Here is a 54,957-nt window from a genome sequence, read left to right on the forward strand (position 1 = left end):
TGCGTGCTCATGGCCTGGCTGGACATCAGCGAGCGCAAGCGCTCCGAGCTGGAGCTGGTCAGCGCCATCGAGACCGTGATGAAGGACGCCTCCTGGTTCAGCAAGTCGCTGATCGAGAAGCTGGCCAACGTGAAGCGGCACAATGAGCAGGGCCGCGCCCCCCAGCTGGACGACCTGACCCCGCGCGAGCGCGACGTGTTCGACGCGCTGTGCGAAGGCCAGGCCGACAAGGAGATCGCCAAGAAGCTCGGCGTGGCGCTGAGCACGGTGCGCAACCATGTGTCCACCGTGTACGCCAAGCTCGACGTGCACAGCCGCGGCGCGGTGGTGCTCTGGGCGCGCAACCACGGCTACTTCGTGGCGCGCCGCCCGCCGCCGGCGGACTGAAGCGCGGGCCTACTTGCCCACGAGCTGCGACAGCTTTTCCGCCTCGAAGCTCTGGTCGCGCGCCGCGTCGCACGGCACGCAGTCCTTGGTGCCCGGCTGGGCCGACAGCTTTTCGATGGCCTGCCACAGCAGCGCGATCTGGTGCTCCTGGCTGGAAGCGTTGTCGATCAGCCCGCGCATGGCCTGGCTCAGCGGATCGTCTTCCTGCGTGATGCCGTAGGCGGAGAACTTCTGCGGCGCGGCCACGTCGGCGCTTTCGCCACTCGCGCTGCTCTTCGACGGGATGATGCGTGCCGGAATGCCCACCGCCGTCGCCCCCGCCGGCACCGGCTTGATGACCACCGCGTTGCTGCCGATCTTCGCGCCGTCGCCCACCACGAATCCGCCCAGCACCTTGGCGCCGGCGCTCACCACCACATTGCGGCCCAGCGTCGGGTGCCGCTTGGCGCCCTTGTAGAGCGAGGTGCCGCCCAGCGTCACGCCCTGGTAGATGGTGCAGCCGTCGCCGATCTCGGCGGTCTCGCCCACCACCACGCCCATGGCATGGTCGAAGAACACCCGTTCGCCGATCTTGGCCGCCGGGTGGATCTCGATGCCGGTCAGGCCGCGCGCGCAGTGCGCGATGAAACGGCCCGACCACTTGAAGCCGTGGTTCCAGCACGCGTGGGCCCACCGATGCAGCACCACGGCATGGAAGCCGGGGTAGAGCGTCATCACTTCCCAGGCGCTGCGGGCGGCCGGGTCGCGTTCGAGGATGCACCGGATGTCGGCGCGCAGTCGAGAGAACATCGCTGCCTTTGTTTTCGTTATATCGATAGGGGGCGCGCAGTCTATAACCCGCCGTCATCGCGTACAGGCAATGGGGGTTTACGGACCCGTCGGGCCTGTCGGGTCCATCGGGGCGGTGGCGCCGCGGGGCGGGCGCGTGGCGTCGCTCATGGCCTTGGCGATGCCGCGCAGGATATGGATCTCTTCCGGCGTGGGCTGGGCCCGGTTGAAAAGCTGCTGCAGCCGCGGCATGAGCTTCTTGGGCGCCTGCGGGTCCAGAAAGCCGATCTCCACCAGCGAGCGCTCCCAGTGGTCGAGCATGCCGGCCACGGCCTGCGCGTCGGCCTGCACGGAGGGCGTGGCCTCGCGCACGCCATAGCCGCCCAGCGCCAGGCGCCATTCGTAGGCCACCACCTGGATGGCCGCGCCCAGGTTGAGCGAGCCGAACTTCGGGTCGGTGGGAATGGTCAGCGCCACGTTGCAGCGGTACACGTCTTCGTTTCGCATGCCGAAACGCTCGGAGCCAAACAGGAAGGCGACATGCTGGTCGCCCTGCTTTGCCAGGGGTTCCAGGTGCTCGCGCGGGGTGCGGGTGGGCGGGCCGAAGTCGCGCGCGATCATGGCCGTGGCGCACAGGTGGGTCACGCCGTCGAGGGCTTCATCGAGGGTCTCGACGATGCGGGCGTTTGTCAGCACGTCGAGCGCGCCGCTGGCGCGCTGGATGGTTTCCTCGCGCCGCAGCACGTTGGCCCAGCGCGGCGCCACCAGCACGAGGTCGTCGAAACCCATGGTCTTCATGGCGCGGGCGGCGGCGCCCACATTGCCGGCGTGGCTGGTCTGGATCAGGATGAAACGGGTGCGCATGGCGGGTTGGGGAGACACGAACGGGCGGACCCGGTAAAATCCCCCGATTCTCGCCGCCCGCATCGCCGGGCCGCTTCCAGGGGTTCCCAGAGGCTCCTTTCCTGTTCTTCTCACAATCCAATGTCGTCCCCCAACCTGCATCCCATGCTCAATGTGGCCGTCAAGGCCGCACGCGCCGCCGGCGCGATCATCAACCGCGCCGCCCTCGACGTCGAGGCCGTGCGCATCTCCCAGAAGCAGGTCAACGACTTCGTCACCGAAGTCGATCACGCCAGCGAGAAGGTCATCATCGAGACCTTGCTTGGCGCGTACCCGGGGCACGGCATCCTGGCCGAAGAATCGGGCACCGAGCATGGTGCGCAAGACTCCGACTACGTCTGGATCATCGATCCGCTGGACGGCACCACCAACTTCATCCACGGCTTCCCGGTGTACTGCGTGTCCATCGCGCTGTCGGTGCGCGGCAAGATCGAGCAGGCCGTCATCTACGACCCGAGCCGCAACGACCTGTTCACCGCCACCAAGGGGCGCGGCGCCTACATGAACGACCGGCGCATCCGCGTGTCCAAGCGCGTGAAGCTCAGCGAGTGCCTGATCTCCACCGGCTTCCCGTTCCGCACCGGCGACAACTTCAAGCAGTACCTGGCCATCATGGCTGACATGATGCCCCGCATGGCCGGCCTGCGCCGCCCCGGCGCCGCCGCGCTCGACCTGGCCTACGTGGCCGCCGGCTTCACCGACGGCTTCTTCGAAACCGGCCTCAACCCCTGGGACGTGGCCGCGGGTTCGCTGCTGGTCACCGAGGCCGGCGGCCTGATCGGCAACTTCACGGGCGAGCCCGACTTCATCGAGCAGCGCGAATGCCTGGCCGCCGCACCGCGCATCTACGGCCAGCTGGTGCCGCTGCTCGCCAAGTACTCCAAGTTCGCCAACGTGGACGACAAGCTGCGCGCCAGCGACCGCGTGCGCGCGGTGTCCGCCTCGACCAAGTCGAACCCGGAAGACGCCTCGGCCGACCTGTACGCCCGCAGCACGGTGGTCGACTTCGCCGACGCGCCGGCCGACGGCGACGCGCCCGCCGCGGCACCCGCCGCGCCGCGCAAGCTCACGCGCATCCGCCGCGACGCACCCACTGCCGGTGGCCCCTCCGAGGGCGACGCTTCCGCCAAGTGATGCCGGGGCCCCACGCCGCGCCCCGCCTTCGCGCCGCCCTGCGCATTGCGCTGAGCCACTACGTCGCGAGCGGGCTCACCGTGGCGCTGGGGCTGCTGTTCATCTCGGGCGGCATCCACTTCTGGCTGGGCACGCTCGCGGCCTCGGCCGCCGCAACCGGCGTGATCGTCACCGCGCCGCCCGACCTGCCCGGCCCGCGCCGCGGCAAGTTCCTGCAGATGCTGCCGGCGCCGCTCATCGGGCTGCCGCTGTTCTTTGCGGTGCAGATGCTGCACACCGCCCCCATCCGCCTCGGGCTGCTGCTGGTGCCCGCCACCTTCATGGCCTTCCTGGCCATGGCCTGGGGCAAGCGGGGCATTCCCATCGCCATCGCGGTGATGTTCTCCATGATCTTCTCGATGGCCACGCCCACGCCCACCGGCATGGCCGACGCGCTGGAGCGCACCTGGCACTTCGGCATGGGCGCCGGCCTGTACGTGATCTGGGCGACGCTGTCGAACCTGCTGCTCAACGGGCGCTTTCGCACCCAGTCGATCGCCGACGTGCTGTATTCGCTGGCCGCGCTGATGCGCACCGAGGCCAGCCAGTTCCTGCCGCAGGACGAAACGCGCGACGTGCGCGACACCCCCGCCCCGCTGCTGGGCCAGCTGCTGCGCGAGCAGGCCGCGCTGGCCGACCAGCTGCAGGCCACGCGCGACATCGTGCTCGAGTCGCCGCGCACGCCGCGCCGCCAGCGGCTGGCCGCCATGCTGGTGATCGTGCTCGAAATGCGCGACCAGCTGCTGGCCAGCGAGCTCGACCTCGACACCCTGCGCGCCCACCCGGCGCATGCCGAGGCGCTCATCCAGATGCGCACCGTGCTCGAGGAACTGTCCGACGAAACCATCGCGCTGGCCGACGCCCTGCTGATGCGCCGCCACCCCGAGGCCGTGGCCGACCGCCGGCCACGGCTGGCGGCCATCCATGTCTCGTCCGACGACAGCAACAGCCACGGTGGCCACATCGGGCCCACCGCCGCCATGCTCGCGCGCGGGCTGGCCAGCCGCATCGGCCACATCAACGACGAGGTGCTGCGCCTGTCGGCCATGGCGCGCGGCGACGTCGAGCCCAACCTGGCGGTGGTGCGCGCCAACTGGCAGATGTTCGTGAGCCCGACCGACTGGTCGTTTCGCCCCTTCTTCACGCTGTGGCGCTGGGACCAGCCGCCGCTGCGCCATGCCATTCGCGCCGCGCTGGCCATTGCCGCGGGCTACGCCATCGCGGTGTCGATGCCCTGGGGCTCGCACGACTACTGGATTTTGCTGACCATCGTGGTGGTGCTGCGCGGCAGCCTCTCGCAGACGCTGGAGCGCCGCAACGCGCGGGTGGCCGGCACGCTGCTGGGCTGCGTGCTCGCGGTGGCGCTGCTGTCGGGGCATCCGTCGGCGCTGATGCTGCTGGTGATCGTGACCGTGGCGCAGGCCATTGCGCACAGCTTCGCGGTGCGCCGCTACCTCATCACCGCCGTGGCGGCCACCGTGCTCGGCCTGGTGCAGGCCCACATGCTGAACGTGGGCGTGGCACCCATCTTCGCGCTGTTCGAGCGCATTGCGGACACCCTCATCGGCGCCACGCTCGCCTGGGGCTTCTGCTACGTGTTGCCCTCGTGGGAGCGCACGCAGATTCCGGCGCTGGTGGCGCGCGTGCTCACCGCGCAGGCGCGCCATGCGCGCCTGGCGCTCGGCCTGGGCCAGCTGCAGGCCATCGACAGCAGCCCCGAACTCGAATGGCGCCTCGCGCGCCGCGAGGCCTACGACAGCCTCTCGGCGCTGGTGCAGGCCACGCAGCGTTCGCTGTCCGAACCGCGCGCGGTGCAGCCGCCGCTGGAGCCGCTCGAACACCTGCAGGCCCACAGCTACCAGCTGCTCGCGCAGCTGAGCGCGGTGAAGTCGATGCTCGTGCTGCGGCGCGACCGCCTCACCCCCGACGACATCGTGGGCCCGATCAGCCGCACCTCGCAAAGAATCGAAGCCGCCATCGGAACTCTGCCCACCACTGGGCCCTCTCAACCCGAGAGCGCCGGCTCCACCGCCGTGGGCGGACCGATTCCCCTGCCCGACCCCTTCGACAACGACATCAGCCCCTGGCTGCTGCGCCGGCTCGACCAGGCCACGGCGCTCGCCACGCAGCTGCGCGACGACGCGGCGCGCATTCTTCAACCTCTGAACGAGACAACGGAAACAGCAAAGACGACCACCGCCTGATGACCAAAGAGATACTTGCCCACCCCTGGTTCGGCACATGGGTTGCCGCCCTGATCGCAGTTCCCCTTGCTCTTCTCGCCCACCGCATCGGTGGCATGGTGCTCAGGCGGATCACCCGCCCGGCCCCGACGATCCACACGATGGTGGTCAACTGCAACGCTGCGGCGCGGCTCGTGCTGCCGCTGGTGGCGCTCAACGTGGTGTGGCAGGGCGCACCCGACGACCTGCGCTTCATCGGCAACGTGCGCCACCTCACCGGCCTGCTGCTCATCGCATCGACCACCTGGCTCGCGGTGAAGGCCATCAGCGGCTTCGCCGACGGCGTGCTCGCGCAGAACCCCTCCGACGTGTCCGACAACCTGCAGGCGCGCCGCGTGCTCACGCAGACGCGGGTGCTGGCGCGCACCGCCGCCACGGTGGTGCTGGTGGCAGGCGCCGCGATGATGCTCATGACCTTTCCGGGCGCGCGCCAGGTGGGTGCGAGCCTGCTGGCCTCGGCCGGCGTCATCGGCATCGTGGCCGGCCTGGCGGCCAAGCCCGTGTTCAGCAACCTCATCGCGGGCCTGCAGATTGCGCTGGCCCAACCGATCCGCATCGACGACGTGCTCGTGGTCGAGGGCGAATGGGGCCGCGTGGAAGAGATCACCGGCACCTTCGTGGTCATCAAGATCTGGGACGAGCGCCGCCTCATCCTGCCGCTGACCTACTTCATCGAGAAGCCGTTCCAGAACTGGACGCGGCATTCGGCGCAACTGCTGGGCGCGGTGTTCATCTACGCCGACTACGGCATGCCGCTCGCGCCGCTGCGCGAAGAGGTGGAGCGCATCGTGAAGGCCGCGCCCGAGTGGGACGGCCGCTTCTTCAACCTGCGCGTGACCGACGCGACCGAACGCACCATGCAGATCCGCGTGCTGTGCACCGCAGCCACCTCGAGCCTGGCCTTCGACCTGCGCTGCAGCGTGCGCGAAGGGCTGATCGACTTCATGCAGCGCGAGTACCCGCAGTTCCTGCCCAAGATGCGCATCGAGAGCGATGGCCCGCAGGAGCGGGAACAGCCGCGGGCGATGGCCGCCTGAACGGTCCGAACAGCCCGAACAGCCCGAACAGCCAGAGCGTGCTGCGTTGAAGCCAGACCCCGAACGAAAGTCCCCGCTCACGCGGTTCCTGCTGTACGCCTTTGCCGTGCTGTGCCTGGTGCTGGGCCTCATCGGCGTGGTGCTGCCGGGCATGCCGACGACGGTGTTCATCCTGATGGCCGCCTGGGCCGCCGCGCGTAGCTCGCCGCGCCTGCACGCGTGGCTGTTGAGCCATCGACTGTTCGGCCCGCTGTTGCACAACTGGGAGAACGGCCGCACCGTGAGCCGCCGTGCCAAGTGGAGCGCGACGGTGACCATGGCGGTCTGCGCGGTGATCGTGTCGTTCACCGCGCACCGCGCATGGCTCGCCGTGCTGGCCATCGCGTGCATGGCAACGGTGCTGGCCTGGCTGTGGTCCCGGCCGCTGCCGGCTGTGCCTCCTGCGTGAGCCGAGTCCGTTTCGGGCTCGTGCCCAGGCGCGCACGCGTGATCGGCGGTGGCGTGTCGTGGGACGCGACGGCCGATGCCGCGCCGTCTATGCCTTCTATGCCGGCTTCGCCGGTTCGAGCTCGGCCCTGCCCGCAGGCACCGCCACGGCCCGTGCCGGAATCGGTATCGACATGACGATCGACGTGCGCGTCTCGCCCAGGTGGTTGATGCTGCTCGCGAAGGCTTCGAGGTGTTCGATGTCGCGCGCAATCACCTTGAGCACATACGAGTCCTGCCCCGTCACGTGGAAGCACTCCAGCACTTCGGTCTTGCCCTTGAGCAGCTTCAGCAGCCGCGCCTTGTCGGGCTGCGCGGTCGTGATGCCGACCAGCGCCGTCACGGTGTAGCCGACCTTGCGCGGCGGGACCACCGCGCGGTAGCCGTCGAGCACGCCGGCCTCTTCCAGCCGCTTCACGCGCTCGGAGGTCGAAGGCACCGACAGGCCCACCTGCTTCGACAGGGCCGTAAGCGAGGTGCGTGCATCGGCCTGCAGCACGTCGAGGATCTGCCAGTTCTTGCTGTCGATTTCCATGAATTTCAGGCTCGGGTTGACGATGGGCTTCCGATTTCAGGCAAACAAGGCGCTGCGCCTGTGTTTCGCCATTCTCTCCATCGATACGCCCCGGGACAATTCCTGCATGGATCTCGTTCTCTTCCTCAAGGCCCTGGTCATCGGGCTCTCCATCGCCGCCCCGGTCGGCCCGATCGGGCTGCTGTGCATCCAGCGCACGCTGGCGCATGGGCGCGGCATCGGCTTTCTCAGCGGGCTGGGCGCGGCGTTGGCCGACGCGGTCTACGGGGCCATCGGCGCGCTCGGGGTGTCGGCCGTCGTCTCGACCATGGTTGCCGCGCGCGTGCCGCTGGCGCTGGGCGGCGCGGCGTTTCTCGCATGGATGGGCGTGCAGCTGCTTCGCGCGCCGGCCGCGTCCACGGCCAGGGCGGCGCAGGACGCGGCCACGCCGGTGAAGGCGGTGCTGTCGATCTTCGTGCTGACGCTGGCCAACCCGATGACGATCCTGTCGTTCATTGCGGTGTTCGCCTCCATCGCGACCGGCCACGTGGGCAGCGCCGGCGCGGCGGCGACGATGGTGCTGGGCGTGTACCTGGGCTCCGCGCTGTGGTGGCTCGGCCTGTCGACGGCGGTGGCGTCGGTGCGGCACAAGCTCGGCGACGGCGCCATGCGGTTCATCAACCGGCTGTCGGGCGCGGTCTTGCTGGCTTTCGCGGTGTATCAGCTCTCGACGTTGCTCGCGGGCTGAGCGAGTGATGCAGGCGTTTTTCGCATTGGCGGCAGTTCGAGATTGGTGAACGCCCGCAGCAGCCATTCGACCGGGCCGTAGACGAAGCGGCGCATCCACCAGCGGCTCAGCACCAGTTGGCACCCGAAGATCGCGAAGGCAATGGCGGTGGTGGCGAGCGGCCCGAAGGTGCCGATCCATCGCAGGCCGTAGGCCAGGAAGAGCCATGCGCACACCAGCGACTGCAGCAGGTAGTTCGACAGGGCCATGCGCCCGGCCGGCGCGAGCAGGCCTTCGACGGCCTTTCCGCGAGGGCCGAGCATCCACAGCACCAGCCCGCTCGCGTAGGCGGCGGACAGGAACGGCGCGGTCAGCAGGGTCGCGGAGAGGCCGTAGATCTCGCGGATGGAGTTTTCCACGCGCGCCGACGGCCAGGCATAGACGGCGGCGCCCGGCACGCCGATCACCAGCCCCCAGACCAGCAGGCGCCGGAACAGCGTGCGGTGCTTCGCGGCATTCACGAACAGCCCGCGCCGGCCCGCGATGAAGCCGGCGAAGAACATGGCCAGCGCCGTCGGCGCCTGAACCAGCACGGTGATCCACCAGATCTGCGTCAGCTCGTGCACGTGCTGCACGATCACCGTGGCGGGCGTGCCGCGGTAGGCCGCCAGCGCCCTGCCCGCCTCGGCGTACGCGCCGCGCATGTCCGTCGACAGGTTGACGAATGCCAGCAGGTAGCCGATGCCGGCCCACAGCAACGACGTGGCCAGCACCAGCCCGATGGCGACGCACGCCAGCACGACATCGCCGCGCCGCCGCAGCATCAGCAGCACCGCACCGATCACCGCATAGGTGGTGAGGATGTCGCCGTGGTACAGCACCACTGCATGCAGCACGCCGAGCACCCACAGCCCCAGGAGACGGCGCGCCATGCGCGGCGCGAACGGCGTGCCGATGCGCTGCGCGGCCTGCATCTGCAAGCTGAAGCTGTAGCCGAACAGGAACGAGAACAGCAGGTAGAACTTGGTCTCGAACACGAAGGTGCGCACGAACGACGCGCCACGCTCCACCAGCGACAGGCCCAGCGGGTCGGGCACGCCCGCCCCGTAGTAGGTCGACGAGAAGCTGGCGATGTTCACCACCAGGATGCCCAGCAGCGCGAAGCCGCGCAATGCATCGACGAGCGACTGGCGCCGGGGTGGTTCGGCGGGGGAATCGGGGAGGCTGGGGGTTTGGTTCATGGTCTGTCGGCGCGTGCGCGAAAAACTGCAAGGTGCCGGATGCCGCCGCGCCGGCAACGCAGGTTACCTGACCGATACCTTTTTCAAAATTCGCCGCACACGCGGCACGGGGAGAGTGCAATGATTTTTGTCTGGTCGGGTCTTGGTTTTCTGGTGGTGCCCATCGTGTTCGTCACTTCCATGGCGGTCTCGATGCTGCTCGAGCGCCTGCTCGGCGCCATCGGGCACAGCGAGTGGCTGATGGTCGCCATTGCGCTCGGCATTTTTTCTGGCGCGGCGGCCAACTGGTTCATCGGCCGCAAGCTCAACAGCAAGCCGCCACGCGAGCTGGTCGACGCCAAGACCAACGAGACGGTGCTGCTCTACAAGCGCCACAAGTTCTTCTGGGTGCCGATGCAGTACTGGTCGTTTCCGGTGGCAGTCGTCGGCCTGTTCGTGCTGTTGGCGCAGTCGACCATGGCTGCGCCGGCGGACAGCGGCAAGGCGCTGCCATCGCTGCAGGCGCTCATCGAATGCAAGGGCGCTGCCAGCGGCATTCCGGCCTACGCCGACAAGCTGGAAGACGGCTCGCTCGCGGGCTGGAGCAAGAGCGCGGAGCTCAGCGCCTTCATGTCCGACGTGTGGCACCTGCCCCAGCCGATCACGGTGGCGGGCTTCCAGGTGCAGGACGTGCGCTTCGGCAGCCACGAGCTGGGCAACTACTCGGTGCATGCCGTGACCGACAGCACCGACCTCGATGCGGTGGCGCGCCGGCTGGGCCTGCGCGGCGTCGACGGCCGGGGCCTGGCACGCGAGGCCGGCAAGGGCGCATGGACCGTGGCGAGCAAGCTCAAGGGTCGCGTCGAAGTGGGCTGCGAATACCCGAACCCCAGGATCGCCCACTGAGCGTTGCGCGACCCGCAGCGCGGCATCAGGCCTTGCGCTTGCGCACGATGCCGCGGATCTCCTCGATCAGCAACCGCGCGCCCTCGCCGAGCTCGCCCGCCTCGCCAGCTTCCAGGGTTCGCCGAACGGTGAGCCCCACGGGCCCTTCGGTGCCGGCGGTGTCGAGGGCCACGCGCTGGAGCTCGCCGCGCGCGAGCAGCCCTTCCACCGCGCCCTGCGGTGCGAACCACACCGCCTCCGAACGCTGCAGCAGGCCGACCGCGAAGCTGGTGTCGGTCGCCTCCACCAACTGGTTCGGCAATGCCATGCCTTGCGCGATGAGGAAGGCGTCCGCCGTGTGCCGGATCAGCGTGCCCGACACCGGCAGCACCAGCGGATAGGCAGCCAGCGCATCGAGCGTCGGCTTGCGCCGCGACGCCAGCGGATGCCCGGGCCGCACCACCAGCCGCAGCGGCTCGCTGTAGAGATGCTCGAACGCCAGGTCGGCCATGGCCGAAGCCTGCGCGAGCCGGCCGAGCACCAGGTCGATCTCGCCCTGGCGCAACTGCGTCATCAGCTGCGCATTGGTGCCGCTCGCCACGCGCACGCGCACCGCCGGGTGCGATGCGTGCAATTGCGCCACGGCTTGCGGCAGCAGCTCGCCCGCCATGTTGGGCAACGCGCCGACGGCCACGCGCAACTGGTCGGCCTCGGGCTGGTCCATGGCCAGGCCCAGGCCTTCGCGCAGCCCGCGCAACGCCGAGACGGCATGCCGCACCAGCACCTCGGCGGCCGGCGTGAGCTCCACGCCGCGGCGGCGGCGCAGCAGCAGCTGCCGCCCGACGATTTCCTCCAGCTCCGCCACGGTCTTGGACACCGCCGGCTGCGTGAGCGACAGCGCCCTGGCCGCGCGCACCAGGTTGCGCTCCTGCGCCACCATCACCAGGCATTGCAGATGGCGCATCTTCAAGCGTGCAAAGTTCATGGCTGACACGGTGGTTCCTTCTGGCGGCATCGTTCAAATATAACGACAGGGAATACCTGGCGGATGAGCTTTCAGTTGTGAAGCGAAGGCCGCCCTTCTAGAGTTGCCTTCGGTCCAGAGCCACAGAAAGACAAAGAGAGACACATGACCCACCGTCTGCAGAACGCTTCCGGCGGCGCGCGCCGCCGAATCGCCATCGCGGCCCTTGCGGGCCTCACGGCCTGCGCCGCGCTGTCCCTTGGCAACGCCGCCGTCGCGGCCGATGCGCCCTACCCCACCAAGGCGGTGAAGTTCCTCAGCAACTTTCCCGCGGGCGGGCCCATCGACATCCTGGCCCGCGCGCTGGCCGATGCGCTGCAAAAGGACCTGAAGCAGCCCTTCATCGTCGACAACCGCCCCGGCGCGGGCGGCAACATCGGCGCCGACCTGGTCGCCAAGAGCCCGGCCGACGGCTACACAGTGCTGCTGGGCATCGACAGCACCTTCACCATCAACCCGCACCTGTACGCGTCCATGCCCTTCACCGCGAAGGACCTGAAGCCGCTGATGATCTTCAGCTCCTCGGGCCTGAGCTTCGGCGTGGGCTCCGGCGTGAAGGCGAAGACGCTGCCCGAGTTCATCGCCCAGGCCAAGGCCGAGCCCGCCACCTTCAGCTCCGCCGGCAACGGCAGCCCGGGGCACATTGCCGCAGAAATCTTCGCCACCGAGACGGGCGCGAAGATCACGCACGTGCCCTACAAGGGCAACGCGCCGGCCGTGCTGGCGCTCATGGGCAACGAGGTGCAGGCCGGCATCCTGGCCACGCCGGGCCTGCTGCCGCAGGTGCAGTCGGGCAAGCTGCGCGCCCTGGCCGTCACCGGCAAGCAGCGCTCGCCGCTGCTGCCGCAGGTTCCCACGGTGGGCGAACTGGGCCTGAAGGACCTGGAGTTCGAGGTGCTCTACATCGCCATGGTGCCCGCGGCCACGCCCGAGCCGGTGATGCAGACGCTGCGCCAGTCACTGCAGAAAGCCATGGCCCTGCCCGAGCTCAAGTCGCGCCTCGCCTCGCTCGACATGGTGGCGCTGGCCGAGACCGGCAACGCCGCCAGCGAGCACCTGGCCGCGAACCAGGCGCGCTACGGGCGCATCGTGAAAGCAACAGGCATGAAGGTCGATTGACACCTTCGGGTTAACACGGGCGATGGTTGATTTGAACAATCAGATGCCGCGTCTTCAGAATCGTCCGCAACCGCGGACCTCGCGGCCACACCCACCGGCCACCGCCCGAACGACGAAGACCAGGACCTGCCCATCATGCTGACGAACCCGCCCTCCTCCCTGTCCACCCCGCGCGTGACGCGCCGCCTGGTCGGCCTGCTGGCCATCGCCGCCGCCACGGCGGCTTTCGCCACCGGCGCCGCCGCCCAGGCCAAGCTCGACACCCCGCTGCACCTCGTGGTCGGCTACGCCCCGGGCGGCGCCACCGACCGCGTGGCGCGCATCGTGGGCGACAAGCTCTCGGCCAAGCTGGGCGTGCCAGTGGTCGTCGACAACAAGCCCGGCGCAGGCGGGCGCCTGGCGGCGCAGCAGGTGAAGATCACGCCCGCCAACCAGAACGTGCTGATGCTGGCCAACCCCGCCGTGATGGTGGTGGCGCCGCTGGTCTTCAAGGACAACAACTACGACGCCGAGCGCGACTTCGTGCCCGTGTCGCACGTCAACGACTACGACTTCGCGCTGGCCGTGTCGCCCACCTTGCCCGTGCGCGAACTGAGCCACCTGCTCGCCTGGATGCGCGCCAACCCGGCGCAGGCCAACGTGGGCGTGCCCGCCACCGGCAGCCTGCCGCACTTCTTCGGCCTGATGGTGGGCGAAAAGGCCAAGGTGCAGACGCAGGTGATCGGCTACCGCGGCTCCGCCCCGCTGCTGAACGACCTGATCGGCGGCCAGGTGCCCATTGCGGTGGACACCGAGGACGTGGTGCTGCCGCAGCATGCGGCGGGCAAGCTGCGCATCCTGGCGCTGTCGGGCGCCAAGCGCTCGCCGTTCGCACCGAACATTCCCACCTTCAAGGAGGCCGGCCTGGACCTGTCCGCCACCGGCTGGAACACCTTCTTCGCGCCGACCAGCATGCCCAAGGCCAAGGTCGAGCAGCTGGCCACGGCCATCCGCGAAGTTATGCAGGACGCGGACACGCAACGCAAGTTCAAGGACTCCGGCATGACGCCGGTGGTCAGCACCCAGGCGCAGACCGCCGCGATGCTCAAGGCCTACAAGGCGCAATGGGCGCCCGTGGTGCAGAAGTCCGGCTACCAGCCCTGAGCCCCCACAACATCCAAGAGACATGACCCGACCCAACATCATCTTCATCGTTGCCGACGACCTCGGCTACGCCGACCTGGGCTGCTACGGCGGGCGCGACGCCGCGTTCGGCCCCGTGTCGCCCGTGCTCGACGGCCTGGCGGCCAACGGGCTGAAGCTCACGCAGGGCTATGCGAACTCGCCCGTGTGCTCGCCCACGCGCTTCGGCATGATCACCGCGCGCTACCAATATCGCCTGCGCGGTGCGGCCGAGGAGCCCATCAACAGCAAGAGCCGCGGCAGCACCACGCTGGGCCTGCCGACCGACCACCCCACGCTGCCGTCGCTGCTGAAGGCCAGCGGCTATCAGACCGCGCTCATCGGCAAATGGCACCTGGGCTACCCGCCCACCTTCGGGCCGCTGCGCTCGGGCTACGACGAGTTCTTCGGGCCCATGTCGGGCGGCGTCGACTACTTCACCCACTGCGATTCCACCGGCCGCCACGACCTGTGGTTCGGCGAGGAAGACAAGAAGGAAGACGGCTACCTCACCGACATCCTTTCGAAGCGCGCGGTCGACTACGTCGAGCGCATGGCCGCGCAAGATGCGCCGTTCTTTTTGAGCCTGCACTACACCGCACCGCACTGGCCGTGGGAAACGCGCGACGACGCCGAGAAGGCGCCGACCATCAAGGACAACCTGTTCGACCTGGCCGGCGGCAACATCCACGTGTACCGCCGCATGATCCATCACATGGACGAAGGCATCGGCTGGATCATGGCCGCGCTGGAAAAGCACGGCATGGCGGAAAACACGCTGGTGGTGTTCACCAGCGACAACGGCGGCGAACGCTTCTCGGACAACTGGCCGCTGGTGGGCGGCAAGATGGACCTGACCGAAGGCGGCATCCGTGTGCCATGGATCGCGCATTGGCCCGCCGTGATCGGCAAGGGCGGCGAGAGCACGCAGCTGTGCATGACGATGGACTGGTCCGCGACGATGCTCGACGCGGCCGGCGTGTCGGCCGATCCGGCCTATCCGCTGGACGGCGTGTCGTTGATGCCTGTGCTCAAGGACGCGACGAAGAGCTTTCGCCGGCCGCTGCACTGGCGCATGAACCATCGCGGACAGGAAGCCCTGCGCGATGGGGACTGGAAGTACCTGAAGGTGGACGGGAACGAATACCTGTTCAACATTCCATCCGACGAGCGGGAGCGCGCGAACCTGGCCAAGAAGGAGCCCGAAAGGCTCGCCGCGATGCGGGCAGATTGGGCAGCCTGGAATGCGACGATGCCGGCGATTCCGGAGGATGCGACGGTCAGCCTGGGGTATTCGGTGAAGGATATGCCGCAGCGGTGAGGCGGCGCTCCCTCCAGAGGCCTCGGCACAAGCGACATCGCCCCGCAAGACGGGGCGATGTGCTCTATCGAAGGCTGAGGGCGTTCAACCCAGCGGGTCGTACCCCGGCGCCGAGCTGATCTCGGAGGCCTTGAAGATCTTGTGCTGCGCCGTCGGGCCGATGGCGTCCAGCACCACGATCAGGCGCCACAGCGGCTCGCGGGCCAGGCTGGTGCGCTCTTCGGCGGTGAGCTGGAAGCTCGACACGCCCGAGCCGGTGCCCTTCACCGCGACCCTGAGGAGCGTTGCGCCCTTGGAGTTCGACACTTCGAGGTCGTAGCCGAGGTTCTGCTCGCTCACGTTCTCGGCCTTGTAGCCGTAGCCCTTGAAATGGCGCGTGACAAAAGCGAGCGCGGCAGCCAGGATTTCTTCCTGCGAGGCCTGGCTGGCGACCACGGGGGCCAGGACTTCCGGCTCCGGCACATTGCTGCGCGCCTTGGCGGCCTTGATTTCGTCGTCGGTCGGAACCCAGCCGCGCGGGCCGCGCACGAGCACGGCCAGCTTGTCGTCGAGTTCCCAGCTGGCCACGTGCCATTCGTCGTCGTCGCGCACGCGCGTGGACACCTTGGCGTCCTTGTTGCTCTCGAGCTCGACGATGGCGATGCGGTTGGTCTGCACCACGGCGCGAAAACCGGTGCCTGCGTCCCAGGTGCGCTTGAGCAACGACAGGCGGTCCTTGGCGCGCTGGACCTGGTGGGCGCTGCGTGCGCCGCCGTCGGCACGGCGCTGCACGTCGAGCGGCTCGAGGCAGAACCAGCGTCCGCCGGCGCCCACGCTCACCCACTCGGCCCAGATGGTGGCGATGACGTTGTCGCCCGTGGCGAGCCAGGCGTGGTCGAACGGCTTTTCGCGGGCGTCGAACACACCCATCTTGGCAACGATTTCGACGGGGGTGAGCCGTGGTCCGGACAATCGCTTTTCATTGATGACAGCGAGTACCTGGGGATCGACTTCGTTTTCCATTCAGCGGGCTTCTGGCTAGTTGTTGGGGGGCTGGGGAGTATGACATCCGTCAGTCGGCGCGGCGCCACACGCCTGATTCGGGGCACACCACGGCCCGGGCGCCGTCCAGCCAGACCTGCTCCTCGGCCAGTTGCAGCGCGGTGGCGGGGTCGGTGTCGAAAGTGACCTGGAGTGCGCGGCCCACGGGGCCGTCTTCCAGGGGAAGCTCCCAGGTCAGGAACACCAGGGTGCAATCGTGGCCGGGCGCGAAATCGGCCGCATCGAAGCCGCCGGCGCCGCGCCGGATCACGGCATGGGGCTGGCCGGTGTCGAACACCACGGCGGTGCCCCGGGTCAGGGGAATGCGAAGGCCCGCACCGGGGAAATGCAGGTCGAGGCCCTTGTCCTCGCTCAGGAAGAGATTGCAGAAGGCCGCGCCGCCGTATTGCTCGCCGTCGTGGTGATAGCGCGCGCCGCGGCAGGCCATGAGGGCGACGTCGCTGGCGGCCAGCACCTCGGGCAGGCCCAGCGCGCGCGTCCAGTCGGCCGCGGCCTGCACGCAGTGCCTGTAGTCCGGCCAGCGCATGCGCGCCCTGGCCAGCGGCAGCGTCTCGACGTCGCCGGGATCCAGGGCCAGCGTCGATGCGATGTCCCGCTCCCAATCCGCCACCAGGCGCGCGGGCGGCTCGGGCACATCGAGCGTGCCCGACAGCACGACATGGCTCACGCCCCGGCTGCGCAGGGCGTCGCCGCTCCAGAAATAGGACGTGGGCCGTGGCGGCGTGGGCTGCGGGGTGTCGAAGTCGTTCGTTCGCATTCGTGGATGCACCGGGAAACAAGTCTTCCCTTTTACAGCCAGACGGCCGGCCCGCTATCACCGGAATTAAATGGTTCTATTCGCCCCACCGCGGCATCTGTCAGAGAATTTGCCGGTCCCCACAGCACAACCCAGGAGATCCTCCATGAGCAATGAAAAGACCGAAGCGAAGTGCCCGTTCAGCCAGGCCGCAGGCGCCGGCACCACCAACCGCGATTGGTGGCCCCAGCAACTGCGCGTGGACCTGCTGCACCAGCACTCGTCCAAGTCCGACCCGATGGGCAGCAGCTTCGACTACGCCACCGAGTTCAAGAGCCTCGACCTGGCCGCCGTGAAAAAGGACCTGGCCGCGCTGATGACCGACTCGCAGGACTGGTGGCCGGCCGACTTCGGCCACTACGGTCCGCTGTTCATCCGCATGGCCTGGCACAGCGCCGGCACCTACCGCATCGGCGACGGCCGCGGCGGCGCCGGCCGCGGGCAGCAGCGCTTTGCACCGCTCAACAGCTGGCCCGACAACGTGAGCCTGGACAAGGCACGCCGCCTGCTCTGGCCGATCAAGCAGAAGTACGGCAAGAAGATTTCCTGGGCCGACCTGATGATCCTCACGGGCAACGTCGCGCTCGAGACCATGGGCTTCAAGACCTTCGGCTTCGCCGGCGGCCGCGCGGACGTGTGGGAACCCGACCAGGACGTGTACTGGGGCCGCGAGAAGACCTGGCTCGGCGGCGACGTGCGCTACGCACAAGGCTCGCCCGGCGTCGACAAGGACCGCGGCGTGCTCGTGAAGGACGACGACAGCCAGGTGCCGCACACGCGTGACCTCGAGAACCCTTTGGCTGCCGTGCAGATGGGCCTGATCTACGTGAACCCCGAAGGACCGGACGGCAACCCCGACCCGCTGGCCGCGGCGCGCGACATCCGCGACACCTTCGCACGCATGGCCATGGACGACGAGGAAACCGTGGCGCTCATCGCCGGCGGCCACACCTTCGGCAAGACCCATGGCGCGGCCGAGGCGTCCAACGTGGCGCACGAACCCGAGGCGGCCGGCATCGAAGCCCAGGGCTTCGGCTGGAAGAACAGCTTCGGCACCGGCAAGGGCGGCGACACCATCACCAGCGGCCTGGAAGTGACGTGGACCACCACGCCCACGAAGTGGAGCAACAACTTCTTCGAGAACCTGTTCGGCTTCGAATGGGAGCTGACCAAGAGCCCCGCGGGCGCCCACCAGTGGGTGGCCAAGGGCGGCGCCGGTGCCGGCACCATCCCGGACGCGCATGACCCGTCCAGGCGCCACGCGCCGACCATGCTCACGACCGACCTGTCGCTGCGCATCGACCCGGCCTACGAAAAGATTTCGCGCCGCTTCCTCGAGAACCCCGACCAGTTCGCTGACGCCTTCGCCCGCGCCTGGTTCAAGCTGACGCACCGCGACATGGGGCCGCGCGTGCGCTACCTCGGCCCCGAAGTGCCGGCCGAAGAACTGATCTGGCAAGACCCGATTCCCGCGGTCGACCATGCACTGGTCGATGCGCAGGACGTTGCGGCGCTGGGCCAGAAGGTGCTGGCCTCGGGCCTCACGCCGGCGCAGCTGGTCTCGACCGCATGGGCTTCGGCATCGACCTTCCGCGGCTCCGACAAGCGCGGCGGCGCCAACGGTGCGCGCATCCGCCTGGCACCGCAGAAGGACTGGGCCGTGAACGAGCCGGCGCAGCTGGCCAAGGTGCTGCAGGTGCTGGAAGGCATTCGCAGCGAGTTCAACGCGGCGCAATCCGGCGGCAAGCAGATCTCCCTGGCCGACCTGATCGTGCTGGCCGGTGGTGCCGGTGTGGAGCAGGCCGCGCGCAACGCGGGCCGCGAGGTCAAGGTCCCGTTCACGCCGGGCCGTGCGGACGCCTCGCAAGCGCAGACCGATGTGCCCTCCTTCGCGCCGCTGGAGCCTGCCGCGGACGGCTTTCGCAACTACACGAAGGCGCGCTTCAGCGTGCCGGCCGAAGTGCTGCTGGTCGACCGGGCACAACTGCTCACGCTCACGGCGCCTGAAATGACGGTGCTGGTCGGCGGCCTGCGCGTGCTCGATGCCAATGTCGGCCAGAGCAAGCACGGCGTGTTCACCAGCAAGCCGGGCACGCTGAGCAACGACTTCTTCGTGAACCTGCTCGACATGGGCACGGAGTGGAAGGCTGCCTCGGGCGGCAACGAGCAGTACGAAGGGCGCGACCGCAAGTCGGGCGAACTCAAGTGGACAGGCACGCGCGCCGACCTGGTCTTCGGCTCGAACGCGCAGCTGCGCGCCATCGCCGAGATCTACGGCAGCGCCGATTCGCAGGACAAGTTCGTTGCCGACTTCGTGGCGGCGTGGACCAAGGTGATGAACCTCGACCGGTTCGACATCGCCTGACCGCGCAGCGCCGGCCGCACCGCTTCGTGCGCGCGCGGCCGGCGCCCCCTCATTCGTTGCCGAACACCGGCTTGCGCTTTTCCACGAAGGCGCGCACCGCCTCGCGGTGGTCGCCGGTCATGTGCGCAATGGCCTGGTAGCCCGCGGACATCTCGAGCAGCGATTCGAGCGTGCTGCGCTCCCCTTCGCGCAGCAGCCGCTTGGTCATGCGCAGCACGCCGCCCGGGTTGGCGGCGATGCGCGCGGCGAGCTTCAGGCTTTCTTCCATCAGCTGCTCATGCGGCACCACGCGCGACACCAGGCCGCAGGCCAGGGCCTCCTGCGCCGTGAGAAGGTCGCCGGTGAACGCCATTTCCGACGCCTTCGACATGCCCACCACGCGCGGCAGCAGCCACGCGCCGCCGTCGCCCGGCACGATGCCGACCTTGACGAAGCTCTCGGCGAAGGTCGCCTTGTCCGACGCAATGCGGATGTCGCACATGCAGGTCAGGTCCATGCCTGCGCCAATGGCGGCGCCGTTCACCGCGGCGATCACGGGCACGTCGAGGTTGTAGAGCGCCTTGGGCAGGCGCTGGATGCCGTTGCGGTACTCCTCGCGGACGACCTCGGGCGAGAGGCCTTCCTTTTCATAGCGCTGCATGTCCTTCACGTTGCCGCCCGAGCTGAACACGGGGCCGGCGCCGGTGAGCACGACCACGCGGATGCTGCGGTCCAGCGTCACTTGCGCGCAGGCCTGCACGATCTCGTCGACCGCGGTGTTGCCCGTGAGCGCGTTGCGCGTTTCGGGCTGGCTCATGGTCAGCGTGAGGATGGCGCCGTCGCGCTCGGACTTCAGGAAGGTCGTCATGGGGGTTCTCTTTTCAAACAAGGTCGGTGGTGGCGCGCACGAGGTCGAGCGCAAGGCCCTGGCGCTGGTCCACCAGCGCGCGGCCGACCACGTCGTGCCAACAAGACTCGGAGCCGCCGGCCTGGCGCCAGGCGTGCAGGCGGCGCGTGTACAGCTGCAGGTCGAACTCCTCGGTGAAGCCGATGGCGCCGTGGATGGAGTGGCTCAGCGCCGCCACTTCCAGCGCGGCCTCGCTGGTGCGCGCCTTGGCGATGGCCACGCGCAGGCGGTCGGTGCTGCAGCCCATCTGCGCGGCCATGCGGGCCGCGAAGGCGTGCTCGGAGATCACGCCCAGCTGGTGCTGGATGGCCTGGAACTTGCCGATGGGCCGGCCGAACTGGTGGCGGTCGTTGGCGTACTGCAGCGTGCGCGTGAACACGCTCATCAGTGCGCCGGCGAGCTGCGCGGCGAGCACGCAGGCCAGCGGCACGCGCACGTCGGCCACACCCGGCACCGGCAGCGCGGCGGACTGCGCGGGGGCCGGCCACGACAGCGTGGCGTCCAGCGGCGCGACGGCGGCCGCCGACGCTGCCGCATCCACCGGCAGCAGCAGACAGGTCTTGCCCAGCCCCACCAGCACCCAGTCGGCCACGCGGCCGAAGCTCACGCGCTCGCACACCAGCGTGCCGTCGCCCTGCAGGCGGCCCTGCGCCAACGCGATGCTGCCGCCGGGCCGCGCCACGCCCGCCTGCGCGAGCAGCGAGCGCGCCACCATGGTCTCGGCCAGCGGCACGGGCACCACGAAGGCGCCGCAGAGTTCGAGCAGCGGAAAGGCCTCGGCCAGCGAGAGGCCCGCGCCGCCTTCGGCCTCGGGCAGCAGCGCATCGGCGAAGCCCGATTCCTCGATGGCCTCCCACAGCGCTTCGGCCGATTGCCCGCCTTCGATGTCGCGCACGGCCTGCAGCGTGCAGCGGTCGGTGAGTACGCCGCGCAGGGCGTCGATGTAGATGTCGTCCATCGTGGGTTGTCCTTGTGGTGTCAACGCAGGCCGAGGCCGCGCGCGATCATTCCGCGCAGGATGTCGCGCGTGCCGCCGCGCAGCGAGAACGACGGCGCCACCTGCGTCACGTAGTCGAGCGTGCGCAGCAGTTCGAGCGGAATGTCCTGCCCGTCGCGGGCATACAGGTCGTCGGCAATGGCGGCGGGAATGAGCTGCTCCACGCCCGTGCCCAGGTCCTTGACGAGCGCAGCCTCGACGATGGGGCTGCCTCCCTGCGCCACCTTCTCGGTGACGGCGAGCGACATGGCGCGCAGCGGCGCGAGCTGGCTCAGTATCTTGCCGGCCAGCCGCATCGATGCCGGGGTGCGGCCGGCTTCGGTGCGCACGAAGGCCAGCCACTCGTCGAACAGCACGATGCTGGAGAACAGCCGCTCGGGCCCGCTGCGCTCGAAGGCCAGCTCGGCCGTCACCTGTTCCCAGCCCCTGCCCTCCTCGCCGATGAGCGCGTCGGGTGCGAGCGCCACGTTGTCGAAGAACACCTCGCAGAAATGCGAATCGCCCGACAGGTCGGTGATGGGCCGCACCGTGACGCCCGGCAGGCCCAGGTCGACGATGACCTGCGACAGGCCCTTCTGCCGGTCCTGCGCGTCGCCCGAGGTGCGCACCAGCGCGATCATGTACTGGCAGTGGTGCGCGTTGGTGGTCCAGATCTTCTGGCCGTTGAGCGTGAAGCCCTGGTCCGTGCGCACGGCACGGGTGCGCACGCTGGCCAGGTCGGAGCCGGCATCGGGCTCGCTCATGCCGATGCAGAAGAACGACTCGCCGCGGCAGATCGGCGGCAGGTAGAAGCGCTTCTGCGCCTCGGTGCCGTACTTCAGGATGAGCGGGCCGCTCTGGCGGTCGGCGATCCAGTGCGAGCCGACAGGCGCGCCGAAGTTCAGGAACTCCTCGACCAGCACGTAGCGCGCGAAGGCGCTGCGGCCGCCGCCACCGTATTCCTTGGGCAGCGTGATGCCGAGCCAGCCGCGCTTGCCGAGTTCGCGGCTGAAGGCGCTGTCGTAGCCCGACCACGACTTGGCGCGGATGTGCGCGGGCACGCTGGCCAGCGCGTCGGAAAGAAAGGCCCGCACGGGCGCGCGCAGCGCCTCGTCCTCGGGCGGGATCGCTGTCATCGACAGCGAGGTCAGCGCGCTCATGCGACTACTCCTTGTTTCATCAAATCGGCAATCGCCTCCGGCGCCATGCCCATCACGTCGGCCAGCACGTCGCGCGTGTCCTGGCCCAGCAGCGGCGGCGCGCGGCGGTACTGCACCGGCGTCTGCGACATGCGCAGCGGGCTGGCCACCAGCGGAATCTCGCCGGCCACCGGATGCGTCATGCGGATCTGCGTGCCGCGCGCCTTCACCTGCGGGTCATCGAACACGTCGGCGATGGTGTTGATGGGGCCGCAGGGCACGCCCACCTGCTCGAACAGCGCGATCCACTCGGCGGTGCCGCGCGTGACGGTGAGCTCGCGCATCAGCACGATCAGCACCGTGCGATGGGCGATGCGGTCGGCATTGGTCCTGAAGCGCGCATCGTCGGCCCACTCCGCATGCCCGACCGCGCGGCAGAAGTTGCCGAACTGCCCGTCGTTGCCGATGGCCAGGATCATGAAGCCGTCCTGCGTCGGAAAGTCCTGGTACGGCACGGTGTTCGGGTGCGCGTTGCCCATGCGCCTGGGGGAGCCGCCATACAGATGGTTCATGCCCTGGTTGGCAAGGCAGGCGACCTGCACGTCGAGCAGCGCCAGGTCGATGTGCTGCCCCACGCCCGTGAGGTCGCGCGACTGCAGCGCGGCCAGGATGGCGGTGCTCGCATAGAGCCCCGTGAGGATGTCGGTGAGCGCCACGCCCACTTTCATCGGGCCCGCGCCCTCTTCCCCGTCGGCGCGTCCGGTGATGCTCATGAGCCCGCCCATGCCCTGCATGAGGAAGTCGTAGCCCGCGCGCTCCGCATACGGGCCCGTGTGGCCGAAGCCGGTGATCGAGCAATACACCAGCCGCGGGTTGACGGCATGCAGCGACGCGTGGTCGAGCCCGTACTGCGCGAGGCTGCCCACCTTGAAGTTCTCGATGACCACGTCGCAGCGCTTGGCCATCTCGCGCACCAGCGCCTGGCCCGCCGCGGTGGTGAAGTCGATGGCGACCGACTTCTTGTTGCGGTTGGCGCAGAGGTAGTAGGCCGAGTCGCGCGTGTCTTCGCCCTCGCGGTCTTTCAGGAAGGGCGGGCCCCACAGGCGCGTGTCGTCGCCGCGCCCGGGGCGCTCGATCTTGATGACCTCCGCGCCCAGGTCGCCCAGCGTCTGGCTGGCCCAGGGCCCGGCCAGCACGCGCGACAGGTCGAGCACGCGGAGGTGCGACAGCGCGCCTGCCGAAGCCTGTGCGGGCGGGTTATTCATGGCGGTTGCCTTACTGCTGCTCGACATTGGCCTTAACCGCGATGCGCTTCCACAGCTGGATTTCCGCGCCCTGGAAGGCGCGCATTTCCTCGGGCCCGCCGCGCATCACCTCGGCGCCGATGCGTTCGTAGAACTCGCGGGTCTCGGGCATGGTTTCGATCTTCGTGAGCAAGGCTGCCAGCTTGTCGGTCTCGGCCTTGGGCGTCTTCGAAGAAACCATCGCGCCGACCCAGGTGTAGGCCGCGAAGCCCGGCAGGCCGGCCTCGCTGGCCGTGGGCACCGAAGGCAACGCGGGAATGCGCTTGTCGGCCGCCACGGCCAGCGCATGCACCTTGCCCGACCTGGCCAGCTCCTGCACGCTGGTGATCTCGGCGAAGGCCATGTTCACCGTGCCCGACACCACCGCGATGACCGCCTCGCCCGCGCCCTTGAAGGGCACATGGGCGGTGTGCACCTTGGCTGCGTCGTTGAAGAGCTCGGACATCAGCTGGTAGCCGGCCGAGCCTGCGCCGTAGTTCAGCACGCCGGGCTTGGCCTTGGCGCCCGCGATCAGCTCGGCCAGCGTCTTGTATTCGGAGTTGCCGGGCACCACCACGAGCGCGGGCGAACGCATCATCATGGTGAGCGGCGCCAGGTCGGCCACCGGGTCGTAGGGCAGCGACTTGAACAGCGCCACGTTCACCGCCAGCGTCGAGTTGCTGCCGACGAACACGGTGTAGCCGTCGGCCGGCGCCGAGAGCACCGCCTTCACCGCGATGAAGCCGTTGGCGCCGGGCTTGTTCTCGACCACCACCGGCTGGCCGGTGAGTTCGGTGAGCTTGCGGCTGAAGTAGCGCGCCGAGGTGTCGGTGCCGCTGCCGGGCGGGAAGGGCACGACGAACTTGATCGGCTTCGACGGAAAGTCCGCGGTCGTCTGCGCCGCTATGGGGCCCGCGCCGAACACGGCCGCCAGCGACAGCAAGGGGGCGATGAGCTTGGAAGGAAAGGTCATGTGCATCGCCTTCAATCGAGCGTCACGCCCGTGGCCTTGACCACGCCGGCCCAGCGGGCCAGTTCCTTCTTCACGTAGGCGCCGTACTCCTGCGGCGTGGAGCCCAGCGGCTCGGCGCCCTGCAGCGCCAGGCGATCGCGCACGTCGGGCGACTTCAGCGCCTTGACGATCTCCGCGTTGAGCTTGTCGACCACGGCCTGCGGCGTGCCCGCGGGCACCATCACGCCCTGCCACGCCCCCACCTCGAAGCCCGGCATGCCCGACTCCGCCAGCGTGGGCACGTCGGGGAACAGGGTCATGCGCTTGGCCGTGGTCACGGCCAGCATCTTCATGCGCTTGTCGCGCACGAAGCTCATCACCGAGTTGACGGTGTCGGTCATGAACTGGATCTGCCCGCCCACCAGGTCGACGTCGGCCGGCGCGCTGCCCTTGTAGGGCACGTGCGTGGCCTCCAGGCCGTTGGCCTGCACGAACTGGAAGGCGCCCAGGTGCGTGACGTTGCCGTTGCCCGCCGAGCCGTACGAGAGCTTGCCCGGATGCGCCTTGGCGTAGGCCACGAACTCCTTGACGGTGTTGGCCGGAATGGACGGATGCACGACGAGCGCGAGCGGCACCACGGCCACCAGCGCCACGGGCGCGAAGTCTTTCTGCACGTCGTACGACACGCTCTTGTAGAGCGCAGGGCTCAGCGTGATCGACGAGGTGTTGTAGAGGATGGTGTAGCCGTCGGCCGTGGCCTTGGCCACCAGCTGCGCGCCGATGTTGCCATTGGCGCCGCCGCGGTTGTCCACCAGCACGGTCTGCCCCATCTGCTCGCCGAGCTTCTGCGCGAGCACGCGCGCGACCAGGTCGGTCGGCCCGCCCGGCGGGAACGGCACGATCATGGTGATGGGCTTGGACGGGTAGGCGGCGCCCTGCGCGAAGGCGCCCGGGGCGGCCAGGCCGAGCAGCGCGGCGGCCGTGGCGAGCGCGAGCGAGCGGCGTGCGAGGAAGCGGGATGCATGCATGTCTTTTGTCTCCGTTGTGGTTGTCTGTCGTTCGAAATCAGTGCGCGTCGGCCGTGCGGCCCGCGAGCAGGCGCCGCGCGTCGTAGTGCATGACGCAGCGGCCGTGCTGGTTGAAGACCTCGATGCGCGAATCGACGATGGCGCGGCCACCCTTCGACGTCGGGCGGATGCCGGTCACTTCGACGACGGCCTCGATGCTGTCGCCCACGAGCACGGGCGCATGGATCTTCTGCACCAGCTCCAGCATCGCCAGGCCCGTGCCCTGGATCATGGTCTGCAGGATGAAGCCCTCGACCAGCGTGTAGGTGAGCGCGGCCGGCACCGGGCGGCCGGCGATGGCGCTGCCTTCGTACGCGGCGTCGATGAAGATCGCCTCCAGCATGCCGGTCACCCCGATGAAGTTGACGAGGTCGGTTTCGGTCACGGTGCGGCGGAAGGTGCGCAGGCGCTGGCCGAGCGCGAGGTCCTGCCAGACGAAGCCCTGGCCCAGGCGGGGCAACGCGCGGTGTTCGGGTGAGAACTGGGGCAAGTCGGTCATCGCGGGGTCTCCATGAGGCTGTCGATCTGTGCGCCGGACCAGCCGGCCGCGGCAAGGCTTTCGCGGGTGTGCTCGCCCAGGCGCGGCGGCATGCGCACGGGGGGCCGCACGCCGTCGAACTTCACGGGTACGCCGGGGAAGCGCATCGCGCCCATGCGGGCGTCTTCGAGTTCGGTGAAGAAGCCGGTCGCCACCAGGTGCGGGTCGCCGGGCAGGTCGTCGAGCCGGCTGATGGGGGCGGCCGGAATCTCCAGCCGCTCGCAGGTGGCGAGCCAGTGGGCGGTGGTGCCGCTCGCCACGAAGCGCCCGGCCAGTTCGAGCAGTTCGCCGATGTGCCGCGTGCGCGCCGCCATGTCGGCGAAGCGCGGATCCCCCGCCATGGCGGGCTCGCCCACCTCGGTGAAGAAGCGCTGCCAGTGCTGGGAGGTGTACGGCATCATGCAGATGTGCCCGTCGGCCGTGCGCCACGGACGCCGCCACGGCGTGAGCACGCGCGGGTAGCCGGCCGGCGCGAGCGGCGGCTCGAAGTGCCGCCCGTACATGTGCTCCACGAGGTTGAAGGCCACCATGGTCTCGAACATCGGTATCTCCACGAAGCAGCCGCGCCCCGTGCGCTCGCGCTGGAACAGCGCCGCGAGGATGGCCTGCGCACCGACGAGCGCGCAGGTCTTGTCGGCCGCGATGGTGGGCAGGTAGCGCGCCTCGCCGCCTTGCTGTTCCATGAGCGCGGACAGGCCCGACATGCCCTGGATCACGTCGTCGTAGGCCGGCCGCCCCGCATAAGGCCCGCCCTGCGCAAAGCCGTGCAGGCCGGCATACACCAGCCGCGGAAAGCGCGCCGTGAGCGTCTCGGGCGCGATGCCCAGCGCCGCCAGCTTCTGCGGGCGCATGCTGTGCATGAACACGTCCGCGCCGGCCAGCAGCGCCATCAGCGCATCGCGCGCCGCGGGGCGCTTGAGGTCGAGCACCACGCTCTTCTTGCTGTGGTTGCTGCCGAGGAACACTGCCGACATGCCGGCCTCCGTGGCCGGACCGGTGTGGCGCGTGGAGTCGCCCTCGGGCGGCTCGATCTTGATCACCTCGGCACCGTAGTCGGCGAGCGTCTGGCTCGCCAACGGTCCGAACACCACGCTCGAAAGGTCGAGCACCTTCACGCCCTGAAGGGGAAGCATCGTCTGTTTGTCTCCTGGCGCCCATTCTGGGAAGCGCAGGCAATGCCGTCCAATATCAAATTCCCGCTCTGTGATACCTTTTGGAGATCATGGACACACGCCAGCTTCGCCACTTTCTCGCCCTGGCCGAAACGCTCAACTTCCACCGCGCGGCCGAACGGCTTCACATGGCGCAGCCGCCGCTGTCGGCCTCCATACGGCGGCTCGAAGAACAGGTGGGCGTGCCGCTGTTCGTGCGCAACCGGCGCGGCACCGAGCTCACGCCGGCCGGCGCGGCCGCGCTGGAAAACGCGCGGCGCGCAGTGTTCCACACCGAGCAGTTCGCGCTGGCCGCGCAGGCCGCCTCGCGCGGCGAGGCCGGCACGCTGCGCGTGGGCTTCGTCGGCTCGGCCACCTATGCGCTGATGCCGCGCGTGCTGCCGAGCTTCAGGGCGCGCTATCCGGGCGTGCACCTGCAGTTGGCCGAATCGACCACCGCGCGCATCGTCGAGATGGTGGAAAGCGGCGACGTCGACGTGGGGCTGGTGCGTTTTCCCATCGGGCGGGCGTGCAAGGCGCGCATCTTCCCCGTCGAGCGCGACGTGTTCATGGCGGCGCTGTCGGTGGATCACCCGCTGGCGCGGCGCCGGCGGCTCACGCTGGCCGACCTGGCGCAGGAAACCTTCGTGATGTACGGCGCCATGGAGGTGCCGGGCCTGCATGCCGCGGCATTGCTGGCCTGCCAGCAGGCGGGCTTCATTCCCAACGTGCAGCAGGAGGCGGTGCAGGTGCAGACGCTCATCAGCCTGGTGGAAAGCGGCCTGGGCGTGGCGCTGGTGCCCTCGGTCGCGGCGCGGCATGTGGCGCGCAACATCGTCTTCAAGAAGCTCGCCGGGCCGGGCGCGCAGACGGCCATCGGCATTGCGCTGGCGTTGCCGCCCGGAGGCCAGACCTCGGCGGCGCAGCGCTTTCAGGAGAGCGTGCTGGAGCAGCCGCCCGCGTGAAAGCGCCGCGGGTGCGTGGGGCGCCCGGTGGCGCTCAGGAGCGCACCGGCCAGGTCACCCAGGCCCTTGGCGGTGAGCAGTTCACCGATGGTGGCCCGCGGCTGCGGCGGCAGGGTCTTGGGCCTGGTCGGGCTGGCGTGGTAGCAAGGCAGTGCGGCTATGCGCTCATGCGCTCGACGTTTGCGTCGAGCCGCTGCAGCAACGCCGTCAGCTGTTCGATCTCCGCCTGAGAGAAACCCGCCAGCGCGTCTTGCGTGTGCGCATCCATCAGCGCCTTGGCCTTCGGCAGGCGCCGGGCGGCCAGCGGGGTGAGCGAGATGAGGCGGCTGCGGCCGTCCTGCGGATCGGGCACGCGCTCGACCAGGCCGTCGCGCTCCATGCGGGCGAGCAGCTGCGCCATGCTGGGCTGCTCGACCTGCGCGATGCGCGCCAGCTCGGCCTGCGACAGCGCCTTGCGCTGCTTGAGCGACACCAGCACCGGCAGCTGCCCCACCGCGAAGCCGAACTCGCGCAGGCCGCCGTCGGCCAGGCGCGTGAAACCGCGCGTCACACGGCCGATGAGCTTCAGGGGGTTGGGGGCGTGGGTGTCGGTCATGTGCGGCATTCTATCTTCATAGCCTCCTATGCTAATATGAATAGGAACCTATCATTATCGAGGAATCCGAATGCCTGCCTCCCCACGCATCGCCATCGTCGGCGCCGGTCCCGGCGGACTCACGCTGGCGCGCATCCTTCATCTGTCCGGCATCCATGCCACCGTCTTCGAACGCGAAGACGGCCCGCTCGTGCGGCCCCAGGGCGGCACGCTCGACCTGCACGAAGACTCTGGCCTGCTGGCCCTGCAACGCGCCGGGCTCGACCGCGAGTTCCTGCGCATCGCGCGCTACGACGACCAGGGATCTCGGTTGCTCGACAAGTCGGGCCGCGTGCTGTTCGAAGCGCCCGATGCCTCCGCCGGCAACCGCCCCGAGGTCGACCGCACGGCGCTGCGCGACATGCTGCTGGCCTCGCTGCCGGCCGGCTGCGTGCAATGGGGCTGCGCGCTGCGCGACGCACGGCTGCAGGACGGCGGACGCTGGAACCTGCTGCTCACCCACGGCGAGGCGGGCCCGTTCGACCTGGTCGTCGGTGCGGACGGTGCCTGGTCGCGCCTGCGGCCGCTGCTGTCGCCGTACAAGCCGCAGTACAGCGGGCTGACCTTCATCGAGTTTGGCATCGACGACGTCGACCGCAGCCATCCGGCGCTTGCACGGCTGGTTGGCCGCGGCAAGCTCGATGTGCAGGGCGACGGCAAGATGATCGTTGCGCAGCGCAACGGCCATGCGCACATCCGCGGCTACGGCATCTTCCGTGTGCCGCCGGACTGGGCCGCGAAGCGCTTCGACTTCGCCTCGCCCGCCGCCGTGCGCAACGCCCTGCTCGCGGAGTTCGCGGGCTATGCCGATGCCGTCACCGACCTCTTTCGCGCCAGCAACGACCAGTTCGTGGCGCGGCCCATCCACGCGCTGCCGGTTGGCCATTGCTGGACGCACCGGCGCGGGCTGACGCTGCTCGGCGACGCGGCGCACCTGATGTCGCCCTTCGGCGGCGAAGGCGTGAACGCCGCAATGCGCGATGCGGCCGAACTGGCCACGCTGCTTGCCGCGAAGAACGACTGGGCCGCAGCGGTGGCCACTTACGAAATGCAGATGTTCGAACGCGTGGAAGAAGCCGCGGAAGGCTCCGCCGAGGCCGCCGCCGTGCAGTTGTCGCACATCGGCGAGGCATTGACGCTGGAGCACATGCACGCGCACAACACCCGCAGGGCCGGGGCCGTCTGAAGGCCCTGCTTCCGGGCACCCGGGTCGTCTTTCATGTATAGATTTGACTTTATTTTAGATATATCTAAAATAATTCCGATACACATCAAGAAGGATACCCACCATGAGACATTTCCACCTCGACCATCACCACTGCCGCACCGCCCGCGGCGAACATGAAGACGGCCTTTCCGGCGGCCGCGGACACCGTGGCGGACGCGGCGGCGGCGGTGGCGGACGGGTGTTCGGCCACGGCGGCCTGCGCTTCGTGCTGCTGCAGCTCATCGCCGACAAGCCGGCCCACGGCTACGAGCTGATCAAGGCCATCGAAGACCGCCTCGGCGGCAGCTACGCGCCGAGCCCCGGCGTGGTCTACCCCACCCTCACGCTGCTCGAGGAAATGGGCTACCTCAGCGTGGAAACCGCCGACAACGGCGGGCGCAAGCGCTACAGCATCACCGACAGCGGCCAGGAATTCCTGGCGGCCAACCGCGAGACGGCCGACGCCATGATGTCCCGCATGAGCGGCGGCGTCGACGGCGCCGGCCCGCGCGGCGGACGCCCGCCGCAGGTCACGCGCGCCATCGAGAACCTCAAGCTCGCGATGCGCATGCGCCTGTCGGGCACGCCGCTGACCGAGCAGCAGGCACACGACTTCGCGGCCGTGCTCGACAGCGCGGCGCAGCAGATCGAAAAGATCTGAACGCCCGCTCTCCCACCCCCATCTCAACCCGCCCTGCTCACCCAGGACCTCTGCAATGACTGACCTCAGTACCTCATCTGCTCCCACCGCCCCCGACCGCACACCGCGCCGGGTGCGCCACGACCTGCGCTTTCGCCAGCTCACGGTGAAGACCGCCGAGCGCGTGACGCCGCACCTGATCCGCATCACGCTCGCGGGCGACGACCTCGCGGGCTTCAGCAGCCCCGGCTTCGACGACCACGCGAAGATCTTCTTTCCCGACGCCGCCACCGGCAAGCTCACGCTGCCGACCGCCGGCCCCGACGGCCCGGTGTGGCCCGCGAGCGGCCGCCCGACCATGCGCGACTACACGCCGCGCCGCCACGACGCGCAGGCCGGCACGCTGGAGATCGACTTCGCGCTGCACGACGCCGGCCCCGCCACGCAATGGGCAGAGCAGGCCAGGCCCGGCGACGTCCTCGGCGTGGGCGGCCCGCGCGGCTCGTTCATCGTGCCGACCGCCTTCGACTGGCACCTGCTGATCGGCGACGACACCGCCCTGCCCGCCATCTCGCGCCGACTGGCCGAACTGCCCGCCGGTGCGCGCGCGGTGGTGCTGGCGGAGGTCGACAGCGAGGCCGATGAACTGCTGTTCGAGACGCAGGCCGAGCTCACGCTGCAATGGGTGCACCGCCGCGGCGCCGAGCCGGGCACGAGCCCCGTGCTGGTCGATGCGCTGAAGGCGGCGACGCTGCCGGCCGGCGACTTCCATGCGTGGGTGGGTTGCGAGTCGGCCATCGCCAAGGCGCTGCGCGCGCACCTGGTGGGCGAGCGCGGCGCGAACCCGAAGTGGACGCGCGCCTCGGGGTACTGGCGCAAGGGTGCGGCGGCCACGCACGATTCGCACGACGAGTAATTCGGTCTTGCTCCTTCCCCCTCTGGGGGAAGGCCGGGATGGGGGCAAGCGGCGTTCGATAAGCAGCTGATGGCGCATAGGCCGTCGTGCCCCCACCCCTACCCTCCCCCAGCGGGGGAGGGAGACATGCAAACTCAGTGCGGCACTTCCGCCGGCCCCGACGCCGCCGCGTTTCGCCTCGGGCTCTTGATCAGCAGCAGCAGCGGAATCGCCAGCACCGTGATGACCATCATGATCCCGAAGTCGTCCAGGTAGCCGATCAGCGCGCCCTGGCGCGTCACCTCGGCGTTGATCAGCGCCAGCCCCGTCATCGTGTCGGGCGACATCATCTGCGGCAGCGTCGCCAGCGCCGGATTGCCCGGCGCCACGGTCGACGCAATCTGCGCATGCGCCTTGCTCGATCCTTCGGTCAGCAGCGCCTGCACGATCGAGATGCCCACGCTGCTGCCGATGTTGCGCAGCAGGCTGAAGATGGGCGTGCCCTGGTTGCGCAGCCGCGGCGCCAGCGTGGCGAAGGTGGCGGTCGACAGCGGTACGAAGGTGAAGCCGATGCCCAGGCCCTGGATGAAGCCCGACATGATGATCAGGCTGCTGTCCATCTGCAGCGTGAGCCGCGTCATCTGGTAGAGCGAGAACGCCGTGAGCCCGAAGCCCACCGCCATGATCGCGCGCACGTCGATGCGCTGCACCAGCCGGCCCACGATGATCATCGCGATCATCGTGCCCACGCCCCGCGGCGCGGTCACTTCCCCGGTGTAGATCACCGGATAGCCCATCAGCCCCTGCAGGAAGTTGGGCAGCAGCGCCATGGTGGCGAACAGGATCATGCCGACGATGAACGCGAACAGCAGGCCGGTGACGAAGTTGCGGTCTTTCAGCAGGTCGCGGTCGAAGAACGACACGCCCTGCACCGTCCAGGTGTGGACCACGAAGAAGCCGAAGGCCACCAGCGCGGCGGCGGCCTCGAGCTTGATTTCCCACGAGTCGAACCAGTCGAGCTGCTCGCCGCGGTCCAGAAAGAGCTGCAGCATGCCGATGGCCAGGCTCAGCGTGACGAAGCCGAAGATGTCGAGCTTCTCGCCCTGCGGCCGGCTCTCGGGCAGGTAGCGCGCAATGCCCCAGAACGCGACGATGCCCACCGGCAGGTTGATGAAGAACACCCAGCGCCAGTCGAAGTTCTCGGTGAGCCAGCCGCCCAGCAGCGGCCCGAGGATGGGCCCGACCATGATGCCCGCGCCCCAGATGGCCATGGCCTGGCCCACCTTCTCGCGCGGGTTGATGTCCAGCAACACCGCCTGCGACAGCGGCACCAGCGCCGCGCCGAACACGCCCTGCAGCAGCCGCGCGGCCACGATGCCGACCAGCGAGGTCGCCAGCCCGCACAGCGCCGAGGCCACCGTGAAGCCGATGACCGAGATGATGAACACGCGCCGCCGGCCCCAGTGGCCGCACAGCCACCCCGTGAGCGGCAATGCGATGGCCGAGGCCACGATGTACGAGGTGAGCACCCAGGTGATCTGGTCCTGCGAGGCCTGCAGGCTGCCCTGCATGTGCGGCAGGGCGACGTTGGCGATGGTGGTGTCCAGCGCCTGCATGATGGTCGCCAGCATGATCGAGATGGTGATCATCCCCTTGTGCGGCACGGTGGTTCCGGGGGCGACGCTCATGGCTTGCTCCCTCCGCCGGAGGTGATGTCCACCAGGCTGCCGTGCACCTTGCCCAGCAGGCCCAGCAACTGCAGCCGTTCGGCCTGCGTCAGCACCGACATCACACGGGCATTGAGCCCGTCGCTGATGCTCAGCGCGGCGTCGAGCGCCTTCTCGGCGCTGGGCTCCAGGTGGATCTTGTTGACGCGGCGGTCGGTGGCGCTGGGCTCGCGGCGGATCCAGCCGGCCGCGGCCATGCGGTCGCACAGCCCGGCCACCGCCATCGGTGTCAGGTCGAGTCGCTGCGCCAGTTCGGCCTGCGACAGCGGCTCGACCTCGTCCGGGTCGCCGTGCATGGCCAATGCGCCCAGCAGGCGGCACTGCGCGCTGGTAAGGCCGATGCGTTCGCGCGCCAGGCGGTCGAACTCTTCGATGTAGAGCTTTCCGACGCTCTTGACGAGAAAGCCGAAACGCTGGGTGAAGTCCCTTTTCATAAGGGACTGGATTATCTACATGTTTATTAGTTTGGCATTAGCAACGGCGCGGCGATGTGGCAGTTGTCAAAGCCAGCCGGCGCGCCTGAACCGGTAATAAAGATAGCCGCAGGTGGCGGCGATCAGGCCCAGCGCCACCGGGTAGCCGTAGTGGAATTTCAGCTCCGGCATGTTCTCGAAATTCATGCCCCAGATGCCGGCGAACGCGGTGCACACCGCGAAGATGCTGGCCCAGGCCGCGAGCCGCTTGGTGACCTCGCTCTCCTCGATGGTCACCATCGACAGGTTCACTGAAATGGCCGTGCCGATGGTGTCGCGCATCGCGTCGATGGAGCCGTTGATGCGCCCCAGGTGGTCGCCCACGTCGCGAAAGTATTCCTGCGAGCTCATGCAGATCTGCGGCACCCGCCCGCCGTGCATCTTGCCGGCCGCCTCCAGCAGCGGCGCCACCGCGCGCTTCAGGATCATGCTGCGCCGCTTCAGGTCGTACAGCTGCTTGATCTTGTCGCGTGCCACGCCGCCCTGGCCGAAGATCTGCTGCTCGATGGCTTCCAGCTCCACCTCGAGCGCGTCGATCACCGGAAAGTAGCGGTCGACCACCGCGTCCATCAGCGCATACAGCACGAAGCCCGCGCCGTTGCGCAGCAGGTCGGGCTCGCGCTCGCAGCGCTCGCGCACGCCCAGAAAGCCTTGCTTGCTGCGGTTGCGCACCGACAGCACGTAGTTCGCGCCGACGAACACGTCGACCTCGCCCACGTTGGTGCAGTGCTCGCCCTCGGCCGAGGGCTCCACCAGGTGCATGACCACGAAGAGCGAGTCGCCGTATTCCTCCACCTTCGGGCGCTGGTGGCCGTGGTGGGCGTCCTCGACCGCCAGCGGATGCAGGTTGAATTCCTTCTGCATCTCTTCCAGTTCTTCGTCGGAGGCGTCGCTCAGCGCCACCCACACGAAGCAACCGGGCCGGCTGATGTAGTCGCTGATGTCCTCGACCGAAATGTCGGCGAGCTTGGCGCCGTTTTCATAGGCCACGCAGTTGATCAGCATGGGGGCTCCGAAAAATTCACAGGGGTTGGGGAAATGCCTGCAGGCGGGGTCAGCTCGCAGTGTCGGCGCTCGACCTGGCTGCCAGCGCGCCGGTGTCCGCCAGCGCCGCCTCTATGGCCTGCGTCTCGCTCCGGAGCAGGGCCAGGCCCTTGTCGGCCAGCGCGGCGTGGCTTGCCGTGTCGGCCCACAGGCTGGTCGCGGCTTCGAAGCAGGTGAGCGACGTGAAGCGGATGCGGCCCTGCGCCAGGTCCATGAAGCGCTTCTCGCGCAGGGGGTCCGCCCGGTCCCAGGCGCCGCCGATGATCACGCGACGGCCCCGCTTCACGCGCGGCTCGAGCTCAGCGAAGAAAGGCAGCTTGGCGGACGCCCAGCCCTGCATGCCGGCGTTGGACGCAGTGTCGAAGGCGGAGGGTGCGGCGTTCGCCTTCGCAAAGTCGCGCAAGGCGCCGAGCTGGTAGCGCACCGGCTGGTGTGCCCCGGCCGCGCCGCCTTCCACGGGCCGGATCACGCTGGCGCTGTTGCCCGCGCGCCCGTCGGGCCGCTTCGACTTGCGCAGATCCGCGAGCTGGGCCGGCGACATGCACAGGTACAGCGCGGCAAGTTCGGCGGAGACGGTGGCGCTGTCTGGCAGCGCGGTGGCGACCGCTTCAGGGCCTTTGGATTCGTTCAGCTGGGCCATGGGCGCCTTGTTCTTCACGCGGGGGTCGCGCTGGCGGATTTTAGAGCGGTGGCTGCGCGTCGAATGGGCCGGCGGGCCGGAATGTCGGCGAGGTTGCGGCAGTTCTCGCAGGCCACGGCAATTGATCGGGGTTCGATATGCCGCAAAGTTCACGACCGTCGGCATCGAGATCGTGCCGCCCGAAGCAAAAGCATCCGGACCTTGCGAACAATGCGGAATCAGGGGAGTCGTTGCGCGATGGCGCATCCGGCTTCGCGTATAAAATCTTATACACACAGGCGCATGGATGGACGAAAAGGAAATCCGCTGGGCAGGCTCTTCTTATGCGGATCTGCTGTCATTCCCCGTGGAAGCGCGCCGCGCAGCCGGTTTCGAATTGGGCAAGGTCCAGGCCGGGCAGGACCCGACGGACTGGAAGCCGTTCAATGACGTGGGTTCCGGCACGCGGGAAATCCGGCTCAGGGACCCGAGCGGCATCTACCGCGTGATGTACGTGGCCATGTTCGAGGAAGCCATTTATGTCCTGCATTGTTTCCAGAAGAAAACACAGGCGACCAGTCAGCAGGACAAGGCGATCGCACAGGCACGCTATCGGGCGGTGATCAAGACGAGGAAGAAATGACCATGAAGACCGACACAGCAATCAATCACGTCACCAAGCCTGGCGCCAACCTCTTCCTCGAGTTGGGCTTTCCGCCCGCGGAGGCCAAGCGCCTGCAGGCAGCATCGCAAAAGCAGATCACCGATACGCGGCTGCTGAAACAGCAACTCATGGAGGAGTTGTCGAGCTGGATCTCGGAGCATCACCTGAAGCAAGCCGAAGCGGCCGACATCCTGATGGTCTCCCGCCCTCGGGTTTCTGACGTGGTGAACAGGAAGACAGCCAAGTTCACCATCGACACGCTGGTCGAGATGCTCAGTCGCATCGGCAAGCCAGTCAAGCTGGTCATCGGCTGAGCTGCGACCGTCCCCGATAATCGCCCGAGTGAAAACGACGACTGCCCAACCCTCCCCCACGACCAGCGACTTTTCCGGGCACACGCCCATGATGGCGCAGTACCTCGGCCTCAAGGCCGACCACCCGGACACCCTGCTGTTCTACCGGATGGGCGACTTCTACGAGCTGTTCTGGGCCGACGCCGAAAAGGCCGCGCGCCTGCTCGACATCACCCTCACGCAGCGCGGCCAGTCGGCCGGCCAGCCGGTCGTGATGTGCGGCGTGCCCTTCCATGCGGTCGATACCTACCTCGCGCGGCTCATCAAGCTGGGGGAATCGGTCGCCATCTGCGAGCAGGTGGGCGAGGTCGGCGCGAGCAAGGGCCCGGTCGAGCGCAAGGTGATGCGCGTGGTCACGCCCGGCACGCTGACCGACTCCGAACTGCTCAGCGACAAGAGCGAATCGCTGCTGCTCGCGGTGCACGCCGGCACGCGCAATTTCTGCGGGTTGGCCTGGCTCAGCGTGACGGGCGCCGAGCTGCGGCTGGCCGAGTGCCCGGCCGATGCGCTCGAAGCCTGGATCGCGCGCATCGCGCCCAGCGAACTGCTCTACAGCGCCGAGGTCACCCCCGCCTTCGAGCAGCGCCTGAAGGCCGCGCGCAGCGCCACGCCCTTCACGCTGTCGATCCGCCCGGCGTGGCAGTTCGACGGCGGCCTGGGCGAACGCAAGCTCAGCGAGCAGATGGGCAGCAACAGCCTGGCCGCCTGGAACGCCGAATCGCTGACCAACGCGCATGCCGCGGCCGCCGCGCTGCTGGGCTACGCCGAGCACACGCAGGGCCGCGCGCTCTCGCACGTACAGCGCCTGTCGGTGGAGCGCGACGGCGATCTGATCGAGCTGCCGCCCACCACGCGGCGCAACCTCGAGCTGGTGCAGACGCTGCGCGGCGAAGACTCGCCCACCATGTTCTCGCTGCTCGACACCTGCATGACGGGCATGGGCAGCCGCCTGCTGAAGCGCTGGCTGCTGTCGCCGCGCCGCGACCGCAGCGAAGCGCAGGCCCGGCTCGAAGCCATCGGCGCGCTGCAGTCCACGGTGCTGAACGGCACGTCCGCGCCCTGGCGCTCACTGCGCGAGCAACTGAAGAACACCAGCGACGTGGAACGCATCGCGGCGCGCATCGCACTGCGGCAGGTGCGCCCGCGCGAACTGCTGGCGCTGCGCCTGGCGCTGGCCAAGGCCGAGCAGCTGGCGCCGATCCTTCCCGCGTCCGCCCCGCTGCTCGCCCGCATCGCCGAGCGGCTGGCACCGCCGCCCGGCTGCGCCGACCTGCTGGTGAGCGCCATCAAGCCTGACCCGTCCGCGCTGGTGCGCGATGGCGGCGTGATCGCCACCGGCCACGACGCCGAGCTCGACGAACTGCGCGCCATCAGCGACAACTGCGACGACTTCTTGCTGAAGCTCGAAATCAGCGAGCGCGAGCGCACCGGCATCAGCAACCTGCGGGTGCAGTTCAACCGGGTGCACGGCTTCTACATCGAGGTGACGCAAAGCGCGCTGTCGAAGGTGCCCGACAACTACCGCCGCCGCCAGACGCTGAAGAACGCCGAGCGCTTCATCACGCCCGAACTGAAAGCCTTCGAGGACAAGGCCCTGAGCGCGCAAGACCGCGCGCTGGCCCGCGAGAAGTGGCTCTACGAACAGCTGCTCGACGCGCTGCAGCCCTCGGTGCCCGCGCTCACGCAACTGGCCGTCGGCATCGCCTCGCTCGACGCGCTGTGCGCGCTGGCCGAGCGCTCGCACACGCTGCACTGGCGCGCGCCGGTCTTCGTGTCGCACCCCTGCATCGAGATCCAGCAGGGCCGCCATCCGGTGGTGGAAGCCCGGCTGGCCGAAAAGTCGTCGGGCGGCTTCATCGCCAACGACACGCAACTGGGCCCGCAGCAACGCATGCAGGTCATCACCGGCCCCAACATGGGCGGTAAATCGACGTACATGCGGCAGGTGGCGATCATCGTGCTGCTGGCCTCCATCGGCTCGCACGTGCCGGCGGCGGCCTGCCGGCTGGGGCCGATCGACGCCATTCATACCCGCATCGGCGCGGCGGACGACCTGGCCAATGCGCAGTCGACCTTCATGCTAGAGATGACCGAGGCCGCGCAGATACTGCACAGCGCCACGGCGCAGTCGCTGGTGCTGATGGACGAAATCGGCCGCGGCACCAGCACTTTCGACGGCCTGGCGCTGGCCGCGGGCATCGCGGCGCAGTTGCACGACCGCAGCAAGGCCTTCACGCTGTTCGCGACCCACTACTTCGAGCTGACCGAGTTCCCCGCCACGCACCACGGTGCGGTGAACATGCACGTGAGCGCCACCGAAGCAGGCCGCGACATCGTGTTTTTGCATGAAATGCAGCCCGGCCCGGCCAGCAAGAGCTACGGGATCCAGGTGGCGCGGCTCGCGGGCATGCCCGCGGCGGTGGTCAACCACGCACGGCAGGCGCTGGAAGCCCTCGAATCGCAGCATGCACAAACGCGTGCGCAGGTCGACCTGTTCGCACCGCCCCCGGTGGCCCAGACGCCCCTGGCCAGCGCCGTAGAATCCGCCCTGGCTGCGCTAGACCCCGACACCATGAGCCCGCGCGAGGCACTCGACGCCTTGTACGCCCTTCAAAAATTGAACCAACGCGAACAGGCCGCCGGCTGACCGGGCACTGTTCATGCGAGACGAACTCATGACTTATTGCGTAGGCATCAAACTCAACGCCGGCCTGGTGTTCCTGTCCGACTCGCGCACCAATGCGGGCGTGGACCACATCAGCACCTTCCGCAAGATGATCGTCTACGAACAGCCGGGCGACCGCGTGATGGTGCTGCTGTCCTCGGGCAACCTCAGCATTTCGCAGTCGGTGCGCGAAATCCTGCAGATCGAGGAGCTGCGCGAAACCCGCGAAGACGGCACGCCGGGCGAGCCCATCACCATCTGGAACGCCAAGAGCATGTTCGACGCCGCCCGCGTGCTGGGCTCGGCGGTGCGCCATGTGTACGACCGCGACGCCGAGGCGCTCAAGCATGCGGGGCTCGACTTCAACGTGTCCTTCATCTTCGGCGGACAGGTCAAGGGCGAGGGCATGCGCCTGTTCCTGGTCTATGCGGCCGGCAACTTCATCGAAGCCACCACCGAGACGCCCTACTTCCAGGTCGGCGAGTCGAAGTACGGCAAGCCCGTGCTCGACCGCGTGCTCACGCCCGAGACCCCGCTGGACGAGGCCGCCAAGTGCGCGCTGGTGTCGATGGACTCGACCATGAAGTCAAACCTCTCGGTCGGCCTGCCGCTGGACCTGGTGGTGTACGAGGCCAACAAGCTCGAGACCGACCGCGTGATCTGCATCGACGCCGACAACCCCTACTACCGCATGATGCACAACAGCTGGGGCCAGAAGCTGCGCGAGGTGTTCGACAGCATCGAGGACCCGGTGTGGGACGACAGCCATACCGAGCATCCGCTGAAGATGCCGGCCACGCGCCACGGCGCGCTGCGCAAGATCTCGACCCCCGACGAAAAGCTCATCTGAACCCCGTGCCACCCGTCGTTTTCTCGCACGGCAACAGCTTTCCCGCCAGCACTTACCGCGTCGTTCTCGACAGCCTGCGCAACCGCGGCTTCGAGGTCGACGCCATCGAGAAATTCGGGCACGACCCGAAGTACCCCGTCACCGACAACTGGCCGCACCTGGTGCAGCAGCTGGCCGACTTCGCCAAGGCCCGTGCCGACCGCGCGGGCGGCCCGGTGTTCCTCGTCGGCCATTCCCTGGGCGGCTTCCTGAGCCTGATGTGCGCGGCACGCCACCCCGAACTGGCGCGCGGCGTGGTGCTGGTCGACTCGCCCATCCTCGGCGGCTGGCGCGCGAACACGCTCAACGTGGTCAAGCGCACGCCGCTCATGAAGAGCATTTCGCCGGGCGCCATCAGCCGCAAGCGCCGCAACAGCTGGGAGCACCGCGAGGCGGTGTTCGCGCATTTCCGCAGCAAGAAGGCCTTTGCGAAGTGGGACGAGCAGGTGCTGCACGACTACATCGACCACGGCACCTTCGACGGCGACAAGGGCGGTGAAGAAGGCCGCGAGCTGAGCTTCGACCGCGACGTGGAAACCGCCATCTACAACACCCTGCCCCACAACCTGGGCGCATTGCTGCGCGCGCACCCGCTCAAGTGCAAGGCCGCCTTCATCGGCGGGCGGCAGTCGGCCGAGATGAAGCGCGTGGGCATGGCGATGACGCAGCTCGTCACCAAGGGCCGCATCGCCATGCTGGACGGCACGCACCTGTTCCCGATGGAAAAGCCGCTGGCCACCGCCGCGGCCATCGAGGCCGCGCTGCGCAACCTGCTCTGAACCGCGGCGGCCACGGCGACCACGGCGGCCACGCCGCCGCCCCTGTCAGCCGCCCCTGTCACACCTTGGTGACGTGCACCCCGGGCCGCTTGCCCGCATTCCACTTGCCGCCCAGCGCCCGCTCGATCTGCGCGGCCAGCTGCAGCAACAAGCCGTCGTTCGCCTGCGCCGCCTGCGCCTGGATGCCCAGCGGCAACCCGTTCTCCTGCGCGGCCATCGGCAGCGAGATGCCCGGCAGCCCGCACAGGTTGGACAGCGGCGTGTACGCGAAGTTTTGCCACAGGTTGGCGAACCAGTCGTGGACCGACGGATTGGCGCTGGTCGTGAGGTATTCGCTGGTGCCGACCTTGGGCGTGGGCAGCGCGGTGATCGGCGTCAGGATGATGTCCCAGCCCTGGAAGAAGTTGCCGAAGGCGCGCGAGGTGGTGTTGAACACGGCCTGCATCTTCGAGCGCTCGGTGTACGAGGTGTTCAGCCCGGCTTCCCAGATCTTGATGTTGATCGGCTCCAGCAGCTCGGCCGGCGGGCGCTCCAGCCCCAGGCGGTGCAGGTGGCCGTCGATCACCTGCGCGAAGTTGCTGATGTAGCAGGTGGTCTGCGCGGCGAAGGCGGCCCGAAGGTCGACCTCGGGCAGCGCCCACTCCACGTGGTGGCCCAGCCCTTCGAGGAACTTGCCCGCGCGCTCCAGCTCGGCCACGAAATGCGGCGTGGCGCGAAAGTCGCCCCATTCGTGCGACAGCGCAATGCGCAGGCGGCCCGGGTCTTTCTTGATGAGTTCGCTGTACGGCTCGGCCGGCGACCAGAACGGCATGAACTCGCCCGGCGCGCCGCCGCGGCAGTGGTCGACGAAGGCGGCCGTGTCGCGCACGGTGCGGCTGTGGCAGCCCTGGATGGACACCAACCCCGACAGATCGGACAGCCCCGGCGCCAGCGAAAACACGCCGCGCGACACCTTCAGGCCGATGTTGCCGTTCACGCCCGCCGGAATGCGGATGGAGCCGCCGCCGTCGGTGGCATGCGACAGCGGCAGCACGCCCGCGGCCACGGCCGCCGCCGTGCCGGCCGACGAGCCGCAGGTGGTGTATTCGAGATCCCACGGGTTGCGCGTGACGTGCAGTGCGTTTTCCACCGAGCTGCACACACCGAACTCGGGGGTGGTGCTGCGGCCCACGATGTTCAGGCCGGCCTTGCGCAGCTTTTCCGTGAGGAAGCTGTCGGCGGCCGGGCGGTTGCCCTGCATGATCATCGAGCCGAACTCCTGCAGCCGGCCCTTGAGCGTGGGACCCAGGTCTTTCATGAGGTACGGCAGGCCGGCGAACACGCCCTCGGGGTCCATGCCGTCCTTCAGCGGGTCGGCGACCACGTCGTCGAACACCTCGACCACCGCGTCCAGCTGCGGGTTGACCTTCGCGATACCGGCCGCGGCCTGCGCCGCCAGTTCGGCCGCCGTCACGTCGCCCTTGCGCACGCGTTCGGCCAGCCCGATGCCGTCATGCGCGGCCCATTCGTCCCAGCTCATTGCCAGCGTCATCTCGTGTTCTCCATTCGCTTGAAAAAAAGTAATCGCCAAAGTGTTCGTGTGAGGGCCAGCCGAAGCCGAGCCGCAAGCGCATCAGCGTACCCGTGCCGACAAGGATCGTCCCGGCCACATCGTTTCGCCGGACCAGGTAGTAGGCCAATGCGGCGCCCACTGCAAAGAGCCGGGCATCGTGCCAGTCGGACAGCAGGCGCCCGTTGCCCAGGAACACGCTGAACACCACGAAGCGCAGGTTCAGCACACAGGCCGTGGCCGCGATCACCCAACGTGGGCTATGCGGAGGACCCGGAGCTGTACCGCTTCCTGGCGCAGGAGGCAAAGCGGCTCCCTAGAATCGCGCGGCCGCCCCTGAACCCGCTCCAAGACCCGCATGCCGACCGAAGAACCCCTGCCCCTGTCGCTCTCCACGCCCGCGCTGGCCGACGCGCTGATCGTCGATCCGTTCTACCTGGCGATCTCCGTCGATTTCGAGCACGACATGCGCCAGCGCAAGGCGGTGCTCGCCTCCTACTTCGCCTGGTCGCTGGACGAGGCCGCGCGCACCGGACGCTGCCTGACGCCCGAAGACCCCGCGCTGGGCGCGGCGGCATGGCTGCTGCCGCGCGCGGACGAGGTCGATGCCGCCGAGTCGGCCGCGAAAAGCGCCTTCCTCGCCGGCGCGCTGGGCCCTCGCGGCCTGGCCAGCTACCACCGCATCGTCGAGTTCATGGCGGCGCGCGCCCCGGCCGTGGTGCCGGCGGGCGCGTGGTACCTGTCGATCCTGGGCATCGCGCCCGCCGCGCAAGGGCGCGGGCTGGGCGCGCGGCTGCTGGCGCCCACGCTGGCTGAAGCCGACGCGGCGGGCGTGCCCTGCTTCCTGGAAACCTTCACGCCGCGCAGCGTGGGGTTCTACGAGCGGCTGGGCTTTCGCAGCGAGGCCGCGCACCGGGAGCCGGTGTCGGATGCCGAATACCTGATCATGTGCCGGCCCCCTCGGGCGACCTGAGCGGGCCGTGCCAAGGCGCAAAAAGGCGCCTTGGATACAAAAAGCAATACTTGGCAACAATCCGGGAGAATCAGCAACCGTCCGCCAACTGCCCGGAGCCCTTGCGTCCATGTCCGTTCTCCCCGTTGAAGACGCCGACCCCGTCTCGCTGAGCCCCGCCCTCATCGTCGAGGACGACCCGCAGATGCAGCAGCGCCTGCGCCATGTGCTGGCCACCCTCGGCTGCGACGACGCGCACATCGCGGTGACCGACAGCGTGGCCGGCGCGCAGCAGCTGCTGGGCGCCCACCGCTACAGCGTGGCGCTGGTGGACATCGGCCTGCCCGACGGCAGCGGCGTGGAACTGATCGGCTGGCTGCAGGCGCACCACCCGGGCGTGCCGGCGGTGGTGATCTCGGCCTGGCGCACCGAAGAAGTCATCTTTGCGGCGCTGCGCGCGGGCGCCATCGGCTACCTGCTGAAAGAGCGCGACGACCTCGAGCTGGCCATGGCGCTGCGCAGCATCGAGCAAGGCGGCGCACCGATCGATCCGACCATCGCGCGGCGCATCCTGGCGTGGGTGGCCGCCGCGCCTCGGCCTGCGACGGCACCGGCCGGGGCGCGCGGGAATGCGCCCGGGGATGCACTCCTCTCGGCCCTGACACCGCGCGAACGCAAGATCCTCGAGCTCGTGTCTCAAGGCCTGAGCAACCGGGAAATGGCCGAGATGCTGTCGATTTCCAGGCTGACCGTCGAATGCCACACCAAGAACATCTACCGCAAGCTGGCCGTCAACTCGCGCACCGAAGCCGTGTTCCAGGGGCGGCGGCATGGCTTGCTGCGCTGATCGGCGCGCTGCTCGTCTGTCTTGCAGCCGGTCCGGCCTGGGCGCAGGCGGTCGCCGCACCGGCCCTGCACGTCGAGGCCGTGCGCGGCGCCGGGTGGCAAGACACCGCGCCGCCCGCCGGAGGCTGGACGCCCGTCACCCTGCCCGACAGCTGGGCGCAGCGCTGGCCCGGCTTCGACGGCGTGGTCTGGTACCGGCTGACCTGGACACAGCCCGAACAGGTGCGTGAAGTCGGGCTGCTGCTGCACTACCTGAACATGGCCGGCGAGGTGTCGCTCAACGGCACGCCCATTTCGCGCGACGCCAGCCTGGTGGAGCCGCTCACGCGCGCCTGGAACACGCCGCGCCACTGGCTGCTGGCGCCGCCGCTGTTGCGCGCGGGCAGCAACACGCTGCTGGTGCGCGTGTCGGGCCTGTCGGTCTACCAGGCGGGGCTGGGGCCGGTCGAACTGGGCACGCCGGCGGCCACGCAGGCCGGGTTCGCGCACGAGCGGCTGCTGCGCCACGACCTGCAGGTGCTGGGCCTGGCGGTCAGTGCGGCGGTCTCGGCCTTCTTCGCCGCCTGGTGGTGGCTGCGCCGGCGCGAGACGGCCTACGGCTGGTTCGCGGCGATGTCGGTGCTGTGGCTGCTGTTCGCCTACAACCAGATCGCGACCAGCCCGTGGCCCTTTGCGTCCAACCACGGCTGGCAGGCGCTCAACACCTCGCTGCTGCTGGTGTTCAGCCTGTCTTACCTGGTGTTCGCGCTGCGGTACTGCCAACGGCGCATGCCGCGCCTGGAGGGCGCGGCGCTGCTGGTGGCGGCGGCCGGGGTCACCGACCTGTGGGTCGCGCCGCTGGCCGGCCTGGCGGCGCACCGCGCGCTCTGGACGCTGGTGGGCGGCCTGACGATCATCGTGGTGAACAGCGTCGCCATCGTGCACGCCTGGCGCCACCGCGGCAGCCCGATGCGCTCGCTCGCGCCCTTCATGGCGCTGTCCGCCATCACCGGCGCGCACGACCTGCTGGTGTTCACGCAGGTGATCGACAGCAACATCTACTACACGAACATGTCGTCGTACGTGTTGCTGCTGGGCATGGCGCTGGCGCAGGCCGCGCGCTTCGCGCAGAGCCTGCGGCGCATAGAGAACTTCAACACCGAGCTCATCGAGGAGGTGAACGCCGCCAAGGCCGAGCTGGCCGCCACGCTGGCGCAGCAGCATGCGCTGGAACTGGCGCACGCGCGCATCGGCGAGCGCGTGAACCTGGTGAGCGACCTGCACGACGGCCTGGGCGGCATGCTGGTGGGCAGCATCGCCACGCTGGAGCGCACGCCCGAAAACCTCAGCGCGCCGGAGCTGCTGGCCATGCTCAAGCGCCTGCGCGACGACCTGCGGCTGATCATCGACGCCACCGGGCGCGACGACGGTGCCCGCGCCCTGGGCGAGCTGCTGGCGCCGTTGCGCCACCGCAGCGCGCAGCTGCTGGACGCCAACGGCATCGACTGCCGCTGGCAGGTGTCGAACATCGACACGCTCGAGCTGCCGCCCTCGCAGAGCCTCGACCTGATGCGCTTTTTGCAGGAGGCGCTGACCAACGTGCTCAAGCACAGCGCCAGCCGGCGCGTGGACGTGAGCGTGGTGCGCGCCGGCGCGGAACTGCGGCTCAGCGTGCGCGACGACGGCCGCGGCTTCGCGGTGGAGGACACCGCTCGGAACGCAGGTGCCGGGCTGCGCAACCTGCGCGCGCGGGCGCGCCGGCTGGGCGCCGAGCTGCAACTGCAGTCGCGCCCCGGCGAAACGCAGGTGGCGCTGCGGATGCCGCTCGCGTCCTGACGGCCCTGGTGGCCCTGGCAGCTCAGAGTTCGAGCACCAGCCGGCCCTGCCCTTCGCAGGCGCGCGAGCAGCAGGCCATCATCTTGGTGTTGGCGTCGCGCTCCATGCGCGTGAGCACCACGTCGCGGTGGTCGACCTTGCCCGACAGCACGCGCACTTCGCAGGAGCCGCACAGGCCCTCCTCGCAGTCGCTCTGCACATCGACGTTGGCGGCGCGCAAGGCACTCAGCAGCGTCTGGTCGGGCGGCACGGTGAGCACCAGGCCGGAGTCTTTCAGCTCGACCTCGAAGGCGTGCTCCTTCGACGGGTCGAGCGTGGCCAGCGTCGATTCGAAATGCTCCACGCGCAGCGCGCCTTCGGGCCATGCGGCGCAAGCATGTTCCAGCGCTTCGAGCATGCGCAGCGGGCCGCAGGCATACACCTGCGCGCCGGGCACGGGCTTCGCGAGCAGCGCCTGCAGGTCGTTGCGTCGGCCTTCGTCCGCGGCATGCACATGCAGGCGCTCGCCGTGCAGCGCGGCCAGTTCGTCGACGAAAGCCATGCTCGCGCGGCTGCGGCCGCTGTAGTGCAGCTCGTAGGCCATGCCCAGCGCCTTGGCGCGCCGCGCCATCGCGCTCACCGGCGTGATGCCGATACCGCCCGCGATGAAGATGGCCTTGTCCAGCGACTCGTCGAGCCTGAAGTGGTTGCGCGGGCCGCGAATGCGCAGCCGGTCGCCGACCTTCACGCTGGCATGCACCCAGGCCGAGCCGCCGCGCCCTTCGGGTTCGTGCAGCACCGCAATCTCGAACACGCCGGCTTCATCCGGGTCGCCGCACAGCGAGTACTGGCGAGAGAGTTCGGGCACGCCGCATTCCACGTCGACGTGCGCGCCGGGCGTCCAGCGCGGCAGCGGCTTGCCGTCGGGCGAGGCCAGGCGCAGCTTGACGATGCCGTCGGCCACCGGCGTCACGCGCTCGACCACCACCGGCCGCGCGATCGAGCCCGCCGAGGGCTCGCCGATGCGAACCGGCACCTGCACATCGAGAAGGCCCTTGTTCGTGCGCTCGGGGTTCAGCGCCGGGTCCCATTCGACGAGCAGGTGCTCCGGTCCGCGGAACGAGGTGTTCGGCACGTAGGTGAAGCGCTGCTCGCACAGCTTCATGTGCGGCAGCCGGCGCGTGAATTCCTCCAGGAAGATCTGCATCTCCATGCGCGCCAGGTTCTTGCCCATGCACTGGTGCGAGCCGTAGCCGAAGGTGAGGTGGTCGCTGGCGTTGTCGCGGCGAATGTCGAACAGGTCGGCGTCCTCGAAGTGATCGTCGTCGTGGTTGGCCGACGAGGTGACGATCAGCAGGCGCGAGCCCGCGGGCAGGTCGACGCCGTCGATCTGCGTGTCTTTCGTGATCAGGCGCCGCCATGCGGCCACCGAGCCGTTGTGGCGCAGGCACTCTTCCACCGCGTTGGGAATGAGCCCCGGGTCTTCGCACAACTCCTGCCACACCTGCGGGTGCTGCAGCAGCAGCTTCATCGCGTTGGCGGTGGCATTGGCCGTGGTCTCGTGCGCGGCGACGATGCCGGCCATCATCATCGAGTGCAGGTACGAGTCGGTCACCACCTCGGGGTGCAACGCCTGCTTGCGGATGCCGTACTGCATCCAGCCGGGGGCGTCGGGGTCTTGCCGCATCTTGTCGAGCACCTTGCCGGCGTACTGCCAGAAGTTGCCCACCGCATGCGCCACGGCCACCTGCTCCTCGGGCTTGGGGCGGCCCCAGGTGTTGACGGTGTGCGCAATGGAGTACTTGCGCAGCGTGTCCATGTCTTCCTCGGGCACGCCGAGAAAGTGCAGCGCCACGGTCAGCGGAATTTCCCACAGCATCTGGTCGACCAAATCCGCCTTGCCGTCGTCGATGAAGCGGTCGACGTAGGCGCGCGCCAGCTCGCGCACCATCGGCTCGTGGTGCTTCAGCGCCTCGGGCGTGAACGGGTCCATGAGCGCGCGGCGGCGCGGCATGTGGGCGGGTTCGTCTTCGTTCACCAGCGTGCGGTTCAGCGCGAAGCCGTAGGAGGCCAGCACCGCGTTGGCTTCCTCGCCGGTGGGCGTGATCTTCTCCAGCGCGTTCGACGGGCTGAAAGTGATGTTGTCGCGGAACACCGCCTTGATGTCCGCATAGCGCGTGAGCACCCAGTAGCCCAGCTTGGGGCTGTAGAAGATCGGCTCCTGCTCGCGCGCCCAGCGGACGTACTCGGGCGGGTCTTGCTGGTAGCCGTCTTCGAAGGGGTCGAAGCCGGCGGCGCGCTGGCTCACGGGGCAGCCGGTGGGCGTGCGCTCGGAAGACAACGGGCCGTGGGCGACCGGGCAGCCGGAGCGCTGCGGGCCGGAGGTGCCTGCGGCTTGGCGAACGGGGGCGGTGTCTGGCATGGCGTTGAACTCAGTCGAGGGTGATCTTGAGATCGCGGATGAGCTTCTGCCAGCGCACGGTCTCGTTCTTGAGCAGCTCGGCGTACTGCGCGGGCGTGTTGCCCACGGGCTCCACGCCGAAGTCGACCATGCGCGTGCGCACCGACGGCTCGTTGATGGCCGCGACGATCTGGCGGTTCAGCGTCTTCACCACATCGGGTGGCGTGGCCGAAGGCACCACCACGCCGACCAGCGCGGCGGCCTCCACGTTCTTGTAGCCCAGCTCGGCGAAGGTGGGCACGTCGGGCAGCTGCGGCAGCCGGGTGGCGTTGGCCACGGCCAGCGCGCGCACCTTGCCGCCCTTGATGAAGCCGGAGCCCGCGGCCAGGTCGACCATCATGGCCGGCAGCTGTCCGCCCACCACGTCGGCCAGCGCCGGCGCCGCGCCGCGGTAAGGCACGTGCACCATGAAGAGCTTGGCCTCCACCTTCAGCAGCTCCATCGCCAGGTGGTGCGGGCTGCCCGCGCCGGCCGAGGCGTAGTTGATGCCGCCCGGCTTGGCACGCGCCTGGGCGATGAAGTCCTTGGCCGAGGCGAATCCCGAGTTGGCGCCCACCACCAGGATCATGGGGAACTTGCCCATCAGCGTGACGGGTGCCAGGTCCTTGGTGGGGCTGTAGGTCAGCGACTTGTAGAGCGCCGGGTTGAACACCAGCGTGCCGTTGTCGGCCGAGAGGATGGTGTAGCCGTCCGCCGGCGCGCGCGCCGTCTCGGCCGCGCCCAGCGCGGTGTTGCCGCCGGGCTTGTTGTCGACCAGCACCGGCTGGCCGACCTGCGTGGAGAAGGTCTGCGCGACGGTGCGGGCCAGGAAGTCGGAGCCGCCGCCGGCCGCGTACGGGACGATCCAGCGGATCGGCTTGGCCGGGTAGGTCTGCGCGCTGGCGGCGGTTGCGGCAAGGCCAGCAACTGCAGCAACAGCAGCGAACGAGATGACCGCGAGTCCGCGGGCGGCGTGCTTCTTCATGGGGGTGTCTCCGAGTTGGATATTGTGTATTGCGTAATTATCATACGCATTGCGTAATAGATAGATCGCGGGTTTACCCGAGCGCCCGGGCCGATCGGCGCCCTGCCCACCCCCTACCATCGAGCGCACATGACCTCATCGCCGGAACCGATCCCTACCCCTCCCCGCGAACGCCGCCAGCGCGTGCAGGCCGCCGAAACCGGCATGGCCGTGCTCAAGGGCCTGGCCCACCTGGGCGGGCGCAGCAGCCTCACGGCCCTGTCGACCCACGTCGCCGAAAGCCCCGCCAAGGTGCACCGCTACCTCGCCAGCCTGATGGAAGAAGGCCTGGTGGCGCAGGACGCGGTCTCGCAGCACTACTACCTGGGCACCGCGGCCATCCAGATCGGCCTGGCCGCCATGCGCCAGGCCGACCCGATTCGCGCGGCCGAACCCTGCCTCGTTCGCCTGCGCGAATCGCTGGAGGTGACGTGCTTCCTCGCGGTGATGGGCAACAAGGGCCCGACCATCGTGCGCTTCGAGGAGCCGGGCCTGCCCGTGACGGTGAACGTGCGCGCGGGCTCGGTCATGTCGATGCTGTGGTCGGCCACCGGCCGCGCCTTTCTGGGCCTGCTCGACGAGTCGCGCGTGCTGGCGCTGGCCGAGCAGGAACTGGGCGATGCCACGCCCGACATGCGCGCGCTGCTCGATGCGAAAGACCCGATCGGCACCTTGCGCCGCGAGGTGCAGCAGGCGCGCTGCGCCAGCGTGAAGGACACCTACCTGCGAGGCATCAGCGCCGTGGCGGCGCCGGTGTACGACTACGCGGGCCGCGTGAGCGCGGTGATCACCGCGCTGGGCGCCACGGGCGGCTTCGACCCCGCCATCGACGGGCCCATTGCCGTGGCCGTGCGGCAGGAGGCCCGGGCCGCCAGCGCCCTGCTGGGCGCCACCGCGGCCTGAAGTTTCAAAAGCTCAAGGAGGGACAGGCGGACTCAGTCCGCCCAGACCACCGCGCCGCTCCACGCGGTTGCCAGCACCACGATGCCGAAGGCGATGCGGTACCAGGCGAAGGGCACGAAGCTGTGGCTGCTGATGTAGCGCAGCAGCCAGCGCACGCACAGCCAGGCGCTGATGAACGAGAACACCAGGCCCACCGCGAACAGCGGCAGGTCGGCCATCGACAGCGCCGCGCGCTCCTTGTAGACGCTGTACACGCCCGCGCCGATCAGCGTGGGAATGGCCAGGAAGAACGAGAAATCGGTCGCCGCCTGGCGCGACAGGCCCAGCAGCATGCCGCCGATGATGGTCGAGCCGCTGCGGCTGGTGCCCGGGATCATCGCGAAGCACTGCACCAGGCCGACCTTGAGCGCGTCCCACGGCGTCATGTCGTCCACGTGCTCGACGCGCACCGAGCCGGGCGGGCGCTTCTCGGCCCACAGGATGATGAAGCCGCCGATGATGAAGGTGCTGGCCACCACGGTCGGAATGAACAGGTGCGCCTTGATGACCTTGCCGAACAGGAGGCCCAGCACCACCGCCGGCAGGAAGCCGATGAAGATGTTCAGCGCCAGGCGTTGCGCCTTGGGCTGCCGGGGCAGTGCCACCACGGTGGAGCGGATCTTCTGCCAGTACACCAGGATCACCGCGAAGATCGCGCCGGTCTGGATCGCGATCTCGAAGACCCTGCCCCGGTCGTCGCCGAAGCCGCCGAGCAGCGAGCCCGCAAGAATCAGATGGCCGGTCGACGAGATCGGAAGAAATTCGGTCAGCCCCTCCACGATGCCCATGATGGCGGCCTTGACCAGCAAAACGATGTCCACGCGTACTCCTTGAAAGAGCGGCAATTATGGCGAGGGGACAGGTCAGGTCGGGTTCAGGTGGCGCGCAGGATACCCAGTTCTGGTGATGTTCCTCGGCATTTGGTTGACACATAGTCACAAATGAACCGGACCCGAGGTCCACAGGAGCTTCACCCATGCAAACCTCCACCCGCGGCAATGGGCTCGAAGAGCACGTCTCGACCGCCGACGACCATGGCGAGGACCGGCGCAAGAACGCGCAGGACATCGAGCGCGAGCAATGCGAGTCGGTACGGCGCGTGACCCAGGCCACGGGTGCGTCGGGTAGCGAACTGCGCCAGTTGATGCAACGCCTGCTCGACATCGGCCGCTCGAGCGCGGGCATCGTGGCGCAGGGGCACATCGCGGCCGACCGGATGCAGTCGGGCATGCCGCGGCTCGACCTGGACGACGGCCACACGGCCGACCAGTGCAGCGACGCGGCGCAGAGCATCGACTTCTGGCTGCTGGAGCCGCTGGACCCGGCGCACGACAAGAAGTGGTATGCCCGCTGGAAGTTCTGGAGCTTCATCCTGGGCGCATCCGGGCCCGACGTGGCGCTGACCTTGCAGGGGCTGGCCCTGCGGCCGAGCGAGCCAGGGGACGCCCATGCCGACCTGGTGGCCAAGGCGCGCAAGGTGCTGGAGAGCTGGCGCCGCACCTCCGAGCCGCTGTTCTGGGCGGCGGTCGAGTGCTATGTGCGGCAGCAGTCGTTCTCGCTCGAAACCGCAGGCCTACCTGATGCACTGCATCGCCGCGGTCTTCCCGGGCGACGGCATGAAACTGTCGAATGCGCAGAGCGAAGCGCTCACCGCCGTGCTGACCGGCACCTACTGCGACGCGCTGGGCAGTTCGGCGACGCTGCCTTCGGCCGATATCTACCGTCGCCTGTCGCAGGGACTGCAGGCCACCGACCGCGAGACCGCGCTCACACGGCCGCTGGGACGCAGCGACGCGGCGCAGATTGCGATCACGGCGCTGTTCTCCATCATCGAGAACGCGCGCCTCAGCCTCAGCCTGGGCCCTGACCTGACCTGACCTGACCTGACCTGCCCTGCGCTGCCCTGCTCTGCTCTACCCGGCGCGGCGGCGCAGCGCACGCACCGCGCTGTCGACCGTGGTCGACACCGGCAAACCACTCGCCGCCTCGCAGGCGGCGCGCGCGCGCGCCATGCTGAACTGCGCGAGCGCAAGGCGCGTGCAGCCGCGCTCGCGCAACGCCGCGGCCTGTGCGGCAATGAGCGCGTCGTGGCGCTGCGTGTCGCCGGCGTTCAGCGCGTCGAGCGCGCCGTCGGCCAGCGCCAGTTCGAGCGGCGTGCCTTGCGCAAACTCGCCCGGCATCGACACCAGGGTGGGCGCGAAGGTGGCAATGAGCCCGAGCCGGCCCTGCCCTTGCGCCACCTCGTCGACCATGGCCTCGTTGGGCTTGAGCACCGCGATGCCCGCATGCCTGCGCGCCACCGCCTCGATGCACGGCCCGAAGGCCGAGCAGGTGAACAGAATGCCCTGCGCGCCCGTGTCGACCGCGTACTGCGCAAGGCGCTGGAAACGCTCATGCATGGCCGCATCCAGGCCCTTGCCTTCGCGCGCCAGGTCGGCGGAGAGGCTGTCGTCGAGCAGGTTCATGCGCACCGCCTCGGGCCAGTCACGCGCGAAGGCTTCGTTGATGGGCGCGACGGAATGCGAGAGCGCGTGGATCAGGGCAATGCGTGTCATGGGTCCGGACGGTTCGGATGCACCTAGATGCCCTTGGACGACGGGTTGGCGAACGCGTCCTTCGTCTCGGCATTCAGCGGGTAGTTGATGTTGATGCCCTTGGGCGGAATGGGCGACATGAACCACTTGGCGTACAGCCTTTCCATTTCGCCCGACTTCATCATGCCCGACACCACCCGATCGACCAGCGCCTTGAAGGCCGGGTCGTCCTTGCGGAACATCAGCGACTGGTTCTCGGTGCGCAGGCTCTCGCCGGTGATGACGAAGTCCTTCGGGTTGCGCGCGTTGGCGAGCTGCCCGGCCAGCAGGATGTCGTCGAGCACGAAGGCCTGCGCCCGGCCGCTTTCCACCAGCAGGAACGAGTCGCTGTGGTCCTTGCCCGCGAGGTTGGTCACGTCCAGGCTGCGGCCCCGGTCGGCCTCGCGCAGCAGGCGGAACGATGTGGTGCCGGTGGTGGTGGCCACCGTCTTGCCCTGCAGGTCGGCAATGCTCTTGATGCCCGAATCGGCCTTCACCAGCATGCGCACGTTGTAGCGGAAGATGTCCGGCGAGAACGCCACCTGCTTCTGCCGCTCGACCAGGTTGGTGGTGGAGCCGCACTCGATGTCGACCGTGCCGTTCTGCACCAGCGGGATGCGGTTGGCCGAGGTGACGGCCTGGTACCGTACCTCGATGGCCGGCAGCTTCAGCTCGGTCTTCACCGCCTCGACGATGCGGTTGCAGATCTCGATGCTGTAGCCCACGGGCTTGAGGTTGCCGTCGAGGTACGAGAAGCCGAACGACGACTCGCGGTAGCCGAAGGTGATGGCGCCGCTGGCCTTGATCTTGGCGAGCGTGTCGCCCTCCTGCGCTTGCGCGGCGGTGCAAGGCAACAGGGTGGCAAAGGCCAACGCGAGCGCGGCGGCACCGCAAGAAAACGGCAGACGTAGCTTGGGCATGGAACGCTCCTTGGAACGACGGTTGAAGAAAAAACGAGAGGAAGAAAAGGCGCTCAGCGCATGGCCGCGCGCGTCACGGCGTCGATCGATTCGGCCAGCCGCCCGGCGATGGCCTGCAGGTCTTGCCGCGTGGCGATGAAGGGCGGCGCCAGCAGCACGTGGTCGCCCTGCCGCCCGTCGACCGTGCCGCCGAAGGGATAGCACAGCAGGCCGCGCGCCATCGCGTCCTTCTTGACGGCGGCGTTCAGCTTCAGCGCCGGATCGAACGGCGCCTTGCTCGCCCGGTCGGCCACCAGCTCCAGGCCCCAGAAGAAGCCGCGCCCGCGGATGTCGCCCACATGCGGGTGCGTGCCCAGCGCCGCCTGCAGCATCGCGCCGAAGGCGATGCCGTCGTCGCGCACCTTGGCGACCAGGCCGTCGCGGCGGATCACCTGCTGCACCGCGAGCGCAGCGGCGCAGGCCATCGGGTGGCCGAGGTAGGTGTGGCCGTGCTGGAAGAAGCCGCTGCCCTGCGACATGGCCTCGACGATGCGGCGCTGCGCCAGCACCGCGCCCACCGGCTGGTAGCCGCCGCCCAGGCCCTTGGCGATGGTGATCAGGTCGGGCACCACGCCCTCTTGCTCGCAGGCGTGCAGCGTGCCGGTGCGGCCCATGCCGCACATCACCTCGTCGAGGATCAGCAGCACGCCGTACTTGTCGCACACCGCGCGCACCGCCTTGAAGTAGCCTGGCACGGGCACCAGCACGCCGGCCGTGGCGCCGCCGACCGTTTCGGCGACGAACGCGATCACGCGGTCGGCGCCCTGCGCAAGGATGGCTGCTTCCAGCTCCGCCGCCAGGCGCAGGCCGTACTGCTCGGGGGTTTCGCCTTCGCGCTGCTCGCGGTAGGGATAGCACGGCGACACGTGCGTGGCCGGCACCAGGATGGGCGCGAAGGGCTCGCGCCGCCAGGCGTTGCCGCCCACCGCCAGCGCGCCCAGCGTGTTGCCGTGGTAGCTCTGGCGGCGCGCGATGAAGTGGGTGCGCTGCGGCTGGCCGATTTCCACGAAGTACTGGCGCGCCATCTTCAGCGCCGACTCCACCGCCTCGGAGCCGCCGCTCACCAGGTACACGTGGCTCATGCCCTCGGGGGCGGCGCCGATCAGCTCGTCGGCCAGTTGCTCGGCCACCTCGCTGGTGAAGAAGCTGGTGTGGGCGTAGG

Annotated in this window: 53 protein-coding genes (2 of these 53 only partly in view); 25 read left to right on the forward strand and 28 right to left on the reverse strand. The window is 68.9% G+C overall.

From position 1 onward, the window contains the following. Window positions 1-387, forward strand: the final stretch of a protein-coding gene (locus tag AC0IYU_RS21655; RefSeq protein ID WP_472120904.1) for a PAS domain S-box protein. The gene continues 1,101 nt to the left of window position 1, outside the view; 387 of the gene's 1,488 nt are visible here — the last part of the coding sequence; its start codon lies beyond the left edge, outside the window; its stop codon occupies window positions 385-387. Window positions 388-396: 9 nt separating this feature from the next. Here the strand turns inward: AC0IYU_RS21655 and cysE are convergent, their stop codons facing one another. Next, window positions 397-1,197, reverse strand: coding sequence for a serine O-acetyltransferase (gene cysE / locus AC0IYU_RS21660; protein WP_472121040.1), 801 nt, complete (start codon window positions 1,195-1,197; stop codon window positions 397-399). A gap of 57 nt (window positions 1,198-1,254) precedes the next feature. Then, complete coding sequence (locus AC0IYU_RS21665) at window positions 1,255-2,019, reverse strand: RNA methyltransferase (protein ID WP_472120908.1); 765 nt, start codon at window positions 2,017-2,019, stop codon at window positions 1,255-1,257. Window positions 2,020-2,139: 120 nt separating this feature from the next. Between AC0IYU_RS21665 and AC0IYU_RS21670 the strand changes: the two genes are divergently transcribed. Genes AC0IYU_RS21670 through AC0IYU_RS21685 form a run of 4 tightly spaced genes read left to right on the forward strand, consistent with a single transcriptional unit; the run spans window position 2,140 to window position 6,959 of the window. Continuing rightward, a complete protein-coding gene (locus tag AC0IYU_RS21670) occupies window positions 2,140-3,192 on the forward strand; it encodes an inositol monophosphatase family protein (RefSeq protein WP_472120910.1) in 1,053 nt (350 codons plus the stop codon). Further along, window positions 3,192-5,435 (forward strand): FUSC family protein, encoded by a 2,244-nt coding sequence (locus AC0IYU_RS21675; RefSeq protein ID WP_472120912.1) that lies wholly within the window; start codon window positions 3,192-3,194, stop codon window positions 5,433-5,435. The genes AC0IYU_RS21670 and AC0IYU_RS21675 overlap by 1 nt, the downstream gene beginning before the upstream one ends. After that, window positions 5,435-6,511: a mechanosensitive ion channel family protein gene (locus AC0IYU_RS21680; RefSeq protein ID WP_435436555.1), complete on the forward strand. Its 1,077-nt coding sequence runs from the start codon at window positions 5,435-5,437 to the stop codon at window positions 6,509-6,511. The genes AC0IYU_RS21675 and AC0IYU_RS21680 overlap by 1 nt, the downstream gene beginning before the upstream one ends. Window positions 6,512-6,557: 46 nt before the next feature. After that, complete coding sequence (locus AC0IYU_RS21685) at window positions 6,558-6,959, forward strand: YbaN family protein (protein ID WP_472120914.1); 402 nt, start codon at window positions 6,558-6,560, stop codon at window positions 6,957-6,959. A 96-nt stretch (window positions 6,960-7,055) separates the two neighbouring features. Here AC0IYU_RS21685 and AC0IYU_RS21690 read toward each other — a convergent pair whose 3' ends face one another. Then, on the reverse strand, window positions 7,056-7,532 hold the full coding sequence (locus tag AC0IYU_RS21690) for an Lrp/AsnC family transcriptional regulator (RefSeq protein WP_472120917.1): 477 nt from the start codon (window positions 7,530-7,532) through the stop codon (window positions 7,056-7,058). 106 nt (window positions 7,533-7,638) lie between these two features. Between AC0IYU_RS21690 and AC0IYU_RS21695 the strand changes: the two genes are divergently transcribed. Further along, window positions 7,639-8,259: a LysE/ArgO family amino acid transporter gene (locus AC0IYU_RS21695; protein ID WP_472120920.1), complete on the forward strand. Its 621-nt coding sequence runs from the start codon at window positions 7,639-7,641 to the stop codon at window positions 8,257-8,259. Here AC0IYU_RS21695 and AC0IYU_RS21700 read toward each other — a convergent pair. After that, on the reverse strand, window positions 8,232-9,479 hold the full coding sequence (locus tag AC0IYU_RS21700; protein ID WP_472120922.1) for a DUF418 domain-containing protein: 1,248 nt from the start codon (window positions 9,477-9,479) through the stop codon (window positions 8,232-8,234). The genes AC0IYU_RS21695 and AC0IYU_RS21700 overlap by 28 nt on opposite strands. Window positions 9,480-9,599: 120 nt before the next feature. Between AC0IYU_RS21700 and AC0IYU_RS21705 the strand changes: the two genes are divergently transcribed. Beyond that, window positions 9,600-10,364 carry a hypothetical protein gene (locus tag AC0IYU_RS21705; protein WP_472120925.1) on the forward strand — a complete coding sequence of 255 codons (765 nt, stop codon included), beginning with the start codon at window positions 9,600-9,602 and terminating at the stop codon, window positions 10,362-10,364. Window positions 10,365-10,389: 25 nt separating this feature from the next. On the opposite strand, the gene AC0IYU_RS21710 is transcribed toward AC0IYU_RS21705, so the two are convergent. Then, window positions 10,390-11,328, reverse strand: a complete 939-nt coding sequence (locus AC0IYU_RS21710) for a LysR substrate-binding domain-containing protein (protein WP_472120926.1) — start codon at window positions 11,326-11,328, stop codon at window positions 10,390-10,392. Between the two features lie 144 nt (window positions 11,329-11,472). On the opposite strand from AC0IYU_RS21710, the gene AC0IYU_RS21715 reads away from it, so the two are divergent. The 3 genes from AC0IYU_RS21715 (at window position 11,473) to AC0IYU_RS21725 (ending at window position 14,968) form a co-directional block, all read left to right on the forward strand. After that, on the forward strand, window positions 11,473-12,486 hold the full coding sequence (locus tag AC0IYU_RS21715) for a Bug family tripartite tricarboxylate transporter substrate binding protein (protein WP_472120928.1): 1,014 nt from the start codon (window positions 11,473-11,475) through the stop codon (window positions 12,484-12,486). A 135-nt stretch (window positions 12,487-12,621) separates the two neighbouring features. Beyond that, window positions 12,622-13,629, forward strand: coding sequence for a Bug family tripartite tricarboxylate transporter substrate binding protein (locus tag AC0IYU_RS21720; protein ID WP_472120931.1), 1,008 nt, complete (start codon window positions 12,622-12,624; stop codon window positions 13,627-13,629). A 22-nt stretch (window positions 13,630-13,651) separates the two neighbouring features. Next, on the forward strand, window positions 13,652-14,968 hold the full coding sequence (locus AC0IYU_RS21725) for a sulfatase family protein (RefSeq protein WP_435484311.1): 1,317 nt from the start codon (window positions 13,652-13,654) through the stop codon (window positions 14,966-14,968). A gap of 84 nt (window positions 14,969-15,052) precedes the next feature. On the opposite strand, the gene AC0IYU_RS21730 is transcribed toward AC0IYU_RS21725, so the two are convergent. Beyond that, on the reverse strand, window positions 15,053-15,970 hold the full coding sequence (locus AC0IYU_RS21730; protein ID WP_472120934.1) for a protein NO VEIN domain-containing protein: 918 nt from the start codon (window positions 15,968-15,970) through the stop codon (window positions 15,053-15,055). 49 nt (window positions 15,971-16,019) lie between these two features. Continuing rightward, window positions 16,020-16,766, reverse strand: a complete 747-nt coding sequence (locus AC0IYU_RS21735) for a hypothetical protein (protein ID WP_472120936.1) — start codon at window positions 16,764-16,766, stop codon at window positions 16,020-16,022. 145 nt (window positions 16,767-16,911) lie between these two features. On the opposite strand from AC0IYU_RS21735, the gene katG reads away from it, so the two are divergent. Then, complete coding sequence (katG, locus tag AC0IYU_RS21740; protein WP_472120939.1) at window positions 16,912-19,170, forward strand: catalase/peroxidase HPI; 2,259 nt, start codon at window positions 16,912-16,914, stop codon at window positions 19,168-19,170. A gap of 49 nt (window positions 19,171-19,219) precedes the next feature. Here katG and AC0IYU_RS21745 read toward each other — a convergent pair whose 3' ends face one another. From AC0IYU_RS21745 to AC0IYU_RS21780, 8 genes are read right to left on the reverse strand one after another with little or no spacing between them, the layout of a single operon-like run. Further along, on the reverse strand, window positions 19,220-20,017 hold the full coding sequence (locus tag AC0IYU_RS21745) for a crotonase/enoyl-CoA hydratase family protein (protein ID WP_472120942.1): 798 nt from the start codon (window positions 20,015-20,017) through the stop codon (window positions 19,220-19,222). A gap of 13 nt (window positions 20,018-20,030) precedes the next feature. After that, a complete protein-coding gene (locus AC0IYU_RS21750; protein WP_472120944.1) occupies window positions 20,031-21,014 on the reverse strand; it encodes an acyl-CoA dehydrogenase family protein in 984 nt (327 codons plus the stop codon). A gap of 20 nt (window positions 21,015-21,034) precedes the next feature. Then, window positions 21,035-22,192, reverse strand: a complete 1,158-nt coding sequence (locus AC0IYU_RS21755) for an acyl-CoA dehydrogenase family protein (RefSeq protein ID WP_472120946.1) — start codon at window positions 22,190-22,192, stop codon at window positions 21,035-21,037. Then, window positions 22,189-23,436 (reverse strand): CaiB/BaiF CoA transferase family protein, encoded by a 1,248-nt coding sequence (locus tag AC0IYU_RS21760; RefSeq protein ID WP_472120948.1) that lies wholly within the window; start codon window positions 23,434-23,436, stop codon window positions 22,189-22,191. Before AC0IYU_RS21760 ends, AC0IYU_RS21755 begins: the two co-directional genes overlap by 4 nt. Window positions 23,437-23,446: 10 nt before the next feature. Beyond that, complete coding sequence (locus AC0IYU_RS21765; protein ID WP_472120951.1) at window positions 23,447-24,427, reverse strand: Bug family tripartite tricarboxylate transporter substrate binding protein; 981 nt, start codon at window positions 24,425-24,427, stop codon at window positions 23,447-23,449. An 11-nt stretch (window positions 24,428-24,438) separates the two neighbouring features. Next, window positions 24,439-25,434, reverse strand: coding sequence for a Bug family tripartite tricarboxylate transporter substrate binding protein (locus AC0IYU_RS21770; protein ID WP_472120954.1), 996 nt, complete (start codon window positions 25,432-25,434; stop codon window positions 24,439-24,441). Between the two features lie 37 nt (window positions 25,435-25,471). After that, window positions 25,472-25,972 (reverse strand): MaoC family dehydratase, encoded by a 501-nt coding sequence (locus AC0IYU_RS21775; protein ID WP_472120956.1) that lies wholly within the window; start codon window positions 25,970-25,972, stop codon window positions 25,472-25,474. After that, window positions 25,969-27,144 carry a CaiB/BaiF CoA transferase family protein gene (locus AC0IYU_RS21780; RefSeq protein ID WP_472120959.1) on the reverse strand — a complete coding sequence of 392 codons (1,176 nt, stop codon included), beginning with the start codon at window positions 27,142-27,144 and terminating at the stop codon, window positions 25,969-25,971. Before AC0IYU_RS21780 ends, AC0IYU_RS21775 begins: the two co-directional genes overlap by 4 nt. 89 nt (window positions 27,145-27,233) lie before the next feature. On the opposite strand from AC0IYU_RS21780, the gene AC0IYU_RS21785 reads away from it, so the two are divergent. Beyond that, window positions 27,234-28,127: a LysR family transcriptional regulator gene (locus AC0IYU_RS21785; RefSeq protein WP_435436534.1), complete on the forward strand. Its 894-nt coding sequence runs from the start codon at window positions 27,234-27,236 to the stop codon at window positions 28,125-28,127. A 157-nt stretch (window positions 28,128-28,284) separates the two neighbouring features. Here the strand turns inward: AC0IYU_RS21785 and AC0IYU_RS21790 are convergent, their stop codons facing one another. Beyond that, the gene (locus AC0IYU_RS21790; RefSeq protein ID WP_435436533.1) at window positions 28,285-28,722 is read right to left on the reverse strand and encodes a MarR family winged helix-turn-helix transcriptional regulator; all 438 of its coding nucleotides are present in this window, start codon (window positions 28,720-28,722) and stop codon (window positions 28,285-28,287) included. A 70-nt stretch (window positions 28,723-28,792) separates the two neighbouring features. Here AC0IYU_RS21790 and AC0IYU_RS21795 point away from each other — a divergent pair, with 70 nt between their 5' ends. From AC0IYU_RS21795 to AC0IYU_RS21805, 3 genes are all read left to right on the forward strand, one after another. Further along, window positions 28,793-29,947, forward strand: coding sequence for an FAD-dependent oxidoreductase (locus AC0IYU_RS21795; protein WP_472120961.1), 1,155 nt, complete (start codon window positions 28,793-28,795; stop codon window positions 29,945-29,947). A gap of 103 nt (window positions 29,948-30,050) precedes the next feature. Beyond that, window positions 30,051-30,629, forward strand: a complete 579-nt coding sequence (locus AC0IYU_RS21800; RefSeq protein WP_472120964.1) for a PadR family transcriptional regulator — start codon at window positions 30,051-30,053, stop codon at window positions 30,627-30,629. Window positions 30,630-30,684: 55 nt separating this feature from the next. Next, entirely contained in the window at window positions 30,685-31,524 is an 840-nt protein-coding gene (locus AC0IYU_RS21805; RefSeq protein ID WP_472120967.1) for a siderophore-interacting protein, read from the forward strand. A gap of 134 nt (window positions 31,525-31,658) precedes the next feature. On the opposite strand, the gene AC0IYU_RS21810 is transcribed toward AC0IYU_RS21805, so the two are convergent. From AC0IYU_RS21810 to AC0IYU_RS21825, 4 genes are all read right to left on the reverse strand, one after another. Next, entirely contained in the window at window positions 31,659-33,191 is a 1,533-nt protein-coding gene (locus AC0IYU_RS21810; RefSeq protein ID WP_472120970.1) for a DHA2 family efflux MFS transporter permease subunit, read from the reverse strand. Continuing rightward, a complete protein-coding gene (locus AC0IYU_RS21815) occupies window positions 33,188-33,664 on the reverse strand; it encodes a MarR family winged helix-turn-helix transcriptional regulator (RefSeq protein ID WP_472120973.1) in 477 nt (158 codons plus the stop codon). Before AC0IYU_RS21815 ends, AC0IYU_RS21810 begins: the two co-directional genes overlap by 4 nt. Window positions 33,665-33,730: 66 nt before the next feature. Beyond that, on the reverse strand, window positions 33,731-34,708 hold the full coding sequence (locus AC0IYU_RS21820; protein ID WP_472120976.1) for a magnesium and cobalt transport protein CorA: 978 nt from the start codon (window positions 34,706-34,708) through the stop codon (window positions 33,731-33,733). 49 nt (window positions 34,709-34,757) lie between these two features. Further along, window positions 34,758-35,387 carry a hypothetical protein gene (locus AC0IYU_RS21825; protein WP_472120980.1) on the reverse strand — a complete coding sequence of 210 codons (630 nt, stop codon included), beginning with the start codon at window positions 35,385-35,387 and terminating at the stop codon, window positions 34,758-34,760. Window positions 35,388-35,673: 286 nt separating this feature from the next. Here AC0IYU_RS21825 and AC0IYU_RS21830 point away from each other — a divergent pair, with 286 nt between their 5' ends. From AC0IYU_RS21830 to AC0IYU_RS21850, 5 genes are read left to right on the forward strand one after another with little or no spacing between them, the layout of a single operon-like run. Beyond that, window positions 35,674-36,009 (forward strand): type II toxin-antitoxin system RelE/ParE family toxin, encoded by a 336-nt coding sequence (locus tag AC0IYU_RS21830; protein WP_472120983.1) that lies wholly within the window; start codon window positions 35,674-35,676, stop codon window positions 36,007-36,009. A 2-nt stretch (window positions 36,010-36,011) separates the two neighbouring features. Continuing rightward, complete coding sequence (locus tag AC0IYU_RS21835) at window positions 36,012-36,344, forward strand: helix-turn-helix domain-containing protein (RefSeq protein WP_472120986.1); 333 nt, start codon at window positions 36,012-36,014, stop codon at window positions 36,342-36,344. A gap of 28 nt (window positions 36,345-36,372) precedes the next feature. Beyond that, entirely contained in the window at window positions 36,373-39,030 is a 2,658-nt protein-coding gene (mutS, locus tag AC0IYU_RS21840) for a DNA mismatch repair protein MutS (RefSeq protein WP_472120988.1), read from the forward strand. Between the two features lie 28 nt (window positions 39,031-39,058). Beyond that, entirely contained in the window at window positions 39,059-39,898 is an 840-nt protein-coding gene (locus tag AC0IYU_RS21845) for a proteasome-type protease (protein WP_116912950.1), read from the forward strand. 5 nt (window positions 39,899-39,903) lie between these two features. Then, window positions 39,904-40,716: an alpha/beta hydrolase gene (locus AC0IYU_RS21850; RefSeq protein WP_472120991.1), complete on the forward strand. Its 813-nt coding sequence runs from the start codon at window positions 39,904-39,906 to the stop codon at window positions 40,714-40,716. A 58-nt stretch (window positions 40,717-40,774) separates the two neighbouring features. Here AC0IYU_RS21850 and AC0IYU_RS21855 read toward each other — a convergent pair whose 3' ends face one another. Together AC0IYU_RS21855 and AC0IYU_RS21860 are read right to left on the reverse strand one after the other, a co-directional pair. Next, window positions 40,775-42,247, reverse strand: a complete 1,473-nt coding sequence (locus AC0IYU_RS21855; RefSeq protein ID WP_472120994.1) for an amidase — start codon at window positions 42,245-42,247, stop codon at window positions 40,775-40,777. After that, window positions 42,207-42,572: an AzlD domain-containing protein gene (locus AC0IYU_RS21860; protein WP_472120997.1), complete on the reverse strand. Its 366-nt coding sequence runs from the start codon at window positions 42,570-42,572 to the stop codon at window positions 42,207-42,209. The genes AC0IYU_RS21855 and AC0IYU_RS21860 overlap by 41 nt, the downstream gene beginning before the upstream one ends. 51 nt (window positions 42,573-42,623) lie before the next feature. On the opposite strand from AC0IYU_RS21860, the gene AC0IYU_RS21865 reads away from it, so the two are divergent. From AC0IYU_RS21865 to AC0IYU_RS21875, 3 genes are all read left to right on the forward strand, one after another. Further along, window positions 42,624-43,238, forward strand: coding sequence for a GNAT family N-acetyltransferase (locus tag AC0IYU_RS21865; protein WP_472120999.1), 615 nt, complete (start codon window positions 42,624-42,626; stop codon window positions 43,236-43,238). A gap of 109 nt (window positions 43,239-43,347) precedes the next feature. After that, window positions 43,348-44,064: a response regulator transcription factor gene (locus AC0IYU_RS21870; protein ID WP_472121001.1), complete on the forward strand. Its 717-nt coding sequence runs from the start codon at window positions 43,348-43,350 to the stop codon at window positions 44,062-44,064. Next, window positions 43,974-45,878, forward strand: a complete 1,905-nt coding sequence (locus tag AC0IYU_RS21875) for a sensor histidine kinase (protein WP_472121003.1) — start codon at window positions 43,974-43,976, stop codon at window positions 45,876-45,878. The genes AC0IYU_RS21870 and AC0IYU_RS21875 overlap by 91 nt, the downstream gene beginning before the upstream one ends. 22 nt (window positions 45,879-45,900) lie before the next feature. On the opposite strand, the gene AC0IYU_RS21880 is transcribed toward AC0IYU_RS21875, so the two are convergent. Together AC0IYU_RS21880 and AC0IYU_RS21885 are read right to left on the reverse strand one after the other, a co-directional pair. Then, window positions 45,901-48,279 (reverse strand): cytochrome P450, encoded by a 2,379-nt coding sequence (locus tag AC0IYU_RS21880; protein WP_472121006.1) that lies wholly within the window; start codon window positions 48,277-48,279, stop codon window positions 45,901-45,903. A gap of 10 nt (window positions 48,280-48,289) precedes the next feature. Then, window positions 48,290-49,282: a Bug family tripartite tricarboxylate transporter substrate binding protein gene (locus AC0IYU_RS21885; protein WP_472121009.1), complete on the reverse strand. Its 993-nt coding sequence runs from the start codon at window positions 49,280-49,282 to the stop codon at window positions 48,290-48,292. 129 nt (window positions 49,283-49,411) lie between these two features. On the opposite strand from AC0IYU_RS21885, the gene AC0IYU_RS21890 reads away from it, so the two are divergent. Then, complete coding sequence (locus AC0IYU_RS21890) at window positions 49,412-50,224, forward strand: IclR family transcriptional regulator (protein WP_472121011.1); 813 nt, start codon at window positions 49,412-49,414, stop codon at window positions 50,222-50,224. A 32-nt stretch (window positions 50,225-50,256) separates the two neighbouring features. Here AC0IYU_RS21890 and AC0IYU_RS21895 read toward each other — a convergent pair whose 3' ends face one another. Continuing rightward, a complete protein-coding gene (locus AC0IYU_RS21895) occupies window positions 50,257-51,084 on the reverse strand; it encodes an undecaprenyl-diphosphate phosphatase (protein WP_472121013.1) in 828 nt (275 codons plus the stop codon). 155 nt (window positions 51,085-51,239) lie between these two features. Here AC0IYU_RS21895 and AC0IYU_RS21900 point away from each other — a divergent pair, with 155 nt between their 5' ends. Beyond that, the gene (locus AC0IYU_RS21900) at window positions 51,240-52,130 is read left to right on the forward strand and encodes a hypothetical protein (protein ID WP_472121015.1); all 891 of its coding nucleotides are present in this window, start codon (window positions 51,240-51,242) and stop codon (window positions 52,128-52,130) included. Window positions 52,131-52,176: 46 nt separating this feature from the next. Here AC0IYU_RS21900 and AC0IYU_RS21905 read toward each other — a convergent pair whose 3' ends face one another. The 3 genes in view from AC0IYU_RS21905 to AC0IYU_RS21915 are tightly spaced (at most 53 nt apart) and all read right to left on the reverse strand, a layout consistent with a single transcriptional unit that may run on beyond the window. Then, a complete protein-coding gene (locus AC0IYU_RS21905) occupies window positions 52,177-52,818 on the reverse strand; it encodes an aspartate/glutamate racemase family protein (protein ID WP_472121018.1) in 642 nt (213 codons plus the stop codon). A gap of 23 nt (window positions 52,819-52,841) precedes the next feature. Continuing rightward, window positions 52,842-53,756: a transporter substrate-binding domain-containing protein gene (locus AC0IYU_RS21910; RefSeq protein ID WP_472121020.1), complete on the reverse strand. Its 915-nt coding sequence runs from the start codon at window positions 53,754-53,756 to the stop codon at window positions 52,842-52,844. A gap of 53 nt (window positions 53,757-53,809) precedes the next feature. Continuing rightward, window positions 53,810-54,957, reverse strand: partial view of an aspartate aminotransferase family protein gene (locus AC0IYU_RS21915; protein WP_472121021.1) — the 3' portion only. Its footprint extends 187 nt past the window's final position; the window shows 1,148 of its 1,335 coding nt (coding positions 188-1,335); its start codon lies beyond the right edge, outside the window — the gene reads right to left on this strand; it ends in the stop codon at window positions 53,810-53,812.

The organism is Variovorax sp. AC103, from assembly GCF_979254005.1.

Bases quoted from the DNA above. Each gene is read 5' to 3' on its own strand.
- AC0IYU_RS21665 (WP_472120908.1), bottom strand. From the start codon at position 2,019: ATGCGCACCCGTTTCATCCTGATCCAGACCAGCCACGCCGGCAATGTG.
- AC0IYU_RS21670 (WP_472120910.1), top strand. From the start codon at position 2,140: ATGTCGTCCCCCAACCTGCATCCCATGCTCAATGTGGCCGTCAAGGCC.
- AC0IYU_RS21675 (WP_472120912.1), top strand. From the start codon at position 3,192: ATGCCGGGGCCCCACGCCGCGCCCCGCCTTCGCGCCGCCCTGCGCATT.
- AC0IYU_RS21680 (WP_435436555.1), top strand. From the start codon at position 5,435: ATGACCAAAGAGATACTTGCCCACCCCTGGTTCGGCACATGGGTTGCC.
- AC0IYU_RS21690 (WP_472120917.1), bottom strand. From the start codon at position 7,532: ATGGAAATCGACAGCAAGAACTGGCAGATCCTCGACGTGCTGCAGGCC.
- AC0IYU_RS21695 (WP_472120920.1), top strand. From the start codon at position 7,639: ATGGATCTCGTTCTCTTCCTCAAGGCCCTGGTCATCGGGCTCTCCATC.
- AC0IYU_RS21700 (WP_472120922.1), bottom strand. From the start codon at position 9,479: ATGAACCAAACCCCCAGCCTCCCCGATTCCCCCGCCGAACCACCCCGG.
- AC0IYU_RS21705 (WP_472120925.1), top strand. From the start codon at position 9,600: ATGATTTTTGTCTGGTCGGGTCTTGGTTTTCTGGTGGTGCCCATCGTG.
- AC0IYU_RS21710 (WP_472120926.1), bottom strand. From the start codon at position 11,328: ATGAACTTTGCACGCTTGAAGATGCGCCATCTGCAATGCCTGGTGATG.
- AC0IYU_RS21715 (WP_472120928.1), top strand. From the start codon at position 11,473: ATGACCCACCGTCTGCAGAACGCTTCCGGCGGCGCGCGCCGCCGAATC.
- AC0IYU_RS21720 (WP_472120931.1), top strand. From the start codon at position 12,622: ATGCTGACGAACCCGCCCTCCTCCCTGTCCACCCCGCGCGTGACGCGC.
- AC0IYU_RS21725 (WP_435484311.1), top strand. From the start codon at position 13,652: ATGACCCGACCCAACATCATCTTCATCGTTGCCGACGACCTCGGCTAC.
- AC0IYU_RS21730 (WP_472120934.1), bottom strand. From the start codon at position 15,970: ATGGAAAACGAAGTCGATCCCCAGGTACTCGCTGTCATCAATGAAAAG.
- AC0IYU_RS21735 (WP_472120936.1), bottom strand. From the start codon at position 16,766: ATGCGAACGAACGACTTCGACACCCCGCAGCCCACGCCGCCACGGCCC.
- katG (WP_472120939.1), top strand. From the start codon at position 16,912: ATGAGCAATGAAAAGACCGAAGCGAAGTGCCCGTTCAGCCAGGCCGCA.
- AC0IYU_RS21745 (WP_472120942.1), bottom strand. From the start codon at position 20,017: ATGACGACCTTCCTGAAGTCCGAGCGCGACGGCGCCATCCTCACGCTG.
- AC0IYU_RS21750 (WP_472120944.1), bottom strand. From the start codon at position 21,014: ATGGACGACATCTACATCGACGCCCTGCGCGGCGTACTCACCGACCGC.
- AC0IYU_RS21755 (WP_472120946.1), bottom strand. From the start codon at position 22,192: ATGAGCGCGCTGACCTCGCTGTCGATGACAGCGATCCCGCCCGAGGAC.
- AC0IYU_RS21760 (WP_472120948.1), bottom strand. From the start codon at position 23,436: ATGAATAACCCGCCCGCACAGGCTTCGGCAGGCGCGCTGTCGCACCTC.
- AC0IYU_RS21765 (WP_472120951.1), bottom strand. From the start codon at position 24,427: ATGACCTTTCCTTCCAAGCTCATCGCCCCCTTGCTGTCGCTGGCGGCC.
- AC0IYU_RS21770 (WP_472120954.1), bottom strand. From the start codon at position 25,434: ATGCATGCATCCCGCTTCCTCGCACGCCGCTCGCTCGCGCTCGCCACG.
- AC0IYU_RS21775 (WP_472120956.1), bottom strand. From the start codon at position 25,972: ATGACCGACTTGCCCCAGTTCTCACCCGAACACCGCGCGTTGCCCCGC.
- AC0IYU_RS21780 (WP_472120959.1), bottom strand. From the start codon at position 27,144: ATGCTTCCCCTTCAGGGCGTGAAGGTGCTCGACCTTTCGAGCGTGGTG.
- AC0IYU_RS21785 (WP_435436534.1), top strand. From the start codon at position 27,234: ATGGACACACGCCAGCTTCGCCACTTTCTCGCCCTGGCCGAAACGCTC.
- AC0IYU_RS21790 (WP_435436533.1), bottom strand. From the start codon at position 28,722: ATGACCGACACCCACGCCCCCAACCCCCTGAAGCTCATCGGCCGTGTG.
- AC0IYU_RS21795 (WP_472120961.1), top strand. From the start codon at position 28,793: ATGCCTGCCTCCCCACGCATCGCCATCGTCGGCGCCGGTCCCGGCGGA.
- AC0IYU_RS21800 (WP_472120964.1), top strand. From the start codon at position 30,051: ATGAGACATTTCCACCTCGACCATCACCACTGCCGCACCGCCCGCGGC.
- AC0IYU_RS21805 (WP_472120967.1), top strand. From the start codon at position 30,685: ATGACTGACCTCAGTACCTCATCTGCTCCCACCGCCCCCGACCGCACA.
- AC0IYU_RS21810 (WP_472120970.1), bottom strand. From the start codon at position 33,191: ATGAGCGTCGCCCCCGGAACCACCGTGCCGCACAAGGGGATGATCACC.
- AC0IYU_RS21815 (WP_472120973.1), bottom strand. From the start codon at position 33,664: ATGAAAAGGGACTTCACCCAGCGTTTCGGCTTTCTCGTCAAGAGCGTC.
- AC0IYU_RS21820 (WP_472120976.1), bottom strand. From the start codon at position 34,708: ATGCTGATCAACTGCGTGGCCTATGAAAACGGCGCCAAGCTCGCCGAC.
- AC0IYU_RS21825 (WP_472120980.1), bottom strand. From the start codon at position 35,387: ATGGCCCAGCTGAACGAATCCAAAGGCCCTGAAGCGGTCGCCACCGCG.
- AC0IYU_RS21830 (WP_472120983.1), top strand. From the start codon at position 35,674: ATGGACGAAAAGGAAATCCGCTGGGCAGGCTCTTCTTATGCGGATCTG.
- AC0IYU_RS21835 (WP_472120986.1), top strand. From the start codon at position 36,012: ATGAAGACCGACACAGCAATCAATCACGTCACCAAGCCTGGCGCCAAC.
- AC0IYU_RS21845 (WP_116912950.1), top strand. From the start codon at position 39,059: ATGACTTATTGCGTAGGCATCAAACTCAACGCCGGCCTGGTGTTCCTG.
- AC0IYU_RS21855 (WP_472120994.1), bottom strand. From the start codon at position 42,247: ATGACGCTGGCAATGAGCTGGGACGAATGGGCCGCGCATGACGGCATC.
- AC0IYU_RS21865 (WP_472120999.1), top strand. From the start codon at position 42,624: ATGCCGACCGAAGAACCCCTGCCCCTGTCGCTCTCCACGCCCGCGCTG.
- AC0IYU_RS21870 (WP_472121001.1), top strand. From the start codon at position 43,348: ATGTCCGTTCTCCCCGTTGAAGACGCCGACCCCGTCTCGCTGAGCCCC.
- AC0IYU_RS21875 (WP_472121003.1), top strand. From the start codon at position 43,974: ATGCCACACCAAGAACATCTACCGCAAGCTGGCCGTCAACTCGCGCAC.
- AC0IYU_RS21880 (WP_472121006.1), bottom strand. From the start codon at position 48,279: ATGCCAGACACCGCCCCCGTTCGCCAAGCCGCAGGCACCTCCGGCCCG.
- AC0IYU_RS21885 (WP_472121009.1), bottom strand. From the start codon at position 49,282: ATGAAGAAGCACGCCGCCCGCGGACTCGCGGTCATCTCGTTCGCTGCT.
- AC0IYU_RS21890 (WP_472121011.1), top strand. From the start codon at position 49,412: ATGACCTCATCGCCGGAACCGATCCCTACCCCTCCCCGCGAACGCCGC.
- AC0IYU_RS21900 (WP_472121015.1), top strand. From the start codon at position 51,240: ATGCAAACCTCCACCCGCGGCAATGGGCTCGAAGAGCACGTCTCGACC.
- AC0IYU_RS21905 (WP_472121018.1), bottom strand. From the start codon at position 52,818: ATGACACGCATTGCCCTGATCCACGCGCTCTCGCATTCCGTCGCGCCC.
- AC0IYU_RS21910 (WP_472121020.1), bottom strand. From the start codon at position 53,756: ATGCCCAAGCTACGTCTGCCGTTTTCTTGCGGTGCCGCCGCGCTCGCG.